Source organism: Ruegeria sp. HKCCA5929, assembly GCF_013034525.1.
In the GTDB taxonomy this organism is placed as follows: domain Bacteria; phylum Pseudomonadota; class Alphaproteobacteria; order Rhodobacterales; family Rhodobacteraceae; genus Ruegeria.
Map to the genome: position 1 here is coordinate 226240 of NZ_WQGE01000002.1, position 57433 is coordinate 283672.

The 57433-nt window shown below is 57.3% G+C and carries 55 protein-coding genes and 1 riboswitch (2 of these 56 running past the window's edge); of the genes, 29 read left to right on the forward strand and 26 right to left on the reverse strand.

The annotated features are described in order from the left end of the window. A protein-coding gene (locus GOV90_RS05865) for a tryptophan halogenase family protein (RefSeq protein ID WP_171094331.1) crosses the window boundary here: on the reverse strand, nt 1–839 show its start. 847 nt of this gene lie to the left of the window's left edge; 839 of the gene's 1686 nt are visible here — the first part of the coding sequence; it begins with the start codon at nt 837–839; its stop codon lies off the left edge, out of view. 154 nt (nt 840–993) lie between these two features. Then, nucleotides 994–1530: a hypothetical protein gene (locus tag GOV90_RS05870; protein WP_171094333.1), complete on the reverse strand. Its 537-nt coding sequence runs from the start codon at nt 1528–1530 to the stop codon at nt 994–996. A 218-nt stretch (nt 1531–1748) separates the two neighbouring features. Here GOV90_RS05870 and GOV90_RS05875 point away from each other — a divergent pair, with 218 nt between their 5' ends. Next, nucleotides 1749–2225, forward strand: coding sequence for a YHS domain-containing (seleno)protein (locus tag GOV90_RS05875; protein WP_171094335.1), 477 nt, complete (start codon nt 1749–1751; stop codon nt 2223–2225). 23 nt (nt 2226–2248) lie between these two features. On the opposite strand, the gene cmk is transcribed toward GOV90_RS05875, so the two are convergent. From cmk to miaB, 11 genes are all read right to left on the reverse strand, one after another. Beyond that, nucleotides 2249–2866 (reverse strand): (d)CMP kinase, encoded by a 618-nt coding sequence (cmk, locus tag GOV90_RS05880; RefSeq protein WP_171094337.1) that lies wholly within the window; start codon nt 2864–2866, stop codon nt 2249–2251. Further along, nucleotides 2863–4209 (reverse strand): 3-phosphoshikimate 1-carboxyvinyltransferase, encoded by a 1347-nt coding sequence (gene aroA, locus GOV90_RS05885; protein ID WP_171094339.1) that lies wholly within the window; start codon nt 4207–4209, stop codon nt 2863–2865. Before aroA ends, cmk begins: the two co-directional genes overlap by 4 nt. An 85-nt stretch (nt 4210–4294) precedes the next feature. Next, complete coding sequence (locus tag GOV90_RS05890) at nt 4295–5368, reverse strand: amidohydrolase family protein (protein WP_171094341.1); 1074 nt, start codon at nt 5366–5368, stop codon at nt 4295–4297. 87 nt (nt 5369–5455) lie between these two features. Then, the gene (gene trmB / locus GOV90_RS05895; protein WP_171094343.1) at nt 5456–6169 is read right to left on the reverse strand and encodes a tRNA (guanosine(46)-N7)-methyltransferase TrmB; all 714 of its coding nucleotides are present in this window, start codon (nt 6167–6169) and stop codon (nt 5456–5458) included. Between the two features lie 97 nt (nt 6170–6266). Then, on the reverse strand, nt 6267–7448 hold the full coding sequence (gene metK, locus GOV90_RS05900; protein WP_171094344.1) for a methionine adenosyltransferase: 1182 nt from the start codon (nt 7446–7448) through the stop codon (nt 6267–6269). 5 nt (nt 7449–7453) lie between these two features. Further along, nucleotides 7454–7502: riboswitch (SAM-SAH riboswitch) on the reverse strand. Between the two features lie 37 nt (nt 7503–7539). Further along, nucleotides 7540–9048, reverse strand: a complete 1509-nt coding sequence (gene lnt / locus GOV90_RS05905; protein ID WP_171094346.1) for an apolipoprotein N-acyltransferase — start codon at nt 9046–9048, stop codon at nt 7540–7542. Then, a complete protein-coding gene (locus tag GOV90_RS05910; protein ID WP_171094349.1) occupies nt 9045–9932 on the reverse strand; it encodes a hemolysin family protein in 888 nt (295 codons plus the stop codon). The genes lnt and GOV90_RS05910 overlap by 4 nt, the downstream gene beginning before the upstream one ends. A 35-nt stretch (nt 9933–9967) precedes the next feature. Next, nucleotides 9968–10462, reverse strand: coding sequence for an rRNA maturation RNase YbeY (gene ybeY / locus GOV90_RS05915; protein ID WP_171094351.1), 495 nt, complete (start codon nt 10460–10462; stop codon nt 9968–9970). A gap of 36 nt (nt 10463–10498) precedes the next feature. Beyond that, the gene (locus GOV90_RS05920; protein WP_171094353.1) at nt 10499–11521 is read right to left on the reverse strand and encodes a PhoH family protein; all 1023 of its coding nucleotides are present in this window, start codon (nt 11519–11521) and stop codon (nt 10499–10501) included. Nucleotides 11522–11645: 124 nt separating this feature from the next. Further along, the gene (locus tag GOV90_RS05925; RefSeq protein WP_256367900.1) at nt 11646–12410 is read right to left on the reverse strand and encodes an outer membrane beta-barrel protein; all 765 of its coding nucleotides are present in this window, start codon (nt 12408–12410) and stop codon (nt 11646–11648) included. 172 nt (nt 12411–12582) lie between these two features. Further along, entirely contained in the window at nt 12583–13902 is a 1320-nt protein-coding gene (miaB, locus tag GOV90_RS05930; protein WP_171094354.1) for a tRNA (N6-isopentenyl adenosine(37)-C2)-methylthiotransferase MiaB, read from the reverse strand. 122 nt (nt 13903–14024) lie between these two features. Between miaB and GOV90_RS05935 the strand changes: the two genes are divergently transcribed. Further along, nucleotides 14025–14888, forward strand: a complete 864-nt coding sequence (locus GOV90_RS05935) for a glycosyltransferase family 2 protein (protein ID WP_171094356.1) — start codon at nt 14025–14027, stop codon at nt 14886–14888. A gap of 6 nt (nt 14889–14894) precedes the next feature. Here the strand turns inward: GOV90_RS05935 and GOV90_RS05940 are convergent, their stop codons facing one another. Then, complete coding sequence (locus GOV90_RS05940; protein ID WP_171094358.1) at nt 14895–15692, reverse strand: phytanoyl-CoA dioxygenase family protein; 798 nt, start codon at nt 15690–15692, stop codon at nt 14895–14897. Nucleotides 15693–15775: 83 nt separating this feature from the next. On the opposite strand from GOV90_RS05940, the gene GOV90_RS05945 reads away from it, so the two are divergent. Continuing rightward, nucleotides 15776–16672 carry a LysR family transcriptional regulator gene (locus tag GOV90_RS05945; RefSeq protein WP_171094360.1) on the forward strand — a complete coding sequence of 299 codons (897 nt, stop codon included), beginning with the start codon at nt 15776–15778 and terminating at the stop codon, nt 16670–16672. A 4-nt stretch (nt 16673–16676) separates the two neighbouring features. Here GOV90_RS05945 and irrA read toward each other — a convergent pair whose 3' ends face one another. Then, nucleotides 16677–17093 carry an iron response transcriptional regulator IrrA gene (gene irrA, locus GOV90_RS05950; RefSeq protein ID WP_171094485.1) on the reverse strand — a complete coding sequence of 139 codons (417 nt, stop codon included), beginning with the start codon at nt 17091–17093 and terminating at the stop codon, nt 16677–16679. A gap of 186 nt (nt 17094–17279) precedes the next feature. Between irrA and fabA the strand changes: the two genes are divergently transcribed. From fabA to GOV90_RS05970, 4 genes are read left to right on the forward strand one after another with little or no spacing between them, the layout of a single operon-like run. Then, a complete protein-coding gene (gene fabA, locus GOV90_RS05955; protein WP_093964585.1) occupies nt 17280–17789 on the forward strand; it encodes a bifunctional 3-hydroxydecanoyl-ACP dehydratase/trans-2-decenoyl-ACP isomerase in 510 nt (169 codons plus the stop codon). Between the two features lie 48 nt (nt 17790–17837). Then, nucleotides 17838–19067, forward strand: coding sequence for a beta-ketoacyl-ACP synthase I (gene fabB / locus GOV90_RS05960; RefSeq protein WP_171094362.1), 1230 nt, complete (start codon nt 17838–17840; stop codon nt 19065–19067). Between the two features lie 5 nt (nt 19068–19072). Further along, nucleotides 19073–19864 (forward strand): enoyl-ACP reductase, encoded by a 792-nt coding sequence (locus GOV90_RS05965; protein WP_171094364.1) that lies wholly within the window; start codon nt 19073–19075, stop codon nt 19862–19864. A 58-nt stretch (nt 19865–19922) separates the two neighbouring features. Continuing rightward, a complete protein-coding gene (locus tag GOV90_RS05970; protein WP_171094367.1) occupies nt 19923–20102 on the forward strand; it encodes a hypothetical protein in 180 nt (59 codons plus the stop codon). Nucleotides 20103–20135: 33 nt separating this feature from the next. Here the strand turns inward: GOV90_RS05970 and GOV90_RS05975 are convergent, their stop codons facing one another. Further along, nucleotides 20136–20564: a peptidylprolyl isomerase gene (locus GOV90_RS05975; RefSeq protein WP_171094369.1), complete on the reverse strand. Its 429-nt coding sequence runs from the start codon at nt 20562–20564 to the stop codon at nt 20136–20138. Between the two features lie 126 nt (nt 20565–20690). Between GOV90_RS05975 and GOV90_RS05980 the strand changes: the two genes are divergently transcribed. The 9 genes from GOV90_RS05980 to GOV90_RS06020 all read left to right on the forward strand — a co-directional run bounded on the left by GOV90_RS05980 (nt 20691) and on the right by GOV90_RS06020 (nt 28882). After that, nucleotides 20691–21377, forward strand: a complete 687-nt coding sequence (locus GOV90_RS05980) for a haloacid dehalogenase type II (RefSeq protein ID WP_171094371.1) — start codon at nt 20691–20693, stop codon at nt 21375–21377. Further along, on the forward strand, nt 21377–22207 hold the full coding sequence (locus GOV90_RS05985) for an alpha/beta fold hydrolase (protein ID WP_171094372.1): 831 nt from the start codon (nt 21377–21379) through the stop codon (nt 22205–22207). Before GOV90_RS05980 ends, GOV90_RS05985 begins: the two co-directional genes overlap by 1 nt. Beyond that, nucleotides 22204–23178, forward strand: a complete 975-nt coding sequence (locus GOV90_RS05990) for a threonine/serine dehydratase (protein WP_171094373.1) — start codon at nt 22204–22206, stop codon at nt 23176–23178. Before GOV90_RS05985 ends, GOV90_RS05990 begins: the two co-directional genes overlap by 4 nt. A gap of 61 nt (nt 23179–23239) precedes the next feature. After that, complete coding sequence (gene pcaD / locus GOV90_RS05995) at nt 23240–24028, forward strand: 3-oxoadipate enol-lactonase (protein WP_171094375.1); 789 nt, start codon at nt 23240–23242, stop codon at nt 24026–24028. 12 nt (nt 24029–24040) lie between these two features. Then, complete coding sequence (locus GOV90_RS06000) at nt 24041–24757, forward strand: alpha/beta fold hydrolase (protein WP_171094377.1); 717 nt, start codon at nt 24041–24043, stop codon at nt 24755–24757. Between the two features lie 96 nt (nt 24758–24853). After that, on the forward strand, nt 24854–26053 hold the full coding sequence (locus GOV90_RS06005) for a TCR/Tet family MFS transporter (protein ID WP_171094380.1): 1200 nt from the start codon (nt 24854–24856) through the stop codon (nt 26051–26053). An 82-nt stretch (nt 26054–26135) separates the two neighbouring features. Next, entirely contained in the window at nt 26136–27230 is a 1095-nt protein-coding gene (locus GOV90_RS06010; RefSeq protein ID WP_171094382.1) for a Zn-dependent alcohol dehydrogenase, read from the forward strand. Nucleotides 27231–27249: 19 nt separating this feature from the next. Continuing rightward, entirely contained in the window at nt 27250–28482 is a 1233-nt protein-coding gene (locus GOV90_RS06015; RefSeq protein ID WP_171094384.1) for a mandelate racemase/muconate lactonizing enzyme family protein, read from the forward strand. A gap of 112 nt (nt 28483–28594) precedes the next feature. Continuing rightward, on the forward strand, nt 28595–28882 hold the full coding sequence (locus GOV90_RS06020) for a helix-turn-helix transcriptional regulator (protein ID WP_171094487.1): 288 nt from the start codon (nt 28595–28597) through the stop codon (nt 28880–28882). 4 nt (nt 28883–28886) lie between these two features. On the opposite strand, the gene GOV90_RS06025 is transcribed toward GOV90_RS06020, so the two are convergent. Further along, a complete protein-coding gene (locus GOV90_RS06025; protein ID WP_171094489.1) occupies nt 28887–31883 on the reverse strand; it encodes a cyclic nucleotide-binding domain-containing protein in 2997 nt (998 codons plus the stop codon). 245 nt (nt 31884–32128) lie between these two features. Between GOV90_RS06025 and GOV90_RS06030 the strand changes: the two genes are divergently transcribed. Beyond that, complete coding sequence (locus tag GOV90_RS06030) at nt 32129–32491, forward strand: DUF3307 domain-containing protein (protein WP_171094491.1); 363 nt, start codon at nt 32129–32131, stop codon at nt 32489–32491. A gap of 6 nt (nt 32492–32497) precedes the next feature. Here GOV90_RS06030 and GOV90_RS06035 read toward each other — a convergent pair whose 3' ends face one another. From GOV90_RS06035 to GOV90_RS06065, 7 genes are all read right to left on the reverse strand, one after another. Further along, on the reverse strand, nt 32498–33229 hold the full coding sequence (locus tag GOV90_RS06035; RefSeq protein WP_171094386.1) for a hypothetical protein: 732 nt from the start codon (nt 33227–33229) through the stop codon (nt 32498–32500). 56 nt (nt 33230–33285) lie between these two features. Beyond that, a complete protein-coding gene (locus GOV90_RS06040) occupies nt 33286–34590 on the reverse strand; it encodes an FAD-binding oxidoreductase (protein WP_171094387.1) in 1305 nt (434 codons plus the stop codon). Next, a complete protein-coding gene (locus tag GOV90_RS06045) occupies nt 34587–35261 on the reverse strand; it encodes a TetR/AcrR family transcriptional regulator (RefSeq protein ID WP_171094389.1) in 675 nt (224 codons plus the stop codon). The genes GOV90_RS06040 and GOV90_RS06045 overlap by 4 nt, the downstream gene beginning before the upstream one ends. Then, nucleotides 35262–36806, reverse strand: coding sequence for a trimethylamine methyltransferase family protein (locus tag GOV90_RS06050; protein WP_171105827.1), 1545 nt, complete (start codon nt 36804–36806; stop codon nt 35262–35264). Nucleotides 36807–36808: 2 nt separating this feature from the next. Next, nucleotides 36809–39211 (reverse strand): FAD-dependent oxidoreductase, encoded by a 2403-nt coding sequence (locus GOV90_RS06055; protein WP_171094393.1) that lies wholly within the window; start codon nt 39209–39211, stop codon nt 36809–36811. A 112-nt stretch (nt 39212–39323) separates the two neighbouring features. Next, nucleotides 39324–39953, reverse strand: coding sequence for a glutathione S-transferase family protein (locus GOV90_RS06060; RefSeq protein ID WP_171094395.1), 630 nt, complete (start codon nt 39951–39953; stop codon nt 39324–39326). 18 nt (nt 39954–39971) lie between these two features. Further along, nucleotides 39972–40469 carry a class I SAM-dependent methyltransferase gene (locus tag GOV90_RS06065; protein ID WP_256367898.1) on the reverse strand — a complete coding sequence of 166 codons (498 nt, stop codon included), beginning with the start codon at nt 40467–40469 and terminating at the stop codon, nt 39972–39974. 233 nt (nt 40470–40702) lie between these two features. On the opposite strand from GOV90_RS06065, the gene GOV90_RS06070 reads away from it, so the two are divergent. From GOV90_RS06070 to GOV90_RS06090, 5 genes are read left to right on the forward strand one after another with little or no spacing between them, the layout of a single operon-like run. Next, the gene (locus GOV90_RS06070) at nt 40703–42475 is read left to right on the forward strand and encodes an ABC transporter ATP-binding protein (RefSeq protein WP_171094399.1); all 1773 of its coding nucleotides are present in this window, start codon (nt 40703–40705) and stop codon (nt 42473–42475) included. Next, a complete protein-coding gene (locus tag GOV90_RS06075; RefSeq protein ID WP_171094401.1) occupies nt 42468–44381 on the forward strand; it encodes an ABC transporter substrate-binding protein in 1914 nt (637 codons plus the stop codon). The genes GOV90_RS06070 and GOV90_RS06075 overlap by 8 nt, the downstream gene beginning before the upstream one ends. Nucleotides 44382–44395: 14 nt before the next feature. After that, entirely contained in the window at nt 44396–45424 is a 1029-nt protein-coding gene (locus GOV90_RS06080) for an ABC transporter permease (RefSeq protein ID WP_171094404.1), read from the forward strand. Next, nucleotides 45421–46575 carry an ABC transporter permease gene (locus tag GOV90_RS06085; protein WP_171094406.1) on the forward strand — a complete coding sequence of 385 codons (1155 nt, stop codon included), beginning with the start codon at nt 45421–45423 and terminating at the stop codon, nt 46573–46575. The genes GOV90_RS06080 and GOV90_RS06085 overlap by 4 nt, the downstream gene beginning before the upstream one ends. After that, entirely contained in the window at nt 46572–47924 is a 1353-nt protein-coding gene (locus GOV90_RS06090; protein WP_171094408.1) for a CoA transferase, read from the forward strand. Before GOV90_RS06085 ends, GOV90_RS06090 begins: the two co-directional genes overlap by 4 nt. Nucleotides 47925–48008: 84 nt before the next feature. Here GOV90_RS06090 and GOV90_RS06095 read toward each other — a convergent pair whose 3' ends face one another. Then, entirely contained in the window at nt 48009–50390 is a 2382-nt protein-coding gene (locus tag GOV90_RS06095; RefSeq protein ID WP_171094410.1) for a mechanosensitive ion channel family protein, read from the reverse strand. A gap of 391 nt (nt 50391–50781) precedes the next feature. On the opposite strand from GOV90_RS06095, the gene GOV90_RS06100 reads away from it, so the two are divergent. The 7 genes from GOV90_RS06100 to GOV90_RS06130 are packed head-to-tail and all read left to right on the forward strand — an operon-like array spanning nt 50782 to nt 57275. Beyond that, on the forward strand, nt 50782–51996 hold the full coding sequence (locus GOV90_RS06100) for a glycosyltransferase family protein (protein ID WP_171094413.1): 1215 nt from the start codon (nt 50782–50784) through the stop codon (nt 51994–51996). Next, nucleotides 51993–53240 carry a glycosyltransferase family 4 protein gene (locus GOV90_RS06105; RefSeq protein ID WP_171094415.1) on the forward strand — a complete coding sequence of 416 codons (1248 nt, stop codon included), beginning with the start codon at nt 51993–51995 and terminating at the stop codon, nt 53238–53240. The genes GOV90_RS06100 and GOV90_RS06105 overlap by 4 nt, the downstream gene beginning before the upstream one ends. Beyond that, nucleotides 53240–54316 carry a glycosyltransferase family 4 protein gene (locus tag GOV90_RS06110; RefSeq protein WP_171094418.1) on the forward strand — a complete coding sequence of 359 codons (1077 nt, stop codon included), beginning with the start codon at nt 53240–53242 and terminating at the stop codon, nt 54314–54316. The genes GOV90_RS06105 and GOV90_RS06110 overlap by 1 nt, the downstream gene beginning before the upstream one ends. Beyond that, a complete protein-coding gene (locus GOV90_RS06115) occupies nt 54313–54897 on the forward strand; it encodes a histidine phosphatase family protein (RefSeq protein WP_171094420.1) in 585 nt (194 codons plus the stop codon). Before GOV90_RS06110 ends, GOV90_RS06115 begins: the two co-directional genes overlap by 4 nt. Beyond that, complete coding sequence (locus GOV90_RS06120; RefSeq protein ID WP_171094422.1) at nt 54894–56036, forward strand: glycosyltransferase family protein; 1143 nt, start codon at nt 54894–54896, stop codon at nt 56034–56036. The genes GOV90_RS06115 and GOV90_RS06120 overlap by 4 nt, the downstream gene beginning before the upstream one ends. Further along, nucleotides 56033–56788: a polysaccharide deacetylase family protein gene (locus GOV90_RS06125; RefSeq protein WP_171094423.1), complete on the forward strand. Its 756-nt coding sequence runs from the start codon at nt 56033–56035 to the stop codon at nt 56786–56788. Before GOV90_RS06120 ends, GOV90_RS06125 begins: the two co-directional genes overlap by 4 nt. Before the next feature lie 10 nt (nt 56789–56798). Then, nucleotides 56799–57275 carry a class I SAM-dependent methyltransferase gene (locus tag GOV90_RS06130; protein WP_171094425.1) on the forward strand — a complete coding sequence of 159 codons (477 nt, stop codon included), beginning with the start codon at nt 56799–56801 and terminating at the stop codon, nt 57273–57275. On the opposite strand, the gene GOV90_RS06135 is transcribed toward GOV90_RS06130, so the two are convergent. Beyond that, nucleotides 57276–57433, reverse strand: the final stretch of a protein-coding gene (locus GOV90_RS06135; RefSeq protein WP_171094493.1) for an alpha-D-ribose 1-methylphosphonate 5-triphosphate diphosphatase. Its footprint extends 985 nt past the window's final position; only the last 158 of its 1143 coding nucleotides appear in the window; the start codon falls outside the window, past its right edge; the stop codon is at nt 57276–57278.

Below are 57433 nucleotides of genomic sequence, written 5' to 3' on the forward strand. Positions count from 1 at the left end.
ACCCGCCACGTCCAGCCTGCGCCAAGTGCAGTGGATCGTGTCAGGCTCTCGATCTTTTTCGGATTGGGATGCTCGATTTGCAGCGCCATGGCGCGATCGTTGGGCAGGTAGTCAGAATAATCCAGAAACGGCTCGCCCAGCGCCTTGTTTATAATCAACCCGCGGAAGCCGGTGCAATCAACAACCATCTCGATGTCATAGCGGCCTCTGCGTTCCAGCATCAAATGGCTGACGTTACCCTGTTCATCCAGCTCAACCGATCGCACCTCATCCCGAATATGCTCCACACCATTTTGTGTGCAGACCTTGGTCAGCATTCCAGCAAACTTCACTGCATCCAGGTGGTAAGCATAGCCAAAGCGCTGTTCGAATTCGGGTTGCCCCAGTTGCCGCGCGCCTTTGCAAAGACGGCCCAGATCGTCGTGAGGCGAGATAGACTGCGTAAAATCCCGATCCCCGTTACCAAAGCGCAGGAAGTACTCAGCTGCATCCAAGCCTTCCAACATCTGCCCATGGGCAAAAGGGTTCACATAATCGATGCGTTTTCCCTTGCTGTCCTTGTTCCAGTTGCAAAACTTTACACCCAGCTTGAACGACGCGTTGGTCTCGCGGAAAAAATCTCGCTCGGAAATGCCTGCCTGGCGCAGCGTGACCGGCATGCGCGGCACCGTGGCCTCACCCACACCTACGGTCGAGATATTGGGACTTTCAATCAGACAGATACGCGGGCGATCCTTTTGCGAGGACGTCCTGGAAAACACCATGTCCAGGATCAACGCGGTCATCCACCCCGCCGTGCCGCCGCCCACGATGGTGATTTGGTTCAAACGATTATTCATATGGTTTTGTCCCTGTTGGCTTTGGGGATTTTACGGCTGCCTCCCTTTTTTCGGGTTATGTGGCAGCTCTCCCTTTTCGCTTGGGGGAAACTATAACAGCTTTCCTGCGTCCATCTAGGGCTTTAACCGCAATTTACGCACACATATGGGCTGGTCAGATTTCTTCGCCCTTTTTCAAAAGTTCTTCAATCAAAGCACGCTGAAGATCGGTGCTGTCACCCCCACCAAACTCTGCAGCCCCACCGGTGTACAACGTGCCATACGTCTTTGCGATATTCACAGTCTGGGCCAGCCCCGAAATCAACTGATCTTTTTCCAGCAACGACAGCGGGTGAATGAACGCAGCCCACAGGATACCATTGGCAATTGCGTAACGCGCATCCAGCGTACTGTCGAAATTGGCCTGCATCACGCGGATCAAATCCTCTTCCGAAAGGTCTGCAGCATTGCCGATGGCGATCATGGCGCGCATTCGGTCCGCATTAACGTCGGTGACCACCAAAACCTGCTCGTCAGCCACGGTCATCTGGAAACCGGGACCAAACGGCTCGGCCTTGGGATCCAACGCAAAGAGGATGTTACCTAGCCGCTCATATGTCATCGGCGGCTCAGCCTCCGGGACCTTCGGCTCAACTTCCTGAGCGGCAAGGCTTCCAGAGATGAAAATCAGAATGAGGGCTAAGCGAAACATGAGGTCACTCCTGCAGACACCCTTTGACCATACGAACCGCGATACGAACTGGCCAAACAAAGCTTAGTGATCTGGGGCACCATATCATTCAGCGGATTGTACGATCTGCAAAGATAAGTGTCTCTTCTGCGATTAAACGTTCAATCGCTTCGCCTTAACTGTGTGTCATCGGCCAGCACAGTGCCTGGCCCGAAACCGAAACCAAAAGGAAACTCACTATGAAATACATTGTTCTGACTGCCTTGACGACGACTATTGCCCTGTCCACTCCGGCCTTTGCGGCCGACGAGATCAACGTATCAAACGGCATTTCTGCCGCAGGGGCACCGCTGGCCGCACATGGCGTTGATCTGGTTGCTCTGGTCAACGACGGCAATCCGGTCGAAGGCTTTGCCACACACTCGGCAACATATGACGGAGCCTCCTACTACTTCACGACCTCTGCGAACCGCGAAGCCTTTGAGGCAAACCCCGCTGCGTATTTGCCGCAGCATGGCGGGTTCTGTTCGTTCGGCGTGTCAGTCGGCAAGAAGTTCGACGGTGATCCCGATCAGTATCTAGTAGCCGACGGCAAACTGTACCTGTTCCTGAACGCTGAAACCCGAGCGGCCTTTCTTAAGGACGTTGCCGGCACAGCAAAAACAGCTGACGAACAGTGGGCAAACATTAAAAGCGTCGCCGTGGGCGAGCTTTAAATCCCTACCCTTTGCCTGCGGCGCTAGCGTGTCGCGGGCAATTTTGCGTTGATGACCTCAAGCGCTTTTGCCAATGCGGCCTCGATGCTCAGATCGGTTGTGTCCAACTGAACCGCATCCTCCGCAGGTTTCATCGGTGCAGTGCTACGCTCTGCATCGCGCGAGTCGCGCTCTTTGACATCTGCCAGAACCTGATCGCGTGTCACATCGGCACCTTTGGCGCTAAGCTCAAGATACCGGCGTTCAGCGCGCACTTCGGCGCTGGCTGTCACAAACAGCTTTATCTCGGCATTTGGACAGATCACCGTCCCGATATCACGCCCATCCAGAACGGCCCCCCCGGCCCTGCGGGCAAAGGCGCGTTGAAAATCCACCAACGCGGCGCGGACCTCGGGAACAACCGCTACTTTGGACGCCGCCTGAGCGATATCGGGAGTACGAAGATCGCCTTGCTCCAACTCTTCGGCGGTCAAAGCCTTTGCCGCGTCGACCGGATCGGAGCCCGTCAAAACACGTCGACCCACCGCACGGTAGAGCAGCCCTGTGTCCAGATGGGCAAACCCAAAATGCGCTGCAACAGCTTTTGAGATCGTGCCCTTGCCTGCAGCAGCAGGTCCGTCAATCGCGACCGTAAAGCTCACGTACGTTCAACCTTTGCACCCAAAGATGCCATCAACGGTTCAAAAATCGGGAAAGACGTTGCGATCGGTCCGCCATCGTCAACGCTTACTGGCTTCTGCGCGCCCATGCCCATCACCATGAAAGACATTGCAATGCGGTGATCCAGAAAGCTCTCGCAGATGCCAGCCCCGGGGACATTGCCGATACCCAGCCCTTCAACCGACCACCAATCGTCACCTTCGTTTACCGTCACACCGTTTGCGCGCAGGCCACGCGCCATGGCGTCGATACGGTCGCTTTCCTTGACGCGCAGCTCTTTCACACCGCCCATCATCATGGTGCCGGTGGCGTTGGCCGCAACCACGGACAGCACAGGATATTCATCGATCATCGAAGCCGCGCGTTCCGGCGGCACGGTGATCCCCTTCATGTTCGGCGAATATTTTGCACGCAGATCGGCAACAGGTTCGCCACCCTCTTCGCGCTCATTCTCGTAAGTCAGGTCTGCACCCATCTCACGCAGTGTGGTGAACAGGCCAGCGCGGGTCGGGTTCAGGCCAATGCCGGGCACGAGCACATCCGAGCCGGGTGTGATCAGCGCAGCGCACACTGGGAAGGCCGCGCTGGACGGATCACGCGGCACGGCGATGACCTGCGGCTTCAATTCAGGGCGTCCTGTCAGGGTAATAACGCGGCCTTCTTCGGTATCTTCAACCGTAATCTCAGCGCCGAACCCGGCCAGCATCCGCTCGGAATGGTCGCGTGTCGCTTCTTTTTCGATCACAACGGTTTTGCCGGGGGCATTCAATCCCGCCAGCAACACAGCAGATTTGACCTGAGCCGAGGGTACGGGCACTTCATACCGCACCGGGGTCGGGTCCGCTGCACCCACGATGGTCATCGGCAAACGCCCACCGGACCGGCCAACCGATTGCGTGCCAAACAGGGCCAGAGGATCAGTCACCCGCGCCATCGGACGTTTGTTCAGGCTGGCATCGCCAGTGAAGGTCGCCGTGATCGGAGAGGTTGCCATAGCGCCCATGATCAATCGCACACCGGTGCCTGAGTTGCCGCAGTCGATCACCTGATCCGGTTCGGCAAACCCACCGACGCCCACGCCATGCACGGTCCATTCCCCGCCACCGTGATCCGTGACCTCAGCCCCAAAGGCCCGCATTGCCTTGGCGGTATCCAGAACGTCTTCGCCCTCCAGCAGGCCCGAGATCCTGGTCTCACCCACAGCCATCGCGCCAAGGATCAACGACCGGTGCGAGATCGACTTGTCACCCGGCACCTCGGCCGTGCCAGTCAGCGGGCCGCAGGGATGCGAGGTCATCGGGATGGGCGTGCCGTGTCCGGACATGGGGGCTCCTTTTGCGCTATCAGTTCAAGGCGGATTAGCGAATTGGAGCGGGTTGGTCCAGCGGCAATGAGCCCGAAGATGCCACTCAGGCTTCACCCAGCCATTTTGCCGGGTTTTCTTCGGCGATCTGCCGGAAAATCTCCTCGCCCAAGATGTTCCGCAGCCGAAAACAGACCGCCTTTTCTGACAGCGCTTCTTGCCGGGTCATGTAGTAATCTGATCCAAACAGGACACGCGACCTGAGACGCTCACTTTCTTCATCTTCGCCGGTCAGGAAAATGCGCAGGAACGGGACGTAATCCTCGAACTGGAACAATGTGTAAGAGATATCCGTCCAGAGGCCGGGGTAGTTTCCACTGCCGATCATGCGCCGGATTGCCACCTGCCAGTTCCGGTTGAAGGCGTCATCCAGCGGGTTCTTGCGATCCGGATTGACATAGGCATCCCAGTCGCGCTGCCCGCCAAAATGCGCCAAGCAAATCCGTAGCTTGGGATGAGCACGCATTACGGGAATAAACGCCTCGGGCTCGGTATAGCGGTCGGCCCAATAGTCCGAAAGATAGCGCCCCTGAACGCCGCCGCGTGAGCAATGGGACATGACCGGCAGGTTCAACTCTTCTAACCGCGGGTAAACATGCTGCATAAGAACTGGATCGTCCGGCGCGAACCCCAGACGCGGATAGAGCTTCAGGCCCCGAAACTTCAGACCATCTATGGCCCGCCAGAGTTCCGTCGCCTGAGGATCGGCACGCGGGTCAATCGTTGCAAAGGGTATTACGGACCTGCCGACATCCGGGTCGCCAGACAGCTTTGCCAGTTCGTTATGTTGCGCGCTCAGCGGAACCTCCGGCGCGCCGAACCCAAAGGCTGACATCTCCATTGGCAACACGACAAAACGGGTATCACTGGGATAGTGTCGCCGCATGTTGTCCAGAATATCGCGCTGGCTGCCCGCGTCCGTTTCCTGCTGAAAGCGGTAAAGCCTGTCCAGTTTTTCGGCGGCGGAATGCTGACCAATCAGGCGCGCACCAAAGGCCAGCGCCTTGATCAGCCAAGGCATCTTTTTGAATGGCTTGAGTGCCGGATAGGGGTAATCCTCTGGCACATGGCGCGCGTGAAAAAGGTGCGTGTGGCAGTTCGTGATCTGAATATCAGACATGGCAATCCCGGACAAAAGGCTGTGCTAAAATAAGGGCGTCACGCACATTCTAGCATAGCGTTCAGGATTGCAGAAATCTGGCGGTGATCAGGATTCCGTCCTGCGGAAGGTCAAATAATGCGGCACCCGCCCTTCGCGCAGGGCCTTTTGCTCATAGCGGGTGGAAATCCAGTCGTCCCAAGGCTCACGCCAGTCGGCAGGGCGTTCCGCCAGCCATTCAAAACCGGCGCGAGGAACTTCTTCCAGCGTCTGGCGCACATAGTCGGGAATGTCGGTAGCGACGCGAAAGATCGACCCGGGTTTCAGCACCTTCGCCAACGGCTCCAGATGTTCGGGCGTCACAAAACGGCGGCGATGATGACGGGTCTTGGGCCATGGGTCCGGATAGAGCAGAAACGCGCGCGAGATACTGGCTTCGGGCAAGACATCGAACAAATCACGCGCATCGCCGGGATGCACGGCAAGATTTTCGGCCCCCGCTTGCCGGATTTTTCCCAACAACATGGCAACGCCATTGATGTAGGGCTCTGCCCCGATGATGCCGATATCCGGGTTGCTTTGCGCCTGATGCACCAGATGTTCACCGCCGCCAAAGCCCACCTCAAGCCAAACCGGTTTGCCGCCAAACAGACCATTCAGGTCTAAGGGCTTGCGTTCGGGGTTCGTTTCCCAATCCACTGCACCCGGCGACAGCGCGGCAAGATCTTCGTTCAGATAGGTCTTTTGGCTGGGCTTCAGGGTCTTACCTTTGAAGCGGCCATAAAAATTTCTGCGCGGGCGTTGTGGGGTCTCGGTGCTCATGGCGGTGGCCATACTGCGCTGGCCTTAGTGTTGCAAGTGCGCACCGCACCGGTAAAGAAAAAGCGCGCCCAACAGGCGCGCTTTCTTTCTGTTTGGATCAGACTGCTGCTTTCAGAGCATCAACCAGATCGGTGCGTTCCCAGCTAAAGCCGCCGTCTGCATCGGGTTCGCGCCCGAAATGGCCATAAGCGGCGGTGCGCTGATAGATCGGCTTGTTCATCTGCAGGTGCTCACGAATACCACGCGGGGTTAGATCCATGACCTGCCCAACGGCTTTTTCGATCTCGGCGTCGGCAATCTGGCCTGTCCCATGCGTATCGGCATAGATGGACAGCGGTTTGGAGACACCAATCGCATAGCTCAGCTGGATCGTGCAACGTTCTGCCATACCAGCAGCGACAACGTTCTTGGCAAGGTAACGCGCGGCATACGCAGCGGAACGGTCCACCTTGGTCGGGTCTTTGCCCGAGAACGCGCCGCCGCCATGTGGGGCCGCGCCACCATAGGTGTCCACGATGATCTTGCGACCGGTCAGACCTGCGTCACCATCCGGGCCGCCAATCACGAATTTGCCCGTTGGGTTTACGTGCCATTCGGTGTCAGCAGACAACCAGCCTTCGGGCAGAGTTTCGCGAATATAGGGTTCGACGATTTCGCGGATGTCATCTGATGTCAGCGCTTCATCCAAGTGCTGCGTGGACAAAACGACCGAGCTGACGCCAACCGGTTTGCCATCACGATAGATGACGGACAATTGCGACTTGGCATCAGGACCCAGCGCAGGTTCGGCACCGCTTTTGCGCACTTCGGCCAGACGACGCAGGATAGCGTGCGAGTACTGGATCGGTGCGGGCATAAGCGCGGGGGTTTCTGTCGTGGCGTAGCCGAACATGATGCCCTGGTCGCCTGCCCCTTCGTCTTTGTTGTCAGCCGCATCAACGCCCTGCGCGATGTGAGCGGATTGTTCGTGCAGCAGGTTCGTCACCTCGACCGTTTCGTGGTGAAACTTGTCCTGCTCGTAGCCGATGTCTTTGATACAATCGCGGGCAATCTTCTCGATACGCCCCATGTAGTCATGCAGCTTTTCTTGATCCGACAGACCAACTTCACCGCCAATAACGACGCGGTTGGTTGTGGCAAAGGTTTCGCAAGCCACGCGTGCTTCGGGTTCTTCATTCAGAAATGCGTCAAGGACGGCATCCGAAATGCGGTCACAGACCTTGTCTGGGTGCCCTTCGGAAACGGACTCCGAAGTAAATGTATAGTTCTGTCGGGACATAAATGTGCTCCATTAGGGTTTCTCTGTCACGCCAGGAAGCCGTTGTGACAGGTCAGAGACGCATACGCCCACCCGAAGATGGGGTCAATCGCTAATAATTCTCGCGCCGGCGGGCACTAAATCGGATGATGGCGGCAAGAAACAAAAGGGCCACAAGTATGGCACTGTCGCCTGTTCGCGAATAAATCGTCGACTGTTGCGGCAATGGCAGAATGGCATCGACATACCCAGCCTCGCCCAAAGGCAAAGAGGCCGTGACACGGCCCAGAGGGTCGATCATAGCCGATATGCCAGTATTTGCTGCACGGATCATCGGCAGGCCCTGTTCGATCGCCCTCATCCGAGCTTGAACCATGTGCTGATACGGGCCCGATCGGGTTCCGAACCAAGCGTCATTGGTGATCTGCAAAAGGAAATCCGCCCGCCCCGGTGCACCATTCACATCCTGCGAGAACACGGCCTCGTAGCAGATCAGCGGCAAGGCTTGCCCCAAGCGCCCCATATCCATCAACTGCGGGCCCGGTCCCGCGCTGAACCCGTGGCCCGTTGTGGACGCTAATCCATGAATGCCAAAACGCCCCATCAAATCGCCGAAGGGAACGTACTCTCCGAAAGGTGCAAGATGGTGCTTGTCATACAGACCAGCCTGGTTCCCGCTTTCGTCCAGATAGACCATCGAATTGAAAATCCTCGGGCCGTCTCCGCGCTGAATACCCAGGATCACCGGAGTGCCCTGCGCTGCATCCGCTATGGCCGTCAAAATCGGTTGTGCACTGCCGAGCCACGCGGGCACTGCAGTTTCGGGCCATACGATCAGATCAGGTCGCGGCTGGGCAGCTGTATAGTCAATCTGGCGTGAGAAGAACAAAGGGGCGTAGGCCGGGTCCCATTTTTGATGCTGAGGCGCATTTGGTTGCACAACCCGTACAACATGCGGACCGTCGTGAACCGTTGGCCGCATCGCAGCATAGCTCAACGCGACAATGGCCAATCCGGCTGTAAATACCGTTGATTGCACCAGCCCTCGAAAAGGTCTGGGGTGCATCAATGCCGAACCGATTGGGAATGTCGCTGCGAACGTTATCGCGTTTAACCCAAACGGCCCGAACAAAGACAACATTTGCGCCACTGGTGTATCGATCCAGATCTGCGAAACCCCCGCCCAAGGGAAACCGGTTAGCACATAGCCTCGGGCCAGCTCAGCCAAGGAAAGGGTAACGATCAAGAGCAGGCATTGGCGAAAAGAAGACGCGCCCGGGCGGCGAGACATCCAAAAGGAAACGGCCCAAAACAGCGCGAGGCCACCTGCCATAAACACCAGCGCAAACGGCGCCATCCAGGCGTGGCGTTCAGCGTCCACCTGAAACGGTTCGACAAGCCAGCTGAGAGCGTGCACAAAGTAACCGGTGGCAAAAACCCATCCAATCCAACCAGCCCGCGCGCGGGTTTCGCTGGACAGGAACAGCGGCACGATCAGGACCAGAGACAGGATCGTCAGCGCCCAATAGCCATAAGGCGCAAAACCAAACCCTGCGACCCCGCCCAGTATGGCGGCGGCCAGTAGTCTCAGCGGGAAAGGCAAGCCCCGCAGGGGGGTCATGCAGCGATTTCCGGCAGCATGACGCGAAGCCTTTTTATGCGACGCGGATCGGCGTCGAGGACTTCAAATTCAGGACCTTCAGGGTGGATCACAACTTCTCCTCGTGCAGGCACACGACCCGACAGCATGAACACCAAGCCGCCCAAAGTATCGATTTCCTCTTCATCCACGTCTTCATGGCTGGTCAACGAGCGGCCAATCTCGGCTTCGAAATCCTCAAGCGGGACACGGGCTTGCACGACATAACAGCCGGGTTTCTCCTGCACCCACAACTGATCTTCATCAGCGTCGTGCTCATCAGCGATTTCACCAACGACTTGTTCGATCAGGTCTTCGATGGTCAGCAAGCCATCAACACCGCCATATTCATCAATCACCAACGCCATGTGGCGCCGCTCTGTCTGCATCTTAGTCAGCAATATTCCGATTGGCATTGACGGCGGTACAAACAACAGCGTGCGCAGCATCGAGACAAGATCGAAGCTACTGCCCCCGCCGTTGAACCCATGGGTCAACGCAAAGTCTTTGAGATGGACAAAACCCAAAGGCGTATCCAGGGTGCCTTCATAAACCGGTATTCTGGACAGGCCACTCTCACGGAATACATCCGCAAGCTCGTCTTTGGTGATCGTAGAAGGCACCGATACGATTTCGGCAGTCGGGATAGCGACGTCTTCAACACGCATCCGCCGCAGGTTAATCATCCCACGGGACTGAGACGCCGTTGCATCCTGTCCGTTCGCCACCGGCTGCGGTTGAGCCTCATCGCCCGAAAACGCATCAAAAATTCGAGAAAAAAATCCGCTTTTCTCTTCGGTCGTATTGCTGCTGTCCTGTGGTTGCGCGCTGTGCGCCGCCCTAGAACTGCCGTCTGTCTCGCCCATTATCCTGTTCCAATTGATCGGGTCATCTGACCCCTTCATACCTTATATGGGTCATCGATACCTAATTTGCCAAGTATCTCGACCTCAATCCTTTCCATCAGGGTGGCATCGGGATCACGAATGTGATCATACCCGAGCAAATGCAACGTTCCGTGAACAAGCAAATGGATCACGTGATCGTCCATGGCTTTACCCGCGTCAGTTGCCTCACGTGCGCAGGTGTCGAAAGAAATCGCGATATCACCTAAGGGGATTTCACCTGTAAAGTCCGGCTCTGGCGAAACCGGCACCTGCCCTGGTTCTTCCGGGGCCAGATCCTCGGCTGGCCAACTCAGAACATTGGTGGCACTTGGCTTGCCGCGAAACTCTGTATTCAGGTCTGCAATCCGTGCGTCATCGCAGCCCAAAACGCTGACTTCACAAACCTCAGAATCCAGTTCGACAAACGCCAAAACAGCAGAAATCGCCTTTTGCGACAAGGCCTCGAGACCTTGCCACCGATTGTCTTCGACAGTGAGTTCCAGGTTCATCTTACCGCACATCAGCCCTTGCATAGGGCCTTGCACTTAACTGGTATCGCGGCCCGCATCGGCCTCATACGCCTCGATGATGGCGGCGACAAGCGGGTGACGAACGACGTCTTTTGACGTGAAATAGTTGAAGCTGATATTTGGTATCGTTTTCAATAACCTTTCAGCATCCGCCAGGCCGGATTGCACCCCGCGCGGCAGGTCCACCTGAGACCTGTCGCCGGTGATGACCATTCGGCTGCCTTCACCCAGACGGGTCAGGAACATCTTCATCTGCATGGTCGTCGCGTTCTGGGCTTCGTCCAGAACAACGAAGGCATTAGCCAGAGTTCGACCGCGCATAAATGCCAGCGGGGCGATTTCGATTCGTTTTTCCTCGATCAGCTTGGCCAGTTGCTTACCCGGCAGAAAATCGTTCAGCGCGTCATAAAGCGGCTGCATATACGGATCGACCTTGTCCTTCATGTCACCAGGCAAATAGCCCAGCTTTTCACCCGCCTCGACCGCCGGGCGGCTCAGGATGATTCGATCCACATGGCCGCCAATAAACATCGAAACACCAACGGCAACCGCCAGATAGGTTTTACCTGTTCCCGCAGGGCCAATGCCAAAGGCCAATTCGTTCTGAAACAACGACTGAACATAGGCTTTCTGAGCATCTGTACGCGGTTCGACCAGTTTCTTGCGGGTCTTGATCTCGACCGAGCCACCCTTGAACATCTCAAGCTGATCGCCGTCGCGCGTGCCCGTACCTTGTTCCGAAGCACCCATTCGCAACTCGCGATCCACATCTGCGGCTTCGACCTCGCGCCCCCCTTCCAGGCGGGTATAAAGCGATTGCAGCACTTCTACGGCTTGTTTCTGAGCATCTTCGTCGCCCATGACAACCAGCTGGTTGCCACGGCGTACAATCTGGACCGAAAGCTTGCTTTCTATATCGGTCAGATTGCGGTCGTACTCGCCGCATAGGTCAATCAACAATCGGTTGTCGGGAAATTCTACAAACGCCTCACGCTGGGGCATTTCATCTTGCGGTGGGGTCAGGGCACCGATGGCCAATCCGTTCTCCTGTCTTGGCTGTTCACCCTGAGCGTAGACAACAAAACTCGGTGGGCGCAAGCCACAGATTCAAAATTTAGTGCGGGGATGACAAAACAGCCGAAAAATGCCGTCCCAGTTGGCATCAGAACGTATAGTTCAGCCCAAATCTGAGACCGCCGTATTTTGGCGTCGACTTTGTAGAAAAACCTGAACTGAACTGGACGGTCTTCGAGTCGAACTGGACGTATTCATATTCACCGGTAATCGACCAATTGTCGGTAAGTTTATGTTCAGCCCCAATGCTGGCAGAGTATCCGTTCCGCCGATCAGTAACCGCGAAATTCTGCGTCGAACCGCCAGATGTGATGCTGTTGGTCGTTTCAATATCACCCCACAAATAGCCGACACTGACGAAATACAGGATTCGGCCGCTGCGGTTGGTCAGACCATTTTTAAACCGGATCGCCAGTACATCGGACACCTCGGTGCCACCTTGAACATCGACGCCGCCAATCTGGGTGCCAACGCTGTCATCAAAGGATCCGAACTGGTACCCGATTTCCAAACCATAAACGTAGTCACGGCCACCTCTGGCAGGCAAGATACCACGCCAGCCGCCACGAATCTCACCGTAAGAACCAGACAGATCCTGTTCGCCGACATCGAACAACCCGGCGGGTGTTCTTAGGCCGAAGCGATCATCGCCCCCCGAGCCATAACCGCCGGCCAATCCCAGATAAAAGGCGCTGACATCGCTGCCGAAACTAGTCGGGCTGATCACTTCAGGCTCGTTCACTGTGCCCTTCAGATCACCTGCAATTGTTGTACTAGCCAGAAGAGTAGCAAGTGACGCTGCGGGAAGTGTTCTGCCAAGTATTGAAATCCTGAAGTTCTTAAGGGTCGTCACTCGTGCCTCCATCACTCCGGTCGCAACACCGGCCAAAAACCGTTTTTTAACGCATAACTTCACGCCCGGAAAAACTTGGCTCTTCTCCGAACATAGTTCCAAGCAATAAATCAAGGGTAAATTTTGGAAACAAACACCAACTATGGTGGCTGACCGGTGGATACTTGCCGATTTACAGCAGCTCTCCGGCCAGCGAATTGGCGCCCGACTCGGTGATCCGAACCTCTTTCAAATCTCCAGTCTCGATCTCGGGGCCTTTGACGTGGACCGAATGAAGATACTCAGACTTTCCGACCATTTGACCGGTCAGGCGTCCCGGCTTTTCGAACAGAACACGCACGGTTCGGCCCACCATGCTATCCTGTATTTCCCGCTGATGCTGGGTGATCAGAGCCTGAAGTCTTTGTAACCGTTCATCCGCCGCCGCAGGGTCAACCTGTGCCCTCTCGGCTGCGGGCGTTCCGGGGCGGGTCGAGTATTTGAACGAATACGCGTAGCCGTATTTGACCTCTTCGACCAAATCCATCGTTGCCTGGAAATCCTCTTCGGTTTCCTCGGGGAACCCGACAATGAAATCGCCAGACATCACAATATCCGGGCGCGCAGCGCGGATTTTTTCGATCAGGCGCAGATAACTTTCCGCCGTGTGGCTGCGGTTCATCCGTTTGAGAATGCGGTCCGAACCCGACTGCACCGGCAGGTGAAGATAAGGCATCAGCTTGTCGCAAGTGCCATGCGCCTCGATCAGGTCATCGGCCATGTCATTGGGGTGCGACGTGGTAAAGCGAATCCGCTCCAGACCGTCGACCTTGTTCAGCTCCCAAATCAGACCTGCCAGAGTCATGTCCCCGTTCGGGCCCGCGCCATGATAGGCATTCACATTCTGCCCCAGCAAAGTGATCTCGCGCACCCCGCGTTCGACCAGATCATGCGCTTCGCGAATAATGCGGTCGGCCGGGCGGCTGACTTCGGCACCACGAGTATAGGGCACAACGCAGAAGGCGCAGAATTTGTCACAGCCTTCCTGAACAGTCAGAAACGCCGTCGGGCCACGCTTGGCCTTGGGGCGGTTTTTTAGCTTCTCAAACTTGTCCTCTTCAGGAAAATCCGTATCCAGCGCCTTTTCACCAGCGCGGGTCTTGGCTTCCATCTCGGGTAAGCGATGATAGCTTTGCGGGCCAACAACCAAATCGACCAGAGGCTGGCGGCGCATGATCTCTTCGCCTTCAGCCTGAGCGACACAGCCTGCAACTCCGATTTTCAGATCCGGTTTCTCGGCCTTCAGACCCTTGAACCGGCCCAGTTCAGAATACACCTTTTCCGCGGCCTTTTCGCGAATATGACAGGTGTTCAGCAGGATCATATCCGCATCATCAGGTGTCTTGGTTTCGACATAGCCCTGCCCGCCCAGTGCCTCGGACATGCGCTCGCTGTCATAGACATTCATCTGACAGCCATAGGTCTTGATAAACAGCTTCTTCGGTTCGGACATGGATCGGGCCTTTGCATTCGCGGGACCGGCGTCATCTATATGCTTCGAACGCCGCTTGCAATGCGGGCGCAATTACCCGAATTTGGCGGGACTTTCCAGCAAGGCAAAACCGAAAACACGCGATGAAGTACGAATCCCCGGACCATTTTCTGAAATCGGGTCAGACTGCATTGGCCAAAGGGCCCATCGCATTGATTTTTGCCGAAGACGAGGTCGAGCTGGACAGCACCGTGCGGCATCACCTGCAGTTGGGGTTCAAGTCGGTGCTTGTGTTCATGCCTCAGGACCTCGCTCTCGACGCGGACCTGGCCGATCACGTGCATCGGATCACACTGAAATGCACGCCCCGATCCGTGGTGTTTGACACCATAAACAGGATTATCCAGGCCGCGCCGGGCGTTTGGATGTATTACTGTTACAACGCTGAATACCTGTTTTTTCCTTTTTGCGAAACGCGCAGCGTCGGTGAAATGCTGTCCTTTCACAGCGAAGAAAGGCGCAATGCCATGCTCAGCTATGTCATTGACCTTTATGCCGATGATCTAAGTACCAATCCCAACGGAGTCGCGCCCGATCACGCCCTCTTCGACAGCACGGGCTACTATGCCCACACCCGCCACGACCCAAGCGGTAAGCCTTTAGATCGGCAGTTGGATATTTCGGGTGGTTTACGCTGGCGGTTTGAAGAACACATTCTATACGAACGCCGCCGGATTGACCGCATCGCCCTGTTCAAATCGCAAAAAGGGCTGATCTTGCAGCGTGACCACACATTCAATGAACCGGAATACAACACCTATTCCTGCCCATGGCATCACAACATGACTGCGGCCGTATGCTCATTTCGGGCGGCAAAAGCCCTGAAGACAAATGCAGGGTCTACTTTTGACATCCCCAGCTTTCGCTGGCGGAACTCAGTGCCGTTTAAATGGCAGTCCCGCCAGTTGCTAGATCTGGGTCTGATCGAATCAGGTCAGTGGTTCTGAGTCGCCTCAGCGCTGCAACAGCATAGGAAACCAGTCCTCGCGCAGGCGCTGACCCGGTGTCATGTCGTGACCGGGAAACGGGGGCGAGGTGCGGCCCGGGCGTTCAACATAGCGTGCATCATCCCCAACCAGGCGCAGCGAGAACGCGCGGCGACGGCTGTCCGACTGGTTGCCTCGCGCGCCATGCAAAGTGCGATAGTTGAACGCCACGGCGTCACCCGGCTCCATTTCGAACTCAACAACCCGCATCCCTTCGGCATCCGGGTCCGGAACTTGAATGTACTGACCTTCATCCGGGAAGAAGCCTTCCTCTGACACCCAACGGGTCGGCAGAACCTCTTTCTCCCACCGATGCGATCCGGCGACACAGCGCAGCGTTGCCTGGCGGACTGGATCAAGCGGAGACCAGAAGCTGATGGTTTGCTGTCCCTCGACGAAGTAATACGGCCCGTCCTGATGCCAGGGGGTGGCCATCGACGTGCCCGGCTCTTTGACCAGCACGTGATCGTGGAACATCTGAACACTTTGCGATTGCATCAGATCGGCGGCCACCTCGGCAGCCGGTGAGTTTTCGATAACTTCGCGGAACTGAGGAATTCGGGTCCAGTTGCAATAGTCGTCGAAAAACCGCCCGGTTTCGCCCGACTTTTTGTTTTCCGAGGCAAAGGGGCCGGGCTCAGCCATATTTGCTGCCACGCCCTCGCGCAGCTGATCCACGTGATCCGCGAACAGTCCCTTGACAAGAACAACACCATCTTGCTGATAAGTGTCGATCATCGCTTGAGATACGAGTGGGTGTGGCATCCGGGTCTCCTTTGGCTTTGCCCCGTTTTGCTTTGAATATGCATTCTGTTCAAATCATATCTTGCGAAGCTATAAATAACCTCATGTTATATATTTCCCTTCGCCAATACGAATATGTCTGCGCGGTTGGACGCCATGGGAGCTTGTCCGCAGCAGCGCAGTATTTGAATGTATCGCAACCGGCCCTGTCCACCGCGCTGACACGGATTGAAGAACATCTTGGGCACCCACTGTTCATTCGCCGCCGGGGTGCGGCCATGGCCCTGACCCCGCAGGGTCGGAGGTTTATTGAACAGGCCGAGGCTTTGCTGAACGCCGCTGCGCGAATCGAAACCTCAGAATCACCCACGCCGGGAATGACGCAATTCACATTGGGCTGCTTCACAGACCTCGCCCCGTTCCTATTGGCCCCTGCCCTGCATCATTTGCGCGTCGCTTTCCCAAATGTCGCGATTTCCTATGTCGCCGCGTCTTTCGAAGGGCTTCTTAACGGCTTGATCGACGGCCAGATCGACATTGCGATCACCTACGATTTGACCATGGACGCCGGGTTTACCCGAACAAAGTTGTTTGACAGCAGGCCAAAGGCGTTGATGCCGCCAGATCATCCGCTTGCGTCAACGGATGGCGTTGCCCTGGCCGACATCGCAGAGCACCCTCTGATCCTGTCGACCGAAGGGCTTTCGGCGCAGCACATCCTGGGTCTGTTTCGCCGCATGGGTCTGCGCCCTACAGTCGCGCACCGGGCAGCGTCGCTGGAAATTCAGCGCAGTCTTGCCGCGCATGGCGAGGGAATCGGAATCAGTTACGCCAGCCCGCCCAGCCCTGTAAGTTATGACAACCGGCGATTGGTCGGCGTTCCGATCACCGACCCGGACGCCGCCGAATCCGTGGTTATGGCACGACACGGCACAGGCCCGGCTGACCCAACAGTCGATCAGGCCGAACGCGTTTTAAAGGAAGGCTTGAAACAGGTTTGACGCCCTATTTCTTGCGCAGCCGGATAACAACGTCGACCGACGCAATCTCAACGCCCTCGGGCGCTTCAGGCAAGCGGTGAATCACAAGCTGATCCGACGGAGCATCACTCAGGCGGGCTTCGTCTTCCCAATAAAAATGGGGGTGATCGTGGGTATTGGTGTCGAAATAGCTTTTCGAACCGTCCACTGTGATTTCCTGCAGAACACCCGCGTCACAAAAGGCGCGAAGGGTGTTGTAAACCGTAGCCAAAGACACAGCGTCCCCGTTTGCCTTGGCAGACTCAAACAGGCTTTCTGCGGTGACATGGCGATGGCGGCCGTCGCCCACAAGAAGCTCAGCCAGCGCCACACGCTGACGCGTAGGTCGCAAGCCGGCGTTTACCAGCCAACCCGTCGCTATTTCATGGCTCTGAGGTGTCATCGATCCGATACCCATAGTTGCTGGTTTATATATAGGGGCGCATAGTTGGCAATTTCAAATGAAATTCATTCGCAAAGTTAGGTGCGTACACAACATGATGTGGGCCACCACTCTTGCAGGACCTTGCAAACGGGTGATAGACGAGGCCAGATGTAAAGACAGACCCCCGGCAGGAAAGGCGGCAGAATGGCCCAGTTCCCTAGCAGTTTTGACAAAGATGATCTGCTCAAATGCGCCCGCGGCGAATTATTCGGCCCCGGCAACGCGCAGTTGCCTGCCCCGCCGATGCTGATGATGGACCGGATCACCGATATCTCAGGCGATGGCGGTGCGCATGGTAAAGGTCATGTTGTGGCCGAGTTCGACATCACGCCTGACCTTTGGTTCTTTGACTGCCATTTCCCGGGCAACCCGATCATGCCCGGTTGTTTGGGTTTGGACGGCCTTTGGCAGTTGACCGGCTTCAATCTGGGCTGGCGCGGCTGGCAGGGACGCGGCTATGCGCTGGGCGTGGGCGAAGTCAAACTTACCGGAATGGTCCGCCCGGATCGCAAGATGCTGACATATTACGTCGACTTCACCAAAGCTGTTCAAACCCGCCGCCTGACTATGGGTGTGGCGGATGGCCGGGTCGAAGCCGACGGCGAAGTAATTTATCAGGTAAAAGATATGAAGGTTGCACTGTCGGAAAGCTAACCCCAGCTATCGGACACGTCACTGAAAACGAAATACAGGAGTACGCTTATGCGTCGCGTCGTCGTCACCGGTCTGGGGGTCGTCTCCTCCATCGGGAACAATGCCGAAGAGGTTCTGGCCTCGCTCAAAGCAGGCAAATCCGGGATCGAGGCCAACGAGCAGATGGTCGAACATGGTTTTCGCAGCCAGATTGCCGGAACGCTCAAGATCGACGTGACCCAGCATGTGGACAAGCGTACTTTGCGCTTTATGGGCCCGGGCGCCGCTTATGCCCACATCGCCATGAGCCAGGCGATTGCAGACGCTGGCCTCACCGAAGAACAGGTTGTGAACCCACGCACCGGTCTGGTCGCTGGTTCGGGCGGCCCGTCTACCAGTGCGATGCTGACGGCACATCAAACCGTTCTGAAAACTGGTGCAACCAAGCGGATTGGGCCGTTTGCAGTGCCGAAATGCATGTGCTCGACGATTTCGGCAAACCTGGCTACAGCGTTTAAGATCAAGGGCATCAACTATTCGATCACTTCGGCCTGCTCGACGTCTCTGCACTGCATCGGCAATGCGGCGGAACAGATCATGTTGGGCAAGCAGGATGTGATGTTTGCTGGCGGCGGCGAAGAACTGGACTGGACGCTCTCGTGCCTGTTTGACGCGATGGGCGCGATGTCCTCGAAATACAACGACACTCCGGACAAAGCCTCGCGCGCGTTTGATGAAAACCGCGATGGGTTTGTGATTTCAGGCGGCGGCGGCATCGTCGTGCTGGAGGATCTAGAGCACGCGCTGGCGCGTGGCGCAAAGATCTACGCCGAGGTCACCGGATACGCGGCAACTTCGGACGGCCATGACATGGTGGCCCCGTCCGGTGAAGGCGGTGAGCGTGCAATGCGTCTGGCGCTTGGCACTCTGCCCGAAGGCCGCAAAGTGGACTACATCAATGCCCACGGCACCTCGACCCCTGTCGGCGACGTGGGGGAGGTTGAAGCCGTGCGCCGCATCTTTGGCGAAGGTAACGTGCCACCTATTTCGTCAACAAAGTCGATGACTGGCCACGCGCAAGGCGCAGCGGGCGCGCTCGAGGCGATCTTCTGCCTGCTGATGTTGGATCATGATTTCATTACGCCGTCGATCAATGTCGACACGCTTGCCGAGGGCATCCAGCCCGGTGAAATTGCGACCGAAGTGGTTGAAAACGCAGGACTGGACAGTGTCATGACCAACAGCTTCGGCTTTGGCGGCACCAACGGGTCCATGATTCTGTCAAAGTATAACGGGTGAAAGTGATGTCGGATCTTCTAAAAGGTAAACGCGGCCTGATTATGGGCGTGGCCAATGACCGCTCAATCGCGTGGGGCATTGCCAAGGCCATGCACGAGGCGGGCGCAGAACTGGCATTCACCTACCAAGGCGAGGCATTCGGCAAACGGCTCGAGCCTTTGGCCCAAAGCCTTGGCAGCGACTTCATGGTCGACGCAGATGTCACCGATGACGATTCGCTGGATCGTGCATTCGGCGAGCTGGCCCAGCGCTGGCCCACCATCGATTTTGTTGTCCATGCCATCGCATATTCGGACAAGTCCGAGCTGACCGGCCGTTTCCTGAATACCACACGGGCAAATTTCAAACATTCAATGGACGTCTCGGCCTATTCCTTCATCGAAGTGGCGCGCCGCGCCTATCCGATGATGAAGGACAATGGCGGCTCGCTGCTGACCCTAACCTATCAAGGATCAAACCGCGTTGTACCGAATTACAACGTCATGGGGGTTGCCAAGGCGGCTCTGGAATCGGCAACGCGCTATCTGGCCAACGACCTTGGCCCTGACGGGATCCGTGTGAACGCTATTTCTCCGGGACCGATGAGAACCCTTGCCGGTGCAGCCATCGGCGGTGCACGCAAGACCTACAAGTTTTGCGACCAGAACGCTCCAATGCGTTCTAATGCGACGTTGGAGGCCGTGGGCGGAACTGCGGTTTACCTCACATCTGATGCGGGCGCATGCACGTCGGGTGAAATCATCCGCGTCGATGGTGGTTTCCACGTTCTTGGGATGCCTCAGCCCGAATCCATGTGACCATATCTTTCCCTGCCGCTGCCAAGATTTCACCATCTTTAGGCGGCAGGAATTCGATATGAGCAAGCTAGATCAAATCATTGCGAATAACGCACGTGCGACGCAAACCCGGAAGAAAACCGGTTTTCTCAGCCAACGGGCCAGAGTTCTGCTGCTATCGCTGACATGTCTTTTGGTCGCGTTTGTCTTTTTCACGCAACCGCAGGTGCGCATAGCACTTGAAACACTGATCGGATAATTGCCGGACCGGAATACCGGCCCGAACCATGCGTCAGTTTATTGACATCACCTCGATATCGAAAATCAAATCCTGACCAGCCAGCGGGTGATTGGCGTCCAAAGTTACAGTCGCTTCATTCGCACCGACCACGGTGACTGGTACAGCTTGACCATCCGGTGACTGCATTTGCAATTGCGTTCCAGGCTCAAGCGGGATGTCATCGGGAATGCCTTCGCGAGGAATTTCCTGACGCATCGCCGGATTAATGGGGCCATAGGCATCCACACAGGCAATCTCGACCCGCTTTTTGTCCCCCACGGACAGGCCGGGCATAGCACTGTCTAAGCCGGGAATAATCTGGCCAGACCCGACCACAAACTCCAAAGGATCGCGCCCCTCTGAGCTGTCAAAGGTTTGGCCGTCCAGCAGCGTCCCGGTGTAGTGGATGCGAACCGTGTCGCCTTGTTTGATTTCGGTCATCGTGGCCTCCGGCCGTTTTACAGGATTGAGCGGCCAACCCTAGAGCCTGACACAATGTTGTAAACCCTTGGCTCTTTCACCCCCCTCGTTGTTGTGCCAACCTGCGCGCGATCAGAGGAGGATCACATGCCGATCACCACCTGTGTCTTCGATGCTTACGGAACACTTTTTGATGTTGCGGCTGCTGCGCGCCAGGCTGCCGACGAACCAGGATTTGAAGCCCTCAAGGACAAATGGCCAACAGTCGCGGGGCATTGGCGCCTGAAGCAATTGCAATATACCTGGCTGCGCGCAGTGGCGGATGCCCATGCCGATTTTTGGGATGTCACTCAGGACGGGCTGGATTGGGCGCTGGACGCCGCTGAACTGCAAGGCGACCAGAAACTACGCCAACGTCTGCTTGATCTTTATTGGGAGTTGCAAGCCTACCCCGAAGTTCCCGACATGTTGAAAGCCCTCAAGGCAGGCGGGTTGCAAACGGCGATCCTGTCCAACGGTTCGCCCCCCATGCTGGACGGCGCTGTGCAGTCTGCGGGAATCGGCGATGTGCTGGACGATGTTCTGTCGGTTGAGAGTGTAGGTGTCTTCAAACCCCATGCCCGCGTGTATGATCTGGTCCAGAAACGGTTTGACTGCGCCCGTGACGAGGTGTTGTTCGTCAGCTCAAACGGTTGGGATGCGGCAGGTGCCAGCGGGTACGGTTTCGTCACTGCGTGGGTCAACCGGATCGGTGAACCGATGGACCGCCTGCCCTGGACACCAGCCCATGTGCTGTCCGATTTAACCACAATCCCAAAACTCGCAGGGCTTTGATGTCAAACTTCACAACCACGGACGGCAAGCGCATCTACTTTGAGGAAACGGGCACGGGCACGCCGCTTTTGTGTCTGGCCGGACTGACCCGAAACAGCCGCGACTTTTCATTTTTTTCCCCTCATGCCGCTGACCTGCGCATGATTGCGATGGATTACAGAGGGCGTGGCCGGTCGGACTATGATCCCGATTTCATGAACTACAACATCTTTCGTGAATCGCATGACGCGATCGAACTGCTGGATGTACTGGGGATCGAGAAGACTTTCGTTCTGGGAACCTCGCGGGGTGGTCTGATCGCCATGGCCCTGGCCGCAAGCCATCCCGAGCGGCTGGCCGGGGTGATCCTGAACGATGTTGGACCTGTCATTGAAACTTCCGGTATTGCCAAGATCATGGCCTATGTCGGCACGCAACCGACTGCGCAAACCTATGATGAGGCCGCTCTGACACTGAAACAGGTAATGGAGCCTCAATTCCCCGGCGTTTCCCTGGAAACCTGGCGCATGCAGGCCGAAATTCAGTACGAAAAACACGAGGATGGGTTGGCGCTACGCTACGATCCGGCACTGCGAAAGGCACTGATCGAACAGGCTGCAAGCGGGGCGACACCTGATCTGTGGATGTTCTTTGAAGCCCTGCGGGACATTCCGACTGGTGTTATCCGGGGGGCGAATTCCGATGTTCTGAGTGCCGACACAGTTGCCGAAATGCACTACCGCCATCCAGGCTTGATCTCAACCGAAGTTCCCGATCGTGGGCATGTTCCGTTTCTGAACGAACCCCAGTCTTTGGATCTCATACAAAAGGTATTGAAGAACACCGCATGAGCACAATCGAGATGATCGAAGCCGCAGCAGAACGGCTGAACGGACACATCCGAAAGACACCGATCCTGTCTTCTCCATTTCTCGACAATCTCGCCGGACGTCGGATTTTGGTCAAACCGGAATGTCTGCAACATACCGGCAGTTTCAAGTTTCGCGGGGCCTGGTCCGCGATTTCGGCACTGGAAGAAGCCGAACGTCAGCGCGGTGTGATTGCGTATTCCTCGGGCAACCACGCACAAGGCGTTGCAATGGCGGCATCAAAGCACGGCATTTCTTCGGTTATCGTTATGCCGTCGGACGCCCCTCAGTTGAAGATCGAAAACACCCGCGCGCTTGGGGCCGAAGTTGTTCTGTATGACCGTGCGAATGAAAAGCGCGAAGAAATTGGCGAAGCCATCGCAGCCGAGCGCGGACTGACCCTGATCCGACCTTATGACGAACCGCTGGTTATTGCAGGCCAAGGCACCACCGGCCTTGAAATCGCCGGTCAGGCAGCGGATCTGGGCGTCACTCAGGCAGACGTGCTGGTCTGTTGCGGCGGGGGCGGCCTGACCTCGGGCATCGCTCTGGCCCTGGAAAAACATGCGCCGAACCTGCGCGCGCGCCCTTGTGAGCCAGAGGGGTTCGATGACGTCAAACGCTCGCTGGCCTCAGGGCAGATTGAAAACAACAACGCAGCTTCAGGTAACATCTGCGACGCCATTCTGACGCCACAACCCGGAGACATCACGTTTCCGATTCTCAACCGCCTGTGCGGTCCGGGCTTGTCCGTCACCGAAGAAGAAGCCTTGCGCGCCATGGCGCTTGCCTTCCTGCGTCTCAAGATCGTACTGGAACCCGGCGGCGCGGTGGCCCTGGCCTCGGCCCTGTTCCGGGGCGACCAGATCGAAGGCGATGACGTGATCGTTGTTGCATCTGGCGGCAATGTCGATCCGGCAGTATTTTCCAGGGCGTTGGAATTCCTGACCTGACAGGGCTGCACTAGATGTGCATGTTGCACCCCAAAAGGTCATGGCGACAAGGAAGCCAGTCATGAAGATCGTTGATCTGGGCGACGTGAAACTGAATTACCGCATCGACGGCCCAACAGACGGTGCGCCCTTGGTCTTTGCCAATTCCTTGGGAACCGACCTGCACCTGTGGGATGCGGTGTTGCCGCATTTGCCAAAAGGGCTGCGCATCATCCGATACGACAAACGTGGTCACGGGCAATCCTCGGTGCCGACCGCGCCGTACTCGATGGGCGCATTGATACGCGATGCAGAGGCGTTGTTAGATCACCTACAGGTCCGCGGCTGTGTTTTCGTGGGCTTGTCCATAGGCGGGATGATTGCCCAAGGTCTTGCCGTCAAGCGCATGGATCAGGTCCGGGCATTGGTTCTTTCGAATACTGCCGCCAAAATCGCCACTCCTTCGGTGTGGCAGGATCGGATTGAGGCCGTGCGCAAGGGCGGGATCGAAGCATTGGCCGACGCAACGATGGAGCGTTGGTTTTCGCGTGATTTCCGCGCCGCACAAAACCACCTGCCATGGCGCGACATGATGGTGGGCCAACCGGCTGAAGGGTATCTGGGCTGCTGCTCGGCCATTGCAGGCACCGATTTCTATACCCCAACGAGTGGGCTGCGCCTGCCGACCTTGGGCATTGCAGGCAGCGAAGACGGATCAACACCCCCCGATCTGGTGCGAGAGACCGTCGATCTGATCCCAGGGTCCCGGTTCCAGCTGATGCGTCGGGCCGGGCATTTGCCCTGCGTTGAAAAACCAGCGGAATATGCAGAAATCCTGACTGGTTTTCTGAACGAAATCGGACATATCTGAAGGAGAACGGCAATGGCGTCTTTCCTGTTGGTCCACGGCTCTTGCCACGGCGCATGGTGCTGGCGCGACCTGATCCCCGCGCTTGAAGCTCTGGGGCATTCTGCCAAAGCCATCGACATGCCCAGCCATGGCGCTGACCCCACGCCCGTAGCCGAGGTCACGCTGGACAGTTGCCGCGACGCCGTGCTGCACGCCAGCACATCAGATACAATCATCGTTGGCCATTCTTGGGGCGGCTACCCGATCAGCGCCGCCGCCGAAGCGCAACCCGATACCATGCGCGCGCTGATCTATCTGTGCGCTTATGTACCCAAAGACGGTCTTTCCATGGCCGAGATGCGCAGGCTTGGCCCCAGGCAAACTATTGCACACGCGGTTGAGAAATCCCCGGATGGGCTGTCATACACCGTGTCTGCCGAAGCTATTCCCCAGCTATTCTACCATGACTGCCCCGACAATATCCTGCCTTACGCCTATGCACGCCTGTGCCCTCAGGCCATTCGCCCGCAAGAAACGCCCCTTCCGACAGGTGCGAAATTCGACACTGTGCCCAAGGCGTATATCCGCACCACGGACGATCACACGGTACCAACCGAATACCAAGCAACGATGAGCGCCCTTATCCCCGAAGAAATGCGCCGCACCATCGACAGTTCGCATTCCCCGTTCTTCTCGCACCCGCGCGAGCTTGCGCAAATCCTGTCAGAACTGGCGGACAAACTGCCCTGACCTGTCGCAACGGCAGTTCGACCCGCAATCAACTCTCGCTTTTCTCGGTTACAATCTGTGCTTAGGGTGCGTTGAACAGATCACTTGCCGGGTCCTATGCGTCTGCCGTTTTTCTTCGTCCTCTGCATCGTCATGATCGACGCCATGGGCATCGGTCTGGTGATGCCGATCATGCCGGAACTGATCGTCGAGGTTCAGGGCGGCTCGCTCGCCAATGCAGCGATCTGGGGCGGCGTCCTAAGCACTGCCTTCGCCGCGATGCAGTTTATCTTTGGGCCCATACTTGGAAACCTGTCAGACGCGTACGGACGCAGAACCGTCCTGCTGGTGTCCCTGTTTGTCATGGCGCTGGATTATGTTGTCATGGCTGTTGCGGGCAGCATTTGGTTGTTGCTGATAGGGCGTATCGTAGGCGGTATAACTGCAGCGACCCACGCTACCGCTGCGGCCTTTATGGCAGATGTGTCCGACCCCAAAGACAAGGCCGCTAACTTTGGCCTGCTGGGGGCCGCCTTTGGCATGGGCTTCGTCCTTGGGCCTGTGATTGGTGGATTGCTCAGTGAATATGGCACGCGCGCACCGTTTTGGGCCGCTGCCGGGTTGGCAGCGCTGACCTTTTGCATAGGCTATTTCGTTATGCCAGAGACCGTGACCGACAAGACCCGACGCGCCTTTAGCCTGAAACGCGCAAACCCTCTCAATTCGCTGAACGCCATCGCATCTTTGCCCGGTATCCGACCGTTGCTTTGGGTGTATTTCCTGTATTCAGTGTCCATCTACGTCTACCCCGCTATCTGGTCTTATTTCACGACCGAGCGATTCGGATGGTCCCCACAGATGATTGGCCTGTCCTTGGGTGTCTACGGCATAGGCATGGCCATTGTGCAGGGCGGATTGATCCGGCCTGCCATCCGGTTTCTGGGCGAAAGAGGTACAATCGTCTACGGAATGGGTTTTGAGATCATCAGCTTCGCATTTCTGGCCTTCCTGACCAACGGCTTCATCGCGCTGCTTCTCATTCCAATAACGGCCATCGGGGCGGTCATCACACCTGCTCTTCAGGCCATGATGTCCAAGGCCACGCCAGATTCGCAGCAAGGCGAATTGCAAGGTGTTCTGACCGCACTACACGCGTTGTCGATGGTGATCTCACCTTTGCTGATGACATCGATTTTTGCGCAGTTCATTCGGCCCGACACGCCGCTCTACCTGCCTGGCGCACCTTTCCTGCTGGCACTTGTGCTCATGCTGGCGGGTTTCCTTTTGTTCCGCAGATCCAGCCCTGTCGTGGCGTAACAACGACACGCAAATGGCGGTTTCTGCCTTGCGAGTTGCCGTTTCCCGGGCCACCGTGAACGCAACGGGAGAGAGAGATAACATGCAAACAATCAAAGCCGCAGTCTGCCGGGCATTTGGCGAACCTTTGGTGATCGAAGAGGTTCAACTCGCAGCCCCCAGCACGGGCGAAGTCGAGGTTACGCTGGAAGCCGTAGCTATCTGCCACTCGGACATATCCTACGCCGATGGCGCGTGGGGCGGATTCCTACCGGCCGTTTACGGTCACGAGGCCGCAGGCGTGATCAGCGCCGTTGGTGATGCCGCTGGGGGCTTCAAAGTCGGCGACCCTGTGGTTGTCACGCTGATCCGTGCCTGTGGAACGTGCCCCAGCTGTGCGGGCGGAAAACCAACAATCTGCGAAACCCCATACGATACGGTAAAAGGCCCGTTGAAGACCGGTGATGGCGGTCCACTCGAACAGGCCATGGCGTGCGGCGCCTTTGCTGAAAAAGTTGTGGTGAGCCACCGCCAAATCGTCAAAATCCCCGAAACCCTGCCCAAGGATCTGGCTAGCCTGCTCTCATGCGGGGTCATCACCGGAGTCGGTGCTGCGGTCAATGCCGCTGGTCTACGCCCCGGCCAAGACGTTGTGGTCATTGGTGCGGGCGGCGTTGGCCTGAACGCCATTCAAGGCGCGCGGATTGCCGGCGCGCGGCGGATCGTGGCCGTGGACATGACCGAAGAAAAGCTTGAGATCGCAAAGGAATTCGGCGCGACCCACGGCGTGTTAGCCAGTTTGGACCAGCCGTGGAAAGCCGCTTACAAGGCGTTAGGCGGGCGTGGTGCGGATGCGGTTCTGATCACGGTTGGCGCGATCCCTGCTTACGATCAGGCGCCACGCTATCTTGGCCTTGGCGGCAAGGCGATCATGATCGGGATGCCGCATTCAGGTGACATGGCCAGTTATGAACCCGTTGTTCTGGCGGCGCTGGGTCAGGGCGTTGTTGGGTCGAAGATGGGCGATGTGGTGATCCAGCGGGACATTCCGTGGATGGTGGACCTTTATCAACAAGGGCGGCTGAAGCTGGATGAGTTGATCTCGGGCCGCTGGTCTTTGGATCAGATCAACGAGGCTATTGCCGACACCAAAACCGGATCGGCCAAGCGCAATGTGATCCTGTTCGACAGGACCTGACCCTCCGAAAGGATTTGGGATGAAACTACAGAATCTCGACGTTATCGTCACCGCCCCGCCTGCGCCGGGCTGGGGTGGGCGCTATTGGATACTGGTCAAGGTGACGACAGACACTGGCATCACCGGCTGGGGCGAATGCTATGCCTCCTCCGTCGGACCAGAGGCGATGCGTCATGTCATTCAGGACGTGTTCGAGCGGCACATGCAGGGTGAAAACCCGGAAAACATCGAACTGATGTTCCGCCGCGCCTATTCCAGCGGCTTCACCCAGCGACCGGACTTGACCGTGATGGGCGCGTTTTCGGGGTTGGAGATCGCCTGCTGGGATATTCTGGGCAAGGACCGAGACCGCCCGGTTTACGCTTTGCTGGGTGGAAAGATGAACAACCGGATCAGGGCCTATACGTATCTTTACCCCCTGCCCCAGCATAATCTGACTGATTTCTGGATATCTGCTGAGCAAGCTGGCGAAACGGCGGCTGAAATGGTGCAGCGTGGTTATACTGCCGTCAAATTCGACCCGGCGGGCCCCTATACGATCCGGGGCGGCCACATGCCCGCCATGAGCGATATTTCCATGTCAGTTGCCTTCTGCAAGGCGATCCGCGAAGCCGTGGGCGACAAGGCCGATCTGCTGTTCGGCACGCATGGTCAATTCAACACCGCCGGGGCCATTCGGCTGGGGCAAGCGTTGGAGCCTTATCAACCGCTTTGGTTCGAAGAACCCACGCCGCCAGACATGATCGAAGACATGGCCCGCGTCGCCCGCAATGTCCGCATCCCCGTCGCCACCGGCGAACGCATGACAACCAAGGCCGAATTCGGCGCCGTTTTGCGCGCCGGGGCCGCGGAAATTCTGCAACCGGCGTTAGGACGCGCGGGCGGGATCTGGGAGATGAAGAAAGTTGCCGCAATGGCTGAGGTCTTCAACGCACAGATGGCACCGCATCTTTATGCGGGTCCGGTGGAATGGGCCGCCAATGTCCATCTGGCCGCGTCGATCCCTAATTTGCTGTTGCTGGAAAGCATCGAAACACCGTTTCACGATCAACTGATCAAAGGGTCTCTTCGGGTTGAGGACGGGTTCGTGACCGCGCCAACAGCGCCGGGCATTGGAATTGATGTCGACGAAACACTGGCCCGCGCGCATCCCTATGAGGGCCGCGACCTACATCTGCAAATGCAGGAAGAGCCCTGCGATTACGTCAATGGCAACGCTTTTCAAGGCGGCGCACCGGCAACCGAGGGGTGACAACACCAGCGTGTTTGAGGCATATTGTTCCGATAATAATCGGAACAACGGTCAAAACGTGGCACTCAAACAAACCGATCCTCAGGCACGCAGCACAGACACTCTGCCGGACATGAAAGAAAACGCCGCGCGCGCGGCTGCTTTCCTGAAAACGCTGGCCCATGAAGGGCGGCTGATGATCTTGTGCCACCTTGGTGACGGTGAAAAATCCGTGGGTGAACTTGAGAATTTGCTTGAGTTGCGACAGGCCGCTGTCAGCCAGATGTTGGCCCGCCTGCGCGAAGAAGGGCTTGTTTCGACCCGCCGGGAAGGCAAGGCGATCTACTATTCCCTGCGGGATGGGAACACGGAACAGGTGATTGGTCTGCTCTACAAACTGTTCTGCGCAGAAGACAGCTGATCGCTTAACTGGAGACGTAGCCTGCGATCACCTGAAGCAGCTTGAAGGCGGTTGCAGCGTCGTTCTCGACAACGGCAAGGAATTCCTCTTCACCGATGCGCAGGCAGGAAAGCTGAGTTTCTGCCACCATGCTCAACGCGCGCGGCTCTTTGCGGATCAATCCCAGCTCTCCGACCAAAGCACCCGGCCCTACTGTGGTAATCAGCTGATCCGGTCCTTGGTCCTGTGGCAAGTACAGACCGGCCTCACCTTCAAGCACAACATAGGCACCATCGGTTGGTTGATCGTCTTTCAGGAACACCACCTGCCCCGGCTCGGCTTCGAACCAGCGTGCACCAAAGGCCAGCAGACGCAACTGCCGCCGGTCCAGACCCGAAAACAAAGGGGTTTGTTCCAAGGCTCGCAATTTTCGCGCCAGGTCTGCTGATGCTGCGCTGTCTTCTTCCACGTCGACCGGTCCTCCGTCCGAGACCACACGACCTTGCCGGATTTCCACGTACATGTCGAATACATCGGGATTTTCGAACTGATCGTTCAGGTAGATGACAGTTGTTTCAGGCAGCAACTCTCGGAGTTTCTTGTAGACGGCCACCTGCGTTTTCATGTCATAGCTGGCCAAAGCGCTTTCCAGGATCAGGATGTCCGGTTTTTTGATCGTGGCCCGGGTAAAGGCCAGTGGCTCTGCAAACACTGCGGGCAGGTTCTGACCACCCAAGGCCACCGGCACGTCATAAATCAGTTCCGTCACCAATGGCCGCGCACCGTTTTCGGCCAGCACATCAACAATCAGCTTACGCGCCTCATCGGAACGGGCACCGCCAATCTGACTGACTTTTCCGAACAGCGCATTTTCCATGACTGTCAGCCCCGGCGCGTAAACTTCGGGGTCCAAAGGAACAAAGACATCCTTCAAACGCTCCATCAGCTTATCAGAGTGGCTGTGCCGCAGTTCGAGGATACGGTTCTTCAGTTCATCAGTGAACGCAGGCCCGATCTGTTCGGCCGAAATTACAAACGGCACAGCCAGCATATTGGCCAGCTGTTCATCATCCAGCCCCGCCGAGCCTTCCTTGCGCGTGTGTTCCACCAAATCCACGGCGGCTTCATAAGTCTGTGCATCCAACCCAAGCTTGCGGAACAATGGGTGATCCGTTCCGTCAAGGCCAAAGATCTGGCGCAACATCTCGATCACGTCGCGGGTCAATGCGATCAGTGTTTCATCCAGGCCCAACTCTCGCAATTGGCCCAGAAAGACCTTCTGTTCCACCAGTAAGGCGTGGTTCACCGGCACACAGGGCGTGGCAAACAGCAGGTTCTCGGCCACAGGCAGGGCCGGGTTGTACAGGTTACGATCAAAAATCAACGCTTGTTGTTCAAGCCCCGCATCCTGAACAGCCTGACGCACAGTCGGTCGCAGCTGGACGAGTTTATGAGCCAGTTCACAATGCTCGGCTGCGTTGAAGGTTTGTTCAGCACCGCGTTGAAACAGGGCCGCGCCCGAGCCCATGCCGTCGATCAGTTGCAGCCACCAATCGCGCAGAGCGGCCGCGTCCTGAAGTCCGGCCAAAGACGGATCAAGCCAATCCGCCTTGAACGGATCGGAACTGTTCCCCGCCCGCAAGGTTTCTGCGAAATCGGGATCATCTGTACTATGTGCCAAAGGACGGAACCGCATCGGCATCATCACATTGTCACCTAGCGTACCCTGAAACATGACGGGGCGCGACGTGGCATACCCGATACGTGCGGCTACGACGCCTTGATGCAATTCGGCCAGGTTGACCTCGCCAATCCGAACCGTGCCGCCAGTCGGCAAGATTTCACGCGTCAACAGTTCCGCAATTGCCCGTCTGTCTTCTTCGCTGGGTGCCGAAATGCCGACTGTCTTCCCGCCGGGAAAGCTGAGGTTCAGATCGTCCAACACCTGATTGCCGTCCATGTCCCGAACCGAAACATGATCCAGCACTATGTCGCCGTTCAGATGAGGGCGTGCGTCAGCTTCTCCCTCAAACAGGGCTTCGTCCTGCATCCCACCTGGCGCAAAGCGGTCAATCACCACGTCCCAACGCAGGGACATATCCTGCGTCTGGTTGTAGTAAGTCAAAAGCTCTTTCCAAGGTGAGCTCAGGTCCTTGTAGGCTGCAAGCGCTGCAACCAGCGCCCCCAGCGAAACCGAGCCTTGCAGCACCAGCAGACCACCGATCAGGTAGAACATGAATGGCGTCAGTTGAGAGATGAAGTTGTTTATGAATTTCATAAAAAACTTCTTCTGGTAGATCTCGAACCGGATGCCGAACAACCGCCCCAATTGGTCGGAGATCATCGCCCGGCGATACCGCCAGCCGCCATTTGTGCGCAGTGTCGATGCCCCTGCAGCGTTTTCACCGATTTGGGCCGCAAGCACCCGCACTTCCTGAATACGCTTTTTGTTCAGCAGGTTGATCTGGCGTTGCAGCTTAGGGATCAGCCACGCTTGCACCGGGATCAACGCCACAGCGGCCAAACCAAACCAAAAACTCTGCAAAAACAGAAAGGTCAGGATCGTGATCATCTGACCGGCCTGCAACACAGGCTGGCTGATCGCGTCCCCCATCAACCCGCCCATCGGCTCGCTTTCAGCGGTGATCATCGACACCATCTCACCCTGGCTGACCCGCTCGAAATAGGGTTGCGGAAAGCGCAATGCGCGGCTGATCAACTGATAGCGAAAGCGTCGCAGCATCCGCTCGCTCAGCACACCTTTCATGGTGTTGATGCGCATTTTCATCAGGCCATGCCCCAACACGGCCGCTAAAAACGCAAAGCACAGAATGACCAGAAAATTCGTCTGCGACATCGTATAGCCCAAGATGGTCACTTCCGGGTTGGGTGCACCAATCGCGTCGTTGATAATGCGCTTTGGTAGTTCCAGCGTCAGGTACAGCAGCGGGAACAACGTTGCTGTCACGGCCAGCAAGATCAGCTGGTCGCGTTTGGAGTACTTCCAGATAAAGCGGAAAATCGTTCGTTCTATGGAACCTGCCCCTGCTGCTGACCGACGACGCGGTTCAGATGTTATCCACGCAAATTCAACAGCATGACTCTACTGCCATCCAGACACAATTAGCAATTTTTTTCCCGATTACGCGAATTCTTAAGCTTATGTGAACTAGTTCATTTACGTATGCCCATCTAATTGCCTAGAGTGGTTAACAGGACGATATCGGGAGGGTTCTTTTGACTGCCAGTTTTGGCGCAGTGTTCCTTATGCTTTGCTTGCTGCTTGTAAAGCATATGTTCGCTGACTTTTACCTCCAGACACCGAAGATGCTTGCTGGACGTGGTGAGTATTTTCACTTGGGACGCGCGCAACATGCTGCTGTGCATGTCGCGGGCTCTGTCATTGTGTTTGCTGTGTTTGGTGCGCCCCTGACCTTCATTTTAATCGTCGCCGCGCTGGAATGGATCATCCACTTCAATATCGATTTCGTTAAAGCCAGTTATTCCGACAAGAATCGCCTGGAACCTTCCCAAGCCGCATTTTGGCGCGCAGCCGGGCTGGATCAATTGATGCACAACCTGACATATGTGGCGATGGTCTGGGCCTGGGTAACTTTCGCGGCAACCTGAGTCAGGCTACGCCGCGTTTTCTAACTCGCCTGCCCGATAGGCCTGCAACCACATTCTGTCCAGCGCATCAATCTCTGCCGGGTCGAACTTGTGCTCGACCTCCCAATACCGGCCCGACTCGACAGAATAACCCAAGTCTTGCTCGGCCTGCTGAGCTGCACGCATTCCGATTGTATCGACAAGGGGCAACGCAGAAAGGTTCGATAGACCGGTTGAGGGGAATACCAAACGGCTAGGCTCACTGGACAGCCTTACAGTTCTGCACCCTTGTGCGGCTGCAAACAGCCCAAGGCGTGCAGATTTGGCTTCAAGCGAACGCAATGTCACATCATCTCGCAGCGGGTCCGCTGCTCCGGTTCCGTAGAAATGGGTCTGCCCTGAACCTGAATACACCATATCGCATCCAAAGAACGCCATTACAGCCGGGTTCAAAGCCGACAACGCCCAATACCCAGCGGTAAAGGCCATGGTTCCGCCTGCATAAACGAATCCACCATATTCGTTCTGTCGTGGGACGTAATCCTTCGCCGTGACGATACGTTGTGTGGGGCCGATATCCGTTGGGCGTCTTTCAATTGGAAAGTCTTCGGGATGGATCAGAAAGTCCCAATCCTTGCGAATGCGCCAAGCGTTGTTGATTGCGACGACATGCGTGAAAGACTTGCGAGACCAAGCCCGTGCCTCCAACGCCGAAGGGGCACTGCCTAGGATCAAAACTTTGGTCTGTTTGTCAGTCATAGCGGGGCCACCTTCGTTGCCAGCCCCGCATGACGTAGAGCATTTGTGGCCCGCGACTAGCCCAGCACCGAGAAACTGCTTTCTTCGTTGATCGGGCGTTTGCGGGAATAGAAGCCCACATCAATGTTCCGCTTGATATAGGGCAGCTCGAACTGCAGCGGCTCTGCATCGTGGTCGGCACCACCTTCACAATACGAGATTAGAGCCGTCATCATCTTACCCGCAATCGGCGCGTTCTTATACTGGTTCCCGCTGGAACCGCACGCCATGTAGAACCCCGGAAGACTGGATTTGTCATAGATCGGAATCCAGTCGGTGGACGCATCATACAAGTCAACAACTCCCCGCGTTTTCGATGGGATGCCAAGACTGGGGACACGTTGCGCATAGCGCATCGCCTGCGTGGTCCATTGGTCAGTGAACTCACGGTTATAGTTCACGTCGTCCTCGCACCACTGATGCGGATCACATTCCGGGTCTTCTGATCCGACAAGGATATGGTTTCCATGTTCCGGGCGACAATAACAGGCGATGTCGCTGTCCGAGACGATGGTTCCGTCATTTTCAAAGTCGAACCCTTCCGGGGCCGGGACGTGTACAACCTCCTGCCGCAAGGGCCGGGTTTTGATGGTCATGTCGCCCAAAACACCCGCCATCTCGTTTATGATCGCCGAACCCGGCCCCGCAACGTTGACGACGACCTTGGCGTGGATTTCCTCGCCCGAGGCCAGTTTGACGCCGGAAACGCGCCCGCCCTCGGTCAGGATTTCAGTAACTTCAGCGCCGGTGTGCACCTCGGCCCCATGCTGTTTCGCGGCATCCATCAGGTTCTGCGCAGACAAGGCCGGGTCGGTGACATACCCCGCTTGCGGCCAATATACACCCCCGGTCATCTTCCGCCCGTTGGACTGGCCAAACTCGGGATCATCCATACGACGCGCCGGGGCAAAGCTATCCAACGAATAAACCGGCAGGCGCTCGACGACTTTCTCAGCCGACCATTCCTCAAAGGGGCAGTCCAAATCCGACGAATTGCGCATGTGCTTTTCCAACATGCCGTTTGCGTCGGTCTTCATGACCAGACATCCCGTTTCAAGGAACTGGGCCAGATTTGCATCTTCGGGCAGACCCAAGTAGTCGGCCCAGTCCCGCCAATAATGGTAGCCTTCCCAGGCAAAGGCGGTCCCGTCGAAGGTCGAGTAATGCATCCGGATAATGGCGCAGGACCCTGCGGTAGATCCGTGACCGACCTGAGTGTTACGGTCCAGTGACAACGTTTTCCAACCTGCTTTGGACATCTCGAACGCGATTGCCGCGCCGATCACCCCGGTGCCGATAATGATAGCGTCTGGTTGACTCATGTCAGTTCTCCTTTCCAATAACGCATTGAATATGCGCTGAATTCTTCGACTTCTTCAGATTTCGGCTTAACGCCCGTGAAGGCATAGAGGTAATGCGGAACCATAGAAACTCGCGTCTCTATGGGTTCGTTCAACTGCGCCAGATCGTAACCAATCTGCATGTAATACAACACGCGTGCGCGCGTCTCGGATTCGATGTCGGAATAGCCATAGCGGGCAAACATAGCGTGCAGCGCCTGAAGCCTCCGTGCATCGGATTGGTCAAGCGCTCGCCGCACTTTGCCGGATTTACGCGCCCAGTCACGAACGGCAAAGTCCAGCGCAGTATCGAACAGTTCTGTATTCACCACGCACCGATGCACGTTGCAAACAGCTGCCGTGATCGTCTCGGCCGGGGCTTCGGCCTGAGCGACCAATGCTGCGGTGTTGGTCGCCTGCCAACGGGCCAGAAGTGCATCCAACAATTCCTGCCGGGACTTGAAATACCAGTAGAAAGATGATCGCGATACAGCCATCCGTTCGGCCAGGTTCAGAACCTTGATCTGGTCCACGCCGTCCGAAATCAGCACATCCATCGCCACGTTCAGCCAGTCGTCACGCGTGACCTTGATGTTGCCGACCAGAGGTTCGGCTTCGGGGTCATCGCGATGAAGGACAGGTTTGGTATTCATTCAACTCTCCGGCGGCGCACCGCCCTCGGCGGTTCGGCGATCGATGAAATCGTGCAAGGCACCCAATTTGTCACCATCAACTGTTGGAGCTTTGAAGTCATTCAGAATGCCCTTCCAAACGCCAGTCGCCCGATGGTTGGCATCTACTGCACCTCGCTCGGTCCAGGTGCCAAAGTTTGCATAATCGTGCAGATGCGGTTGATAGAACTCTGTGTTGTAGCGTTCCATGGTCTGGCTTGAGGCAAAGAAGTGACCGCTGGGTTCTACTTCACGCAAGGCAGTATCAAATCCGATCTCGGCCGCGCCCGCTTGCGCGCCCGCGCAAAGTTCGGCCACCATGTTCAGGACCTCGGCATCGCAGACCAGTTTTTCGAAAGATACGGTCAGACCACCTTCCAGCCAGCCAGCAGAGTGGATGATCACGGTCGCCCCGGCCATCAAGCACCCCCACAAACCAAACTGGTTTTCGTTCGCGGCCTGCACATCGTTGATGTTTGACGCTGATCCTGCAGCAGACCGCCAAGGCAGTCCAAGATGCCGCGCCAGTTGCCCCGCCGCCAGGGACGCCTGGAAATGTGACGGCGTTCCGAACGCAGGCGCACCGGATTTCATGTCCACATTGCTTGTGAACGTTCCATAACAGACCGGAGCACCGGGCTTGGCCAACTGCGTCAGGGTCAAAGCGGCAAGCGCCTCGGCATGGGACAAAGTGATCGCCCCTGCCACCGTGATCGGCGCCATCGCCCCCATCAGGGTAAACGGTGTGATGATCGACATCTGACCATGACGTGCAAAGTCGATCAGACCTTGCGCCATCGGAATGTCCAACGTGCGCGGGCTGTTGGTGTTGATGATAGTGTAGCAATGCGCATTGCCCCGGAATTCATCATCCGAAAGGCCACGGGCTGTGGACAGCATCTCAAAGCAATCCATCACCTGCGGCGTGCCACGCGAGAAAAAGAACGGGAACTTGTCCGTTAGTTCCATCTGTGCCTGTGTCGTAAAATAGTGGCGCAAATGGGTTGGAACGTCCTGCGGCTCGACCTGAGGCGAAATCATCTGGAACACATCGAAATGATGCGTAAGCTTCAGAAACTCCAGATAATCCTGCCCTGTCGCGGGGCGACGACCGCGTTCAAGATCGGTTGCGTTCGGCGCGCCCGCGCCTGGTTGAAACACCAGCGAACCCAGTTCAAGCGTGAAGTCCCTCCGCCGCGCTCCGGCTCGACAATCAATAGATTTGGGGGCCGAGGCCACCGCGGCCTCGATCATTTCGCGCCCAATGAAGACCATTTCACTGTCTTCGTCTACGCGCGCGCCACCTTGTTTGAAAAGCTTGCGCGCCTCGGGCAGCAGGACCTTTACGCCCAATTCTTCCAACGTACGCAACGCGGTTTCATGCATGTCCGCAATTTGCTCTGCAGGAAACACTTCCATTTGCGGGAAAGGGTTCTTGAGCTGGCGATAGTTCACATCGCGGCTGGGTGGCGGGGCGGCCTCAGCCCCCCGTCCACGCCGCCTGCGTCCTCGGTCCTGAGCGCTCATGATCAGCCTCGCATCGCTTTGCCTTGCGGGTCATAGGGCGACGGCGCAACCACGCGTGCCGACCGTTCCACACCAACCACATGGACGGACAGTTCAGTGCCCGGCTCAGCCTTGTCGCGGTCAATCAGGGCCATCGCCAGCGATTTTTCGGTGTAATGCCCATAGCCACCCGAGGTCACAAAACCGACGCGTTCACCATTGGCCCAGATCGGCTCGTACCCGCTGGCATCCGCATCAACCGCATCGATTTCCAGCGTCGCCTGCACCTGTGCCGGACCATTGCCATCACGTTCGGCCAGCGCGGCCTCTTTACCTACAAACTCTTTTTCCCAATCGATCCAGCGATCCATGCCGGTCATGCCGGGTGTATAGGCTTGCGTGAACTCCGCTGACCAAATGCCAAAGCTCTTTTCCAACCGGGTCGACCCCATGGCGTTGAAACCAACCTCGCGAATGCCTTCTTCGGCACCGGCCTCCAACAAGATACGGCGCAGCTTGATGTGGTCGCCATAGCGGCAGTTGATCTCGTACCCTTTTTCGCCGGTCACCGACATACGCGCCACGCGAGCCCGAACAAGGCCGATGTCAAAATCGCCGCAGCCCATGAACTTGAGGCCCGAGATGTCCTGTTCCGCCAGCTTCTCGACGACGGCCTGCGACTTCGGGCCGACCACGGCAAAGCCGCAATACTCCTCGCCCAGATCGCGCAGTTCGACCCCTTCAATCATGTGATCGTCGAACCAGCGCATGTGCCAGGCGCGCAGATAATAGCTGCCCATGATCCACCAGGTACCGTCGCCCCAGTTCAACACGGTCAGGTCACCCTTGAGCCGCCCATCCTCGCCCAGCATTGGGGCCAGTTTCGCGCGCCCCGGGGCAGGCAGTTTCGAGGCCATCACCCTGTCTAGCCACGCTTGGGCGTTCGGCCCGGTGACTTCAAACCGCGAAAAGCCCGAGATATCCATCAGGCCCACACCCTCGCGGATGGCCTTGCACTCTTCAGCCACGATGTCATGTGCATTCGAGCGCTTGAGCGTCGGCGCTTCTTCGAACCCTTTTGGTGCAAAGTACAAAGGCACCTCCAGATCCCAACTAACGCCCCATTTGCAGCCTGCTTCTGTCATTGCGTCATGTGCCGGGGCCATCTTGAGTGGACGGCCTGCGGGAAGCTGTTCGTTCGGATAGGTCATCACAAAACGACGGGAATAGAACTGCCCTGTGGTTTCGCGGATATAGCGTTTGTTCTGTGCATAATCGCCATAACGGGCCACATCCATGGACCAGGCGTCGGCCTCGGGCTCACCATGGATCATCCATTCGGCCAGCGTCTTGCCAACGCCACCCCCTTGAAGGAAGCCCGCCATCACAGCGCAAGCCGACCAATAGCCACGCTTGCCGGGGACAGGCCCGACCAGAGGATTACCATCAGGTGAGAACGTAAAGGCCCCATTCACCCATGTCTTGATGCCAACGTTTTGGATTGAGGGGTAACGCTCAAAGCCCAGGGTCAGTTCGTTCTCAATCCGGTCGAGCTGTTCCTGGAACAATTCTTCACCGTAGTTCCAGGGCGCGCCATCCATGGCCCAGTGCTCGTGATCAACCTCGTAAATGCCGACCAGAACACCTTTTTGGTCCTGTCGCATATAGGTGAACCCTTCAAGATCCACGGTCATCGGCATCTCAAAATCGGCGGCGGCAACTTCCGGCACCGTGTCGGTGATTAGATAATGGTGCTTAAGCGGCGACACCGGCAGCTCGACCCCGGCCATCCGCCCGACCTGCTTGGCCCAAAGACCCGCAGCGTTCACAACGTGTTCGCAAGTGATCGTGCCTTTGTCGGTCACAACCTGCCAGCCATCATCGGTCTGGATCAGTTCTTCGACCTTGGTTTCCTCGTAATACTCAGCGCCGCGTTTCTTGGCTGCTGTTGCATAAGCCTGCACGGTGCCGGTTGTGTCGATATACCCTTCACGATCCGCCCACATGGCCCCGATAACGCCATCCGTCGACATGATCGGGCAGCGTTTCTGTGCCTCTTGCGGGGTCAGCAATTCACAATCATCGATGCCGATGGACTGGAAAATACGGTAATTGGCCTGCAACCACTCCCACCGTTCAGGCGTTCCGGCAAGGGTCAAACCACCTGTCATGTGCAGACCGATATTCTGGCCCGACTCCTTTTCGATCTCGCTCAGAAGGTCGATGGTATAGGCCTGCAATGTCGCCATGTTCGGGTCAGCGTTCAGTGCATGGATGCCACCTGCCGCGTGCCAAGAAGACCCGGATGCCAATCGCCGCCGTTCGAGCATAACAACATCGGACCAGCCGAACTTGGCAAGGTGATACAGAACCGAGGCACCGACAACTCCGCCCCCAATGACCACAACGCGATACTGAGATTTCACCCGAACCTCTCCCAAAACAGAATCTGCGGAGACGCTAGTGACACTGTTCACTTCTGTCTAGACATTTCTGTACAGTCTAGGTCAGCAGGAAACCGCACCCAAAAAACGTTTACTACAGGCTGGCGCTGGGGCGGGATTTTATGTTTTCAAACCATGCAGTTGTGGCGGCGTTACCCTCGGGAATTCGCATTTTGATCACCCGCGAAAAATCCACAAACACAAAGGCCGAAATATCGGCGAGCGTAAATTCATCCCCTGCTAGGAACCGGCTTTCCGTCAATCGCGCTTCCAAAAGATCGTAAAACCGCGCCACACGATCTTTTCCCCGCTGCGCCAGTTCCGGGATCTGAGCATAGTTGGACGGGCCGGGAATGGCGCGGTCTTTGAAAGCCGGATGACTGTTGCGCAGCGTTTCGGCGATGGGCAAACCACCCTGCTGCTCGACGATCGCATTCCACATCAGAACCAGACCTTTTTCATCCGGGGTTCGCCCCATCAAAGGAGGTTCGGGGCAACGCGCTTCAAGATACGCGGCAATTCCCATGTTTTCGGTCAGAACTGTGCCTTCATCGGTGACCAGTACAGGCACAGTGGCGCGTGGATTGATGGCGCGAAACGCCGCGCTCAATTGCTCGCCCTTGGCGATCGAGACTTCGCGGGTCTCGATCTCAAGCCCTTTTTCCGCAATGAACATGCGGGCACGCCTGGGGTTTGGGGCTGTTGAGCAGTCGTAGAAAATCATGCTGGCGCCCCTTTTTGGTCAGCGACGGTAAATGAAACAGCGCCCCTCGACAGCGCCTTCGGGCAGCGGCATCTCCGTCAGCCCTTGGAAATACATACGGTCACTTGATACCATCAGGCCACCCGGGGCTAGCAATGGCTCGATCAGCGGCGACACGAATCGTGCAAATTTATCGTTCTTTTCGCGGTTGTGCCCGCCCAGATCCGCATGGATCAAGCTTGCGGTCGCACCAAACCGGTCAACCGATGACGGCAAAGTCTCGCGCACATCACCCAGAATTACTCGATCCTCGGGTGGGGTCGAATCCGGGTGCGAGGCGACCGCGCGTTCGAAAACGTAAACTGGACGCTCATCCATATGCTGCAACAGATGGTGATAAGTGCGCCCATTGCCCAGACCCAGTTCGAACACCGGACCGGCCATGCCTTGGGTATGCGCAATGGCAAAATCCAGACAGGCACGCTGCGACACCATGCGGTCGATGAACAGATCCAGACGGCTTTGATTCTCGGACACCGGTAAATATCTCCTTGATACCAATCGAAAGCATAGATGCGTCCGATGCGGCCCTAGATGACAAATTCTCAAGACTTTGTGTAGCGATGAAGCCCAAAGTTTCACATTTCCGCGACATTTCAGCATAAGAACGGGTTTGACTAGACGGGCGGAACCGCGCGACACTGATGAAAAAATCACGGGGAGTTGAAACAACCGATGTTACCTATTGGCCAAACGGGTAGAAAACCCGCATGAGCGCGTTGTTGTCCGTCAGAAACCTGAGCATTGGCTTTGGTACGGGCAATTCCGTGGTCACGGATGTGAACTTCGACGTCGAGGCCGGCCAGACGCTTGCACTGGTGGGTGAATCTGGATCGGGCAAAACAATCACATGCCGGGCCGCTTTACGTATTCTACCCCGCTCTGCACAGATCCGCAGCGGCACAATAACTCTGAACGATTCCAAAGGGATGTCGGAACTGACATCGATCTCTGAACGCGAGATGCGCAACATTCGTGGCAATCGGGTTTCGATGATCTTTCAGGAACCCATGCGCTCGCTCTCGCCTTTGCACAAGATCGGCAATCAGGTCAGCGAAGTCCTTTGGCTGCATCGCGGGTTGTCCGAGGCTGAAGCCCGGAAACAGGTTCTGACCCAGTTTGACCGCGTGGGCTTTCCAGATCCGCAACGTGCCTATGACTCGTACCCGTTCGAGCTGTCAGGTGGCATGCGTCAGCGCGCCATGATCGCCATGGCAATGGTATCCAAGCCCGAACTTCTGATTGCGGACGAGCCGACCACTGCGCTTGACGTAACGACACAGGCACAGGTGCTTGGCCTAATAAAGGAGTTGCAACGCGAGACCGGCATGGCGCTGATCCTTGTCACCCATGACCTCGGCGTGGTTGCCAATATGGCCGAGCAGGTGGTGGTCATGCACAAGGGCCGCATTATGGAATCTGGCCCCGCCGCACCGATCCTGACCGCTCCAGCACATCCCTATACCAAACAGTTGTTCGACGCTGCGCCTGCAATACCAGATCAGGATGCCGTAGGGATACCCATGCCTGACGAAGATCTGATCCTTCAAATGAAGGGTGTGTCCAAGACCTATACGATGAGGTCCAGCAAGGGGTGGCAGGCCGACAAGGCCATTTATGCCTGCCGCGGCGTGGACCTTAATCTGTCGCGCGGAAAAACGCTGGCCATTGTTGGGGAAAGCGGATCAGGCAAGACAACGGCCGCCCGCATTGCTCTGGGGGCAGAACTTCCGGACCCCGGCGGCGAAGTCCTTTTCCGCACCGCGCCTGACGCTGACCCAATCACGGTACACAGCATGACGCGTGCCCAGCGCACGGCGTTTCAGCGAAAAGCGCAGATGGTGTTTCAGGACCCTTACAGTTCGCTGAGCCCCCGCATGCGTATCCAAGACGCAATGACCGAGCCGCTTGAGATCCACAAGATCGGCACCGTGGCTGAGCAGCGCGAGAAGGCCGCCGAGATGCTGCAGCGCGTTGGCCTGACAGAAGACATGCTGAAACGCTATCCCCACGCTTTCTCCGGCGGGCAACGGCAGCGCCTTTCAGTGGCCCGCGCCATGATGCTGGACCCGCAGCTGATTGTTTGTGACGAACCTACGTCGGCACTGGACGTCTCGGTTCAGGAGCAAATCCTGACCTTATTGGAACACCTGCAAGACAGTCTGAACCTGTCTTATCTGTTTATCTCGCACGATCTGGCCGTTGTCGCCCGGATCGCTGATGAAGTTGCCGTCATGCGGCGCGGCCTGATTGTCGAACAGGCCCCGCCCGAAACGCTTTTCTACAATCCGCGTCACCCTTACACCAAGGCGCTGATTGCCGCTCAACCCGAACCCGACATCAACCGTCCGATTGACCTTCAAATGGTCTCTCTGGGCGCCGGCGCGCCGGACAGTTGGGAAGAAGCCTTCCGTTTCTCGGACACCGTGATACCTTCATTGGTGGAATTGGAACCGGGCCATAAGGTACGTTGCCATGTTTAAGACCACTCGCCCCCTGATCCTGGCCGCAATACTGGCCCTTTCGGGGATGCTGCCCGCGACGGCAGAAACCCTTCCTGCTCCTCAGGAAAGCACCTTCTGGAGCTCTGAGGTTGAGGCCGGCAATCTTCCGCCTGTTGAAGAACGTCTTCCTAAGGAACCGCTGGTTGTTGATCTGGCCGCCAAAGGTCGCGAATTCGGAACGCAAGGCGGCACCCTGCGCACGATGGTGACGCGGTCGAAAGATATCCGCCAAATGGTCGTCTATGGCTATGCTCGCCTTGTCGGGTTTAACCAGGACTATGAAATTGTGCCCGACCTGCTGGCCTCGTTCGAGAACGAAGACAATCGCAAGTTCACCTTGAAACTGCGGGAAGGGCATAAATGGTCGGATGGCTCACCCTTTACGTCAGAAGACTTCCGCTATTGGTGGGAAGAGGTCGCCAATAACGAACTGCTCAGCCCCTCGGGCCCGCTTGAATTCTTAGTTGTCGAGGGCAAGCTACCTACTGTTTCCTTCCCTGATGAAACGACGGTGATCTTCGAATGGGAAGATCCCAACCCGGACTTCCTGCAAACGCTTGCCAATGCCCGGCCGCCCTTTATCTACCGACCGTCCGCCTTCCTCAAACAGTATCACGAGAAATACGCCGATCCCGAGGAACTGGCGTTTCTTGTTGAGGACGCAAGGGTCAAAAGTTGGGCCGCGTTGCACAACAAGCTGGACAACCTTTACAAGTTCGACAACCACGAACTGCCGACATTGCAACCTTGGCTGAACGCAAGTTCGGGTAAAAAGATCCGCCACAACTTCGTACGCAACCCCTATTATCACCGTATCGACAGCAACGGGGTGCAACTGCCTTATATCGATGTGGTCGAGATGGAGATTGTGGCCCCCGGCCTAGTCGCCGCCAAGACCAACGCAGGTGAAAGCGATCTGCAAGGTCGCGGGTTGGCCTTCCGGGACGCGTCGATCCTTAAAAAAGGCGAAGCTCAAGGCGGCTACAAAACACTGCTCTGGAAAACCGGCGTAGCGTCCCAAGTTGCGATCTATCCGAACCTCAACTTTGTAGATGACGTCTGGCGCGACGTGTTGCGTGACGTTCGCGTTCGACGCGCTTTGTCGCTGGCAATAGACCGCAATACAATCAATCAGGCTCTGTATTTCAAACTGGCGCGTCCTGCGGCGATGTCCGTGCTGCCCGCATCGCCTTTCTACAGTGAAGAGAACGCCGCAGCCTGGGCGCAATACGATATTGATCAGGCCAATGCCCTGCTGGACGAAGCTGGTCTGACTCAGCGCGACAAAAATGGCATCCGCCTGTTACCCGATGGTCGCCCGATGGAGTTGATCATCGAAACCGCCGGTGAACGACAAGAGGTCGAGAACGCCCTGCAAATCGTCACCGACAACTGGCGCGAGATCGGGGTCAAGCTGGTGATGCGTCCTCTGGACCGCGACATTCTACGCAACCGCGTGTTTGCGGGCAACTCGATGGCGTCAGTTTGGTTTGGATGGGATGATGGCATCCCGCAGGCACATACGTCCCCTGCCTATCTGGCGCCCACCGATCAGGTGTTTCTGGCCTGGCCCAAATGGGGTCAATATTACCAGACAAAAGGCGAAGCTGGCGAAGCCCCCGACATGCTCGAAGCTGAACGCCTGATGGAGCTGGCCCATGATTGGGAAATCGCCACAAGCGATGAAGAACGCATGGCTGCCTGGACGGAAATGCTGAAAATTCATGCGGACCAACTGTATGCGATTGGTATCCTGAACGGCGCGCCCCAACCTGTCGTTGTGTCAAACCGTCTGCGCAACGTACCGGAACAGGCTATGTGGGCATGGGAGCCCGGCGCGCATTTCGGTATCCATCGCCCGGACGAGTTCTTTTTCGCCGACTAAGCAGGAGCAGCAAAATGGTCATGCTGCGCTATGCGGTGTATCGATTCTTCACGATGCTGCTGACGCTGTTGGTGGTCTCTGTTCTGATTTTCACAATCATCAACCTGCCGCCCGGTGACTACCTGAGCAACCAGATTGCCGAGCTTCAGGCCTCGGGCCAATCTGCCGGTGTCGCCAAAGCCGAGTTTCTTCGCACGGAATACGCTCTGGATCGTCCCATCTGGGAGCAATACCTGATCTGGATGGGGTTCTGGCCCGGACCGCACGGCTTTTCTGGATTGATTCAAGGGAACTATGGCTGGTCATTTGAATTTGACCGACCTGTTTCAGAAATTGTTGGCGATACGCTTTGGCTGACAGTCGTCGTCAATCTGGCCGCAATTCTGTTCGTCTATGCAGTTGCGCTTCCGTTGGGCGTTATAGCGGCTGCACGGTCGCGGACGTGGATCGACTATACCTCGGCCTTTGTCGGATATTTGGGCCTGGCCACACCGAACTTCCTTCTGGCTCTGATCTTGTTCTACTACGGACACCAGTATTTCAACCTGCCCATCGGTGGCCTTATGGATCCCAAGTTCGAAGGCGAGCCGATGAGTTGGGACAAGCTGAAATCCATCCTCATTCACTTGATCGTGCCAACCTTTGTGATCGGCACGTCGGGGGCCTCGGCCATGATGCAGCGCCTGCGGGCAAATATGCTGGATGAGCTTGGCAAGCCTTATGTCGAAACTGCGATTGCCAAAGGTATGGCCCCTTCGCGGATGCTGACCAAATACCCACTGCGCGTGGCGTTCAACCCTTTCGTGGCCGATATCGGCAACCTGCTTCCGTCAATGGTGTCAGGCTCGGTTCTGGTTTCTGTTGTTCTGGGCCTGCAAACCATTGGCCCGACCCTGCTGACGGCTCTGAAAACACAGGATCAGTTCCTGTCGGCCTTCATCCTGATGTTTGTCGCCTTGCTGACTCTGATCGGTACGATGATCTCGGACATTCTACTGGTGATGCTCGATCCGCGCATCCGTTATGAGGGGCGCGAAGCATGACCGAACGTCCCGATAACCGCTTTGTCGATGACGCGCCTTTTGACCCGCAGGCGTCTGTTCAGCAGCTCGAACGCGCCGATCTGGACGCACCAAACTGGGTGCTGGTCTGGCGCAAGTTTCGTACCCACAAGCTAGGCCTGATCTCAGGCATCTTCCTGCTGTTGTGCTATCTGATGTTACCGTTTGCCGGGTTCATCGCACCCTATGGACCCAACGACCGCAATGGCGAGCACCTCTATGCCCCGCCCCAATCGGTTCACTGGTTCCATGAGGGTGAGTTTATTGGCCCTCATGTGTATCCGATCGTTGCTGAAGCGGATCTTGAGACATTCCAGTGGAAATTTGTGCCCGACACAGACGACCCACGCCCCATCAGGTTCTTTTGCGAAGCGTCAGAATACCGTCTGGCCGGGTTCATACCATCCGACACACATCTGTTTTGCGCCCCCGAAGGCGCCACCCTGTTCCTGTGGGGGTCTGACCGACTGGGGCGCGACATCTTCAGCCGCATCCTCTATGGCGCGCAGCTTTCGTTGACGGTGGGTTTGATCGGTATCTCAGTATCGTTCTTCCTGGGCATCTTGTTCGGCTCGATGGCGGGCTATTTCGGCGGGCGCATCGACTGGACGATCAACCGCGTGATCGAAATTCTGCGTTCGTTACCGGAACTGCCTTTGTGGCTGGCGCTGTCCGCCGCCGTACCATCGAACTGGAGCCCTGTTGCGGTCTTCTTCATCATCTCGATCATTCTGGGCATACTCGACTGGCCTGGCCTGGCGCGTTCTGTTCGCGCCAAGTTTCTGTCACTGCGTGAGGAAGAGTATGTGCGTGCAGCTGAAATGATGGGCGCGAGCTCGGGCCGGGTGATCCGCAAGCACCTGCTGCCAAACTTCATGTCGCACCTGATCGCATCGGCCACGTTGTCGATACCAGCCATGATCCTGGGTGAAACAGCACTTAGTTTCCTTGGGTTGGGCCTGCGAGCGCCTGCCGTCAGTTGGGGCGTCATGCTAAATGATGCACAGAACCTCGCCTCGATCGAGATTTACCCGTGGACGGCCATCCCGATGCTGCCGATCATCGTGGTCGTGCTGGCTTTCAACTTCCTCGGTGACGGGCTGCGCGACAGTCTGGACCCCTATCAGCAATGAGCCTTCTCGCCAACCTTCCTGCTGCAGACAGCTATCGCAGAACGGGTGACGGTGCGCTGCCAAGTGCTTTCGCGGTATCTGAGATGGCGACAGCCAGCTTTGCGGCGGTTGGTCACGAAATGGCCCGGTTGATGCAAGCGCTCAACCTGTCGTCTGCTACGCCTGAAATCAAAGTCGATCACCGGCTGGCATCCCTTTGGTTCGGCTATTCTTTCAAACCAGACGGTTGGGAAATGCCAAGCCTGTGGGATGCGGTCGCGGGCGATTACAAAGCCTCGGACGGATGGATCAGGTTACACACCAACTTACCTCGCCATCGGGCGGCTGCGCTGAAGGTTCTTGGTACTCCGCCTGATCGCGCGGCCGTCGCAACTGCCGTTAAGTCATGGTCCATAGCGGATCTCGAAACCGCAGTGGTGGCAGAAGGTGGCGTTGCCGCTGCCATGCGCAGTCGAACCGAGTGGCTGGAACATCCGCAAGGCCGCGCCGTGTCACGTGATCCACTGATTGGCTGGCAAGGGCCGCGCTATGTCAAACTACGCGACAGGCCGCAGGCAACGGCCGAGCGGCCCCTGTCGGGACTACGCGTGCTTGACCTGACACGTGTTCTGGCCGGTCCGGTCTCGACCCGAACTCTGGCCGGTTTCGGCGCCGAGGTTCTGCGCATCGATCCTCCGGATTGGGATGAACCGGGTGTGATCCCAGACATCTCGCTCGGGAAACACTGCGCTTATCTGGACCTCAAATCAGACGATGGGTTGAAACGGCTGCAAGAATTGCTGTCTCAGGCGGACGTATTTGTGCACGGGTATCGACCGGGCGCATTGGAGGCTTTGGGTCTGACGCGCGCCAAACGCGACGAATTGGCTCCGAACCGGATCGAGGTCACTCTGGACGCATATGGCTGGCAGGGACCATGGTCCTCCCGACGCGGCTTTGACAGCCTTGTGCAGATGAGCGCGGGCATTGCCCATACCGGCATGGGCTGGGCGCAGGCGGACAAACCAACCCCCTTGCCGGTTCAGGCTTTGGATCACGCGACAGGGTATTTGATGGCAGCCGCTGTTCTGTCCGCCCTGTCAGAGGCCGCCGCAGGTAATTCGATCATGCACGCCCACCTGTCCCTTGCACGCACTGCCGAGCTTTTGGCCGTGCTCGGCAAGGACGATGCCGAAGCTGCACCCATCAGCCCAACAACCGCAGACTACAATACAGACCCCGAACCCTCCGGCTGGGGGCCCGGCCAGCGGCTCAAACCAGCGCTCCAAGTCGGTGGGGCATCTATGCGTTGGGATCTGCCAGCATCAAAACTGGGCACATCCAAGCCTGTTTGGCCCTTTACCGCCTAGGCACCCAACCGTCGCGCGGAACGCGCGGCCCACGCTTTGTGTCGCGTCTAGCCATAGACGCATTCCGAAGCGGCGGGAGAGTCCCTAGCGGTCGTCGCCACCCGGCCCGATGTCGTCCAGATAATCCTCGTCGATTGCAGTCTGTACTGCTCCAGTCACGGCCTCTCGCTGCTTAGGCGTCAGGTCCTCGGCTTCTTTGCCGTCCGCCAATCTCACAGTGACTTCACGGTGTGCAAATTTGATTCCCTCACGAGCAAACAATTCACGAATGTCCTGGTAGACCTTTTTACGCACCAACCACTGATCGCCCGGTTTGGTCATGAACTTGACCCGGATAATCATAGCAGAATCCTGCATCTCAATCACACCCTGCGATTTCAGCGGTTGGATAAAGTTATCTCCGATCACAGGATCGCTCAGCAGTTGCTGACCCAGTTTCTTGATCAGCTTGCGCACCTTCTCGACATCCGTGTCATAGGTGACGCGCAAGGGCAGTTTCATGATGACCCAATCGCGCGAATAGTTCGTCAGCACCTTGATCTCACCAAAGGGGATAGTGTTCAGCGCACCCAGATGGTGCCGCAGTTGCATGGACCGGACCGAGATCTTCTCGACCGTGCCTTTGACATCGCCGATGTCGATATATTCGCCTTTGCGGAACGCATCATCCAGCAGGAAGAACGCACCGGAAAAGATATCACGCACCAATGTCTGCGAGCCAAAGCCAACGGCCAGACCCACCACACCGGCGCCGGCAAACAGTGGGCTGACATTGATGCCCAGCTCCATCAGAGCAATCAGCACAATCGTTACGACAACAACGGCCAGAATCGCGCCTCGGAATAGGGGCAGCAACGTTGCCAGACGACTTTGTCCGCCCTCACCACCTTCATCACCCAGTTCGGCTTCACTCCCGTCATCGACCTCTTCCGCGATTTTACTGTCGATCCAGATGCGGAAGAAGTGAAACAGGATGTAGCCGATGAAGATGATGACCATCACATCCAGCGCGCGCTCGACCGGCAAATCCTGGCTCCAGTCCGCATCCGGGTACCAGATGACGACAAGCGCATAAGCCCCGATCACAAAGGCCAGAATGCCGGCCACGCGGCGCGCCAGATCTTCGTAGGTCAGGAGATATTGCTGGCGCTGCTCGGCCTCGGGCGTTTCCGCCGGGGCGATCTCGTCATCCTCTGCCGCCGCTTCTTCGTTGATTTCGTCAATCATACGGGACCGGTCGAAATACCGTTCCAGCAGATAGTTCATCGCCCCATAGGCGATGACGACGGACATGAAGATCAGATAGCTGCTGGCAATCAGGGGAATTGGCGTTGGATTCTCCAGCGCCAGATCAACGGCCAAACGGAACCAGCTAAACACGACGTAGACGATGAGGACCGGCGCCCAACCATAGGACACAACCCGCAACAACCAGGATACCTGATCCCCAGCCCGTCCGCCGCGGATCGCGTTCGAGATGGCCCGTGCGTTGAACAGGATCATCAGAACGTTGCCCAACGCGCCAATCATCGTCAGCCCACCATAAACCATGGCATAAACGTTGTAGTTCAGGCCAAAATCCGCGACCCAGGTCGCAAACAATACAACCGAGATGTCATAGGTTGCTAAGGCCGATGCCCAGATGTAAAGCCTGCGGGCGTTTTTGTCCGAGAAAGGTGGCAGTCTGTATTGGCTCAGATAGGGCGACAGAACCATCCGCCACAGATCGGATACAGTACGCGCGAGGAAGAACGCCGTGAAAATAGCCGTGACTGTAAACTGGATCGAGATGTCCTCGGCCTCGCCGAAGAACAGGTATCCAACAATCAGCGCCATCAGCATGGCAAAGATCGTGCCTCCAATCCCCATCACAAAGCGGAAGACAAGGAAAGGCATCTTTTCGCGGTATCCAACAGGGTCGTCTTTGACCCGGGCCACAACCCAGCGCCGAGCAAAGCGTTTGCCGTAAATCTCGATCGACAGCCAACGCCCCAACAGCAAGAACAGGACGTTCCAGCCCAAGACCTCAACATAAGTCTGGATGCGCCCGTCAGGGCTGGTCTGACGTAGAATATACTGCACTTCGAACACTGAATAGGGCAGCGCCTCGAGCCTCGATTGCATCGAATCGCGGAATTTCGAGAACCGCTCCTGCGCCTTCATCAGCTGCGATCCGTCGCTCATGGGGTTGTTTGCCCCACCGCCGCCTTCGGCTGAGCCTGCCTCTGCTCCGCCCGCCGTTGTCACGACCTGACCGGCGCTGTCTATGACAATCACACTTGCACCGGCTTCGCTGGCAGCGCGGATCGCGGCGGCAAGATCGTTTTCGGGCACCGTATCGGATGTGCTGCTCGATCCCGAACCGTAACCGGGAATCAACGATGTCTGCGCCGAAACACTGACCGGAAAAGCCAGAACGAAAGCCCACAAAGCCAGGACTATTGCGGCCAGAAAGGTATGTTTCATAGGGTCTTGCATCCAGTTTTTCCGATGCAGGTCAGATTAAACAAGCGTTGAAGGCAGTTCAAACACTCGCACGTCTCTGTCTCAATATCGTGTAGAGGCGTGGTATTGGCGCACAGGCGTGTTGCAGCTATTTTCAATCTGGCAAAAATTGAATATGACTTATCACAGGTTGCGGGCGCCCTTATGTCAGCGATTTCTTTGATGCTTTTGCAATCCTATCCAAGCTTTGGTGCGATATGTCGCTAACTCGTCAATATGCTGTTGCCAAATCGCAATGCTTGGAACATTTGCAGGGGCGCATTTCCGCCTTTGGCAAGCACGACAAAAAAATATACGATAACGCTTGCGAACGCGCGGATTTCGCATCGAGATCAAGAAGACGGGCAACTCTATGAGCCTTGGCACCACCACCTCAAAACCGGACCGCGCGCCGCGTATCCTGTTTTACAGCCACGACACGTTTGGCCTTGGCCACTTACGCCGGTCGCGGGCTTTGGCCGCTGCAATCACGCAGGCCGACCCCAGCGCGTCTGCGCTTATCCTGACCGGTTCTCCGGTGGCAGGAAGGTTTACCTTTCCCCGCCGCGTCGATCACGTGAGATTGCCCGGTGTGACCAAGCGCGCCGATGGCTCTTACGCGGCACGTACGATCGGAATGGGCATCGATGAAGTGACCGAGCTTCGCTCGGGCCTGATCCAGACGGCCGTTCAGCAATTCGACCCCGACGTACTGATCGTCGACAAAGAACCAACCGGGTTTCGCGGTGAACTGCTGCCAACGCTGAATTATCTGGAGCGGAACTGTGGCACAAAACTGGTGCTGGGGTTACGGGATGTTCTGGATGAACCCGAAGTTCTGGCCGCCGAATGGGCACGCAAAGAAGCTGTTGAGGCGACCGAGCGGTTTTATCACGAAATCTGGGTCTATGGCTTGAAGTCGATCTATGACCCAACTCAAGGCTTGCCGCTGAGCCCAGCCGCGCAATCCCGCATTCATTGGACAGGTTATCTGCGGCGGGATCTTGGCCCGGTGGGTGAGCCGCCTGAGCAGCCCTATATCCTGATCACCCCTGGCGGGGGCGGAGATGGCAAAGCGATGGTGAACCTGGTTCTTTCTGCTTATGAGAAAGACCCAGACCTGTCTCCACGTGCAATGCTGGTCTATGGCCCCTTCCTGTCGGGCGAACTGCGCGAGGAATTCGAAACGCGTGTTGCCGCCTTGAACGGGCGCGTGACGGCAGTTGGTTTTGAATCTCAGATCGAAACGCTGTTTGCGGGGGCCGAGGGCGTTGTGTGCATGGGCGGTTACAACACTTTTTGCGAGGTTCTGTCCTTCGACAAGCGCGCCGTCATCGTTCCGCGCACCACGCCCCGGCTGGAACAGTGGATTCGCGCCTCACGCGCGGAAGAGCTGGGCTTGGTCAAAATGCTGGATGAACACCGTGACGGCCTGACCCCCGAGGCGATGATCGCAGCGATCCGTAACCTGCCCAATCAAACCCTGCCATCGCAGGCCATCCAGACCGGTTTGCTCGACGGGCTGGACTACGTCACCGACCGCATCGACGACCTGCTGACCTGGGAACAGGAACGAGCCACCGGATGACCTCAGAAACACCTACGCTGGCGGTTGTGGTCAAAGGCTGGCCGCGACTGTCTGAAACGTTTATTGCGCAGGAGCTTGTCGCCTTGCAGGACGCGGGCCATCGGTTCGACATCTGGTCGCTGCGTCACCCGACCGACACCAAGCGCCATCCCTTGCACGACCGTTTCACCGGGCAGGTGCATTATTTGCCCGAATACCTGTATCAGGAGCCGCAGCGAGTCTGGGCCGCGCGTGCGATTGCGCAAACCCTGCCCGGCTATGCCGAGGCTTACCGGATCTGGCGGCAGGACTTGCGTCGCGATCCAACACCAAATCGCATTCGGCGCTTTGGCCAAGCTTGTGTTCTGGCTGCAGAACTACCCCCCGAAGTTCTGGGGCTTTACGCCCATTTCATGCACACACCGTCGTCTGTTGCCCGCTATGCGGCCATCATGCGCGGCTTGCCATGGAGCTTTTCGGCCCACGCCAAGGACATCTGGACGTCGCCCGAATGGGAAAAGCGTGAAAAGCTGCAGGCCGCAACACATGGCGCCACGTTCGGTGCCACTTGCACAGCCATTGGGGCTGAGCATTTGCGGGGCCTAGCGGATGATCCCAATCGCATGGACCTGATCTATCACGGGCTCGACTTGTCGCGGTTTCCGAACCCGCCGACCCGAATTTTGCGCTCAGTTGAAAGCCCATTTCATATGATCTCGGTTGGGCGCTTGGTTGAGAAAAAGGGATTCGACCGGCTGATCGCGGCTTTTGCCTTGTTGCCCGATAATCTGGACTGGCATTGGACCCATATTGGCGGCGGCGCTTTAGGCGATACGTTGCGGGCAAAGGCGAACGCAGCTGGCATTGAGGATCGCATCACGTGGAGAGGTGCCTGCGATCAACCCGAGGTGATCGATGCGATGCGAAAGGCCGATCTCTTTGTTTTGCCCAGCCGTATTGCGGCAGATGGCGACCGCGACGGGCTGCCGAATGTGTTGATGGAGGCTGCCTCTCAGCTGTTGCCCATCCTGTCGACCCCGGTGTCTGCAATCCCGGAGTTCATCGAAACCGGGACACATGGCATCTTGTCCGAGGACGATCCGGCCGCGTTGGCAGCAGCCATCGAAGCATTGGCCAAGGATCCGCAACAGGCGTCTCAGATGGCGCGCGCCGCCTATGATCGGCTGATCGCCGAGTTTCGGATGGACCCAGGGATCGCCCAACTCTCCAAACGTCTGAACGCCATGTGCCTGGAAGACGCATGATGGCGCGGGTCGCATTTTATGCACCAATGAAATCCCCCGACAGCCCGACCCCCTCGGGCGACCGCGAAATGGCGCGGAACCTGATCAAGGCGCTGGCCGCTGAAGGCGACAGGGTTGATCTGGTGTCGGACCTCAGAATCTATGACAAGAGCGGCGATCCCGACCTGCAACGCACCCTGCGCGGCGCGGCAGAAGAAGAAGCACAGAGGTTAATTTCCGACCTGCCTTCGGACACGGCTGTGTGGGCGACATATCACAACTACTACAAAGCCCCCGATTTGTTGGGGCCACAAGTCTGCAAGGCGCGCGGCATTCCTTATGTTCAGTTGGAAAGCACTCGCGCATCCAGTCGGTTGACCGGTCCTTGGGCCGATTTTGCAGCCGATGCACACCAAGCCTGCGATGCCGCCGATGTCATCTTTTACCACACCGCCAACGACCTGATCACATTGGAACGGGACCGCTTTGGCGATCAGGTTTTGATCGAATTGCCGCCTTTTTTGCTGCAGTCCGAGCTGCCCCCCGCAACCAGTGGAGAAGGCCCCATGCTAACCGTTGGCATGATGCGCCACGGGGACAAGCTGGCCTCTTACCAGATCCTGGCCGAAGCGCTTTCGCATCTGGCAGGTGAGTGGCATCTGAACATCGCTGGCGATGGACCCGCTCGATCAGAAGTCGAGGCTTTGATGGAGACCTTTGGAGAAAAGGTCAGCTTTCTGGGTCAACTCGACCGCGATGCGCTGCAAGCGGCCTATGAACACGCCTCTCTGCTGGTTTGGCCCGGTGTGAACGAAGCCTATGGTATGATCTACCTCGAGGCACAGGCTGCGGGCGTACCGGTGCTTGCACAAGATCGACCGGGCGTGCGGGATGTGCTGGCCCCCGCAATTTACCCTTCGATCGACGCCGGGGCGCAAGGCTTTGCAGACCGCCTACAAACCCTGCTGGCGGACGCATCGCTGCGTCGCACCCTTGGTGCGGCTGCTCGCGAGTATGTGGCTGACCGTCATCTTGTGCCACAAGCGACTGCCCGGCTTTGGGCAACTCTCCGCCCGTTACTGAGGGATTTGCCATGACCAAGCTTGCGCTGCTTCGCCACGGGCATACACACTGGAACCGCGCCGGTCAGATACAGGGCCGCAGCGACATTCCCCTGGACGATGACGCGCGCTCAGAGCTGTCAGGCTACTGCCTGCCACACGAATGGGCACAGGCAGAAATCTGGTCCAGCCCGCTGCAACGCGCCTATGAGACGGCCCAAATCGTCTCGGGTCGCAGTCCGCAGAAGTCAGACGCGCTGACCGAGATGAACTGGGGCGATTGGGAAGGTCAACGCGGCGTTGATCTGATCGCGGACACAACAAGCGGTTACAAGCATATCGAAGATTGGGGTTGGGATTTCCGAGCGCCAAATGGCGAAAGTCCGGCAGATGTTCGTGACAGGCTGCGTCCTTGGCTGTCCGCGCTGCAAAACGATGCGGTCGCTGTCTGCCATATCGGCATCATGCGGGTCATTCTGGCCCAAGCCTGGGGTTGGAATTTTGCTGGCCCTGCCCCCTTCAAGATAAAACGCAATCGGCTGTATATCGTCGATATGAACACCATGACCGCTGACCCCGATCCCATACGCTTGCCAAAACGAGAGACCTTGCCATGAAGGTGATGCTCATCGTCACACACCTGTTGGGAACAGGTCATCTCAGCCGCGCTTTGACCCTTGGGCGCGCGTTTCGAGATGACGGGCACGAGGTCATGGTTGTGACGGGTGGAATGCCTGCACCTCAGTTGGACAGCAGTGGAATGACGTTGTTTGGCCTGCCTCCTTTAAGGTCGGACGGCACCAATTTCACCCGCTTGCTGACTGAAACCGGTGGAGAGGCTGACGCCGCCTATCATGAGGCGCGTGTGACGGCTCTGGTTCAGGCCGTAAAGACGTTCCAGCCACATGTGCTGATCACCGAGCTTTATCCCTTTGGCCGCCGAACGCTGACCGCCGAGTTCGACGCAGCGTTGAAAACGGCAACAGAGCTGCCGGTACGTCCGGTTGTTCTGTCGTCGATCCGGGACATTCTGGCCCCGCCCTCGAAACCCGCCAAAGCAGAGCGCGCGGACGATATTGTGACCCGGTACTATGACGGCGTACTGGTCCACTCGACCGAAAGCGTGACGCCTCTGTCGGTCAGTTGGCCCATGTCAGATCAACTGTCGGGCCGGTTGCACTATACCGGGTTTGTTGCGCCTGAATTGCCCCAACCTCACCCGGATTTGGTGGGTGAAGGTGAAATTCTGGTCAGCGCCGGCGGCGGCTCTGTTGGGCAACCGATCTTTCGTGCGGCCATCGAGGCCGCCCGCCAGATGCCCAACAGGCGCTGGCGTCTGTTGGTGGGCGGTACGGATGCAAAGGCGCGGATTGCCGAACTGTCGGAACAGGCCAAAGGAACCTCGGTCGTTCTTGAACAAGTGCGCCCGGATTTTCGCCAGATGTTGCCGCTTGCGGCAGCGTCGGTCAGCATGTGCGGCTACAACACCGCCATGGATATTCTGCAAAGCGGCACACCTGCGGTTTTTGTCCCATTCGATGATGGCAAAGAGGTTGAGCAAGGTCTGCGCGGGCAGAGCTTGTCCGGGCTGTCCGCAATCGAAGTTCTGGAAAGTCAGGCCCTTAACGGAACCGCCCTAGCCGAAGCTGTGAAACGGGTTGTTGATGATGGTCCTCGCGCAAAGCAGGATTTCGGATTTGACGGCGCCGCCCAAAGCGTACGCATCTCCAAACGCCTGCTGGAGCAGCGTGCATGACCCCCGACTGGCATCCTTTGGACACCGAGCTGGATCACTGGCGTGCGTCGGGTTTATCATTTCCGCTCTGGTGGCGTGACGATGACGCCGTCGCTCCGACGCCACCGTTGGATCAATTGGCTGATCTGTCTGCGGAATTGGGCCTGCCTGTTCATCTGGCTGTCATCCCCCACGACGCGACCCCGGCGTTGGCCGAGTATGTCGCGGATCGACCCTCTTTGATCCCTGTGGTGCATGGCTGGGCGCACAAAAACCACGCGCCTGCGGGAGAGAAGAAGGCCGAGTTCCGTCTCAATCGACCGCTGGACCAGATGGTTGATGATGCAAAGGCAGGGATGGCCCGTCTTGATGCGATGTTCGGTGGTAACGTGCGACCCATGTTTGTTCCCCCGTGGAACCGCATCGCGCCCGAGATGGTCGCGCAACTTCCCCGCCTGGGCTTTCGTGTCCTGTCCACTGCGACGCCGCGCCAAACACCTTTTGCCGCACCGGGGCTGGAACAAATCAACACCCATCTTGACCCGATTGACTGGCGCGGCACACGCGGCCTGATCAACCCCGATATCCTGATCGCGCGGACAGTTGATCTGTTGCGCGACCGGCGCGAAGGACGCGCAGACAACGCTGAACCATTTGGCATATTGACCCATCATCTGGTCCATGATCAGGACATTTGGACCTTTACCGAGGCCCTGCTGCGCAAATTGTTGAACGGCCCGGCCACGATCTGGGTCGCGCCTAAGAACAAATAAGGACACCACCATGAGCCGACTGGATTCTATGCTGCGCCGACTGACGGCTCAACGCGACGGGTTGAACTGGGCCGCCCAGCGCATCAGCGGCCAGCCAGGCGATGTGCTGGACATGGGTCTGGGCAATGGCCGGACCTATGATCACCTGCGCGAAATCCTACCGGAACGCCGAATCTGGGTGATGGACCGGGTTTTACAATGCCACCCGGACAGCACCCCTCCAGCCGAAGATTTCCTGCAAGGCGAGGCCGAACCGATGCTGAAGAAACTGGCGGCAGACGGGCATAAGATCGCGTTGGCTCATTACGATTTTGGTCGCGGGATCAAACAGGAAGATGTGGCTGAAGCCGCGCGGCTCAGCCCATTGATCGCGCAGGTCATGCAGCCCGGCGGTTTGCTGATCTCGGGTCAGCCCCTTGTCGGCTTTAACCAGATCAAAGGGCCCGAGACGATTGCCCCGGACCGATACCTGTTTTACACCGCCTGATCAGGCGACACGCCGACCACGCGCCCAGACCGAATTGAGCGCAGGAACCCCGGCCCGCATCCGGAAACGGATGACATCGGCTCGGGCGCCGGCGCGCAACTCCCCCCGATCTTCCAGTCCCGCGGCCAGCGCAGGGGCCAGAGTGACCGTTTTCATAC

What these genes read in the sequence shown, in the direction of transcription:
- ybeY (WP_171094351.1), bottom strand. Translation starts at nt 10,462, where the DNA reads ATGAACCTGGAACTCACTGTCGAAGACAATCGGTGGCAAGGTCTCGAG.
- GOV90_RS06070 (WP_171094399.1), top strand. Translation starts at nt 40,703, where the DNA reads ATGAGCGCGTTGTTGTCCGTCAGAAACCTGAGCATTGGCTTTGGTACG.
- GOV90_RS05985 (WP_171094372.1), top strand. Translation starts at nt 21,377, where the DNA reads ATGTCAAACTTCACAACCACGGACGGCAAGCGCATCTACTTTGAGGAA.
- GOV90_RS06045 (WP_171094389.1), bottom strand. Translation starts at nt 35,261, where the DNA reads ATGAATACCAAACCTGTCCTTCATCGCGATGACCCCGAAGCCGAACCT.
- fabB (WP_171094362.1), top strand. Translation starts at nt 17,838, where the DNA reads ATGCGTCGCGTCGTCGTCACCGGTCTGGGGGTCGTCTCCTCCATCGGG.
- GOV90_RS06095 (WP_171094410.1), bottom strand. Translation starts at nt 50,390, where the DNA reads ATGAAACATACCTTTCTGGCCGCAATAGTCCTGGCTTTGTGGGCTTTC.
- GOV90_RS06110 (WP_171094418.1), top strand. Translation starts at nt 53,240, where the DNA reads ATGGCGCGGGTCGCATTTTATGCACCAATGAAATCCCCCGACAGCCCG.
- GOV90_RS06060 (WP_171094395.1), bottom strand. Translation starts at nt 39,953, where the DNA reads ATGATTTTCTACGACTGCTCAACAGCCCCAAACCCCAGGCGTGCCCGC.
- GOV90_RS05945 (WP_171094360.1), top strand. Translation starts at nt 15,776, where the DNA reads ATGTTATATATTTCCCTTCGCCAATACGAATATGTCTGCGCGGTTGGA.
- GOV90_RS06115 (WP_171094420.1), top strand. Translation starts at nt 54,313, where the DNA reads ATGACCAAGCTTGCGCTGCTTCGCCACGGGCATACACACTGGAACCGC.
- trmB (WP_171094343.1), bottom strand. Translation starts at nt 6,169, where the DNA reads ATGAGCACCGAGACCCCACAACGCCCGCGCAGAAATTTTTATGGCCGC.
- GOV90_RS05965 (WP_171094364.1), top strand. Translation starts at nt 19,073, where the DNA reads ATGTCGGATCTTCTAAAAGGTAAACGCGGCCTGATTATGGGCGTGGCC.
- GOV90_RS05970 (WP_171094367.1), top strand. Translation starts at nt 19,923, where the DNA reads ATGAGCAAGCTAGATCAAATCATTGCGAATAACGCACGTGCGACGCAA.
- pcaD (WP_171094375.1), top strand. Translation starts at nt 23,240, where the DNA reads ATGAAGATCGTTGATCTGGGCGACGTGAAACTGAATTACCGCATCGAC.
- GOV90_RS06100 (WP_171094413.1), top strand. Translation starts at nt 50,782, where the DNA reads ATGAGCCTTGGCACCACCACCTCAAAACCGGACCGCGCGCCGCGTATC.
- GOV90_RS05910 (WP_171094349.1), bottom strand. Translation starts at nt 9,932, where the DNA reads ATGGGCGAGACAGACGGCAGTTCTAGGGCGGCGCACAGCGCGCAACCA.
- GOV90_RS06030 (WP_171094491.1), top strand. Translation starts at nt 32,129, where the DNA reads ATGCTTTGCTTGCTGCTTGTAAAGCATATGTTCGCTGACTTTTACCTC.
- GOV90_RS05870 (WP_171094333.1), bottom strand. Translation starts at nt 1,530, where the DNA reads ATGTTTCGCTTAGCCCTCATTCTGATTTTCATCTCTGGAAGCCTTGCC.
- GOV90_RS05940 (WP_171094358.1), bottom strand. Translation starts at nt 15,692, where the DNA reads ATGCCACACCCACTCGTATCTCAAGCGATGATCGACACTTATCAGCAA.
- aroA (WP_171094339.1), bottom strand. Translation starts at nt 4,209, where the DNA reads ATGTCCGGACACGGCACGCCCATCCCGATGACCTCGCATCCCTGCGGC.
- fabA (WP_093964585.1), top strand. Translation starts at nt 17,280, where the DNA reads ATGGCCCAGTTCCCTAGCAGTTTTGACAAAGATGATCTGCTCAAATGC.
- GOV90_RS06090 (WP_171094408.1), top strand. Translation starts at nt 46,572, where the DNA reads ATGAGCCTTCTCGCCAACCTTCCTGCTGCAGACAGCTATCGCAGAACG.
- GOV90_RS06105 (WP_171094415.1), top strand. Translation starts at nt 51,993, where the DNA reads ATGACCTCAGAAACACCTACGCTGGCGGTTGTGGTCAAAGGCTGGCCG.
- GOV90_RS05890 (WP_171094341.1), bottom strand. Translation starts at nt 5,368, where the DNA reads ATGTCTGATATTCAGATCACGAACTGCCACACGCACCTTTTTCACGCG.
- GOV90_RS05935 (WP_171094356.1), top strand. Translation starts at nt 14,025, where the DNA reads ATGAAGTACGAATCCCCGGACCATTTTCTGAAATCGGGTCAGACTGCA.
- irrA (WP_171094485.1), bottom strand. Translation starts at nt 17,093, where the DNA reads ATGACACCTCAGAGCCATGAAATAGCGACGGGTTGGCTGGTAAACGCC.
- GOV90_RS06120 (WP_171094422.1), top strand. Translation starts at nt 54,894, where the DNA reads ATGAAGGTGATGCTCATCGTCACACACCTGTTGGGAACAGGTCATCTC.
- GOV90_RS06050 (WP_171105827.1), bottom strand. Translation starts at nt 36,806, where the DNA reads ATGAGCGCTCAGGACCGAGGACGCAGGCGGCGTGGACGGGGGGCTGAG.
- lnt (WP_171094346.1), bottom strand. Translation starts at nt 9,048, where the DNA reads ATGACCCCCCTGCGGGGCTTGCCTTTCCCGCTGAGACTACTGGCCGCC.
- GOV90_RS06015 (WP_171094384.1), top strand. Translation starts at nt 27,250, where the DNA reads ATGAAACTACAGAATCTCGACGTTATCGTCACCGCCCCGCCTGCGCCG.
- GOV90_RS06130 (WP_171094425.1), top strand. Translation starts at nt 56,799, where the DNA reads ATGAGCCGACTGGATTCTATGCTGCGCCGACTGACGGCTCAACGCGAC.
- GOV90_RS06020 (WP_171094487.1), top strand. Translation starts at nt 28,595, where the DNA reads ATGAAAGAAAACGCCGCGCGCGCGGCTGCTTTCCTGAAAACGCTGGCC.
- GOV90_RS06000 (WP_171094377.1), top strand. Translation starts at nt 24,041, where the DNA reads ATGGCGTCTTTCCTGTTGGTCCACGGCTCTTGCCACGGCGCATGGTGC.
- GOV90_RS06125 (WP_171094423.1), top strand. Translation starts at nt 56,033, where the DNA reads ATGACCCCCGACTGGCATCCTTTGGACACCGAGCTGGATCACTGGCGT.
- GOV90_RS06085 (WP_171094406.1), top strand. Translation starts at nt 45,421, where the DNA reads ATGACCGAACGTCCCGATAACCGCTTTGTCGATGACGCGCCTTTTGAC.
- GOV90_RS05980 (WP_171094371.1), top strand. Translation starts at nt 20,691, where the DNA reads ATGCCGATCACCACCTGTGTCTTCGATGCTTACGGAACACTTTTTGAT.
- GOV90_RS06010 (WP_171094382.1), top strand. Translation starts at nt 26,136, where the DNA reads ATGCAAACAATCAAAGCCGCAGTCTGCCGGGCATTTGGCGAACCTTTG.
- miaB (WP_171094354.1), bottom strand. Translation starts at nt 13,902, where the DNA reads ATGTCCGAACCGAAGAAGCTGTTTATCAAGACCTATGGCTGTCAGATG.
- GOV90_RS06035 (WP_171094386.1), bottom strand. Translation starts at nt 33,229, where the DNA reads ATGACTGACAAACAGACCAAAGTTTTGATCCTAGGCAGTGCCCCTTCG.
- GOV90_RS06080 (WP_171094404.1), top strand. Translation starts at nt 44,396, where the DNA reads ATGGTCATGCTGCGCTATGCGGTGTATCGATTCTTCACGATGCTGCTG.
- GOV90_RS06075 (WP_171094401.1), top strand. Translation starts at nt 42,468, where the DNA reads ATGTTTAAGACCACTCGCCCCCTGATCCTGGCCGCAATACTGGCCCTT.
- GOV90_RS05990 (WP_171094373.1), top strand. Translation starts at nt 22,204, where the DNA reads ATGAGCACAATCGAGATGATCGAAGCCGCAGCAGAACGGCTGAACGGA.
- metK (WP_171094344.1), bottom strand. Translation starts at nt 7,448, where the DNA reads ATGTCCCGACAGAACTATACATTTACTTCGGAGTCCGTTTCCGAAGGG.
- GOV90_RS06005 (WP_171094380.1), top strand. Translation starts at nt 24,854, where the DNA reads ATGCGTCTGCCGTTTTTCTTCGTCCTCTGCATCGTCATGATCGACGCC.
- GOV90_RS06040 (WP_171094387.1), bottom strand. Translation starts at nt 34,590, where the DNA reads ATGAGTCAACCAGACGCTATCATTATCGGCACCGGGGTGATCGGCGCG.
- GOV90_RS05875 (WP_171094335.1), top strand. Translation starts at nt 1,749, where the DNA reads ATGAAATACATTGTTCTGACTGCCTTGACGACGACTATTGCCCTGTCC.
- GOV90_RS05975 (WP_171094369.1), bottom strand. Translation starts at nt 20,564, where the DNA reads ATGACCGAAATCAAACAAGGCGACACGGTTCGCATCCACTACACCGGG.